General features: G+C 43.2%; 42 protein-coding genes and 2 pseudogenes (2 of these 44 cut by a window edge). 22 read left to right on the plus strand and 22 right to left on the minus strand.

Annotation, left to right across the window (positions count from 1 at the left end; genetic code table 11):
* On the plus strand, positions 1-782 hold the 3' portion of the coding sequence (locus VRUMOI_RS15875) for a mechanosensitive ion channel family protein (protein ID WP_089140397.1). It extends 376 nt beyond the left edge of the window; only the last 782 of its 1,158 coding nucleotides appear in the window; its start codon lies beyond the left edge, outside the window; it ends in the stop codon at positions 780-782.
* Between the two features lie 97 nt (positions 783-879).
* Here the strand turns inward: VRUMOI_RS15875 and VRUMOI_RS15880 are convergent, their stop codons facing one another.
* The 9 genes from VRUMOI_RS15880 to VRUMOI_RS15920 form a co-directional block, all read right to left on the minus strand.
* Positions 880-2,280: an aspartate aminotransferase family protein gene (locus VRUMOI_RS15880; protein WP_089140398.1), complete on the minus strand. Its 1,401-nt coding sequence runs from the start codon at positions 2,278-2,280 to the stop codon at positions 880-882.
* Positions 2,281-2,446: 166 nt separating this feature from the next.
* Positions 2,447-3,973, minus strand: coding sequence for an NAD-dependent succinate-semialdehyde dehydrogenase (locus VRUMOI_RS15885; RefSeq protein ID WP_089140421.1), 1,527 nt, complete (start codon positions 3,971-3,973; stop codon positions 2,447-2,449).
* A 226-nt stretch (positions 3,974-4,199) separates the two neighbouring features.
* Positions 4,200-4,667 (minus strand): Lrp/AsnC family transcriptional regulator, encoded by a 468-nt coding sequence (locus VRUMOI_RS15890; protein ID WP_089140399.1) that lies wholly within the window; start codon positions 4,665-4,667, stop codon positions 4,200-4,202.
* A 26-nt stretch (positions 4,668-4,693) separates the two neighbouring features.
* Entirely contained in the window at positions 4,694-5,881 is a 1,188-nt protein-coding gene (locus VRUMOI_RS15895) for a M24 family metallopeptidase (protein WP_089140400.1), read from the minus strand.
* Between the two features lie 442 nt (positions 5,882-6,323).
* Positions 6,324-8,525, minus strand: coding sequence for a TonB-dependent receptor (locus tag VRUMOI_RS15900; RefSeq protein WP_408646308.1), 2,202 nt, complete (start codon positions 8,523-8,525; stop codon positions 6,324-6,326).
* A gap of 277 nt (positions 8,526-8,802) precedes the next feature.
* On the minus strand, positions 8,803-10,824 hold the full coding sequence (gene fhuB / locus VRUMOI_RS15905) for a Fe(3+)-hydroxamate ABC transporter permease FhuB (protein ID WP_089140402.1): 2,022 nt from the start codon (positions 10,822-10,824) through the stop codon (positions 8,803-8,805).
* A complete protein-coding gene (locus VRUMOI_RS15910; RefSeq protein WP_089140403.1) occupies positions 10,825-11,799 on the minus strand; it encodes an ABC transporter substrate-binding protein in 975 nt (324 codons plus the stop codon).
* Positions 11,800-11,821: 22 nt separating this feature from the next.
* Positions 11,822-12,589 (minus strand): ABC transporter ATP-binding protein, encoded by a 768-nt coding sequence (locus VRUMOI_RS15915; protein WP_089140404.1) that lies wholly within the window; start codon positions 12,587-12,589, stop codon positions 11,822-11,824.
* 163 nt (positions 12,590-12,752) lie between these two features.
* Positions 12,753-14,501 (minus strand): IucA/IucC family protein, encoded by a 1,749-nt coding sequence (locus VRUMOI_RS15920; RefSeq protein ID WP_089140405.1) that lies wholly within the window; start codon positions 14,499-14,501, stop codon positions 12,753-12,755.
* A gap of 171 nt (positions 14,502-14,672) precedes the next feature.
* Between VRUMOI_RS15920 and VRUMOI_RS15925 the strand changes: the two genes are divergently transcribed.
* The 3 genes from VRUMOI_RS15925 to VRUMOI_RS15935 all read left to right on the plus strand — a co-directional run bounded on the left by VRUMOI_RS15925 (position 14,673) and on the right by VRUMOI_RS15935 (position 20,078).
* Positions 14,673-15,848 carry an MFS transporter gene (locus VRUMOI_RS15925; protein ID WP_089140406.1) on the plus strand — a complete coding sequence of 392 codons (1,176 nt, stop codon included), beginning with the start codon at positions 14,673-14,675 and terminating at the stop codon, positions 15,846-15,848.
* A gap of 44 nt (positions 15,849-15,892) precedes the next feature.
* Positions 15,893-18,691: a GNAT family N-acetyltransferase gene (locus VRUMOI_RS15930; RefSeq protein WP_089140407.1), complete on the plus strand. Its 2,799-nt coding sequence runs from the start codon at positions 15,893-15,895 to the stop codon at positions 18,689-18,691.
* A 67-nt stretch (positions 18,692-18,758) separates the two neighbouring features.
* Positions 18,759-20,078, plus strand: coding sequence for a lysine N(6)-hydroxylase/L-ornithine N(5)-oxygenase family protein (locus VRUMOI_RS15935; protein ID WP_089140408.1), 1,320 nt, complete (start codon positions 18,759-18,761; stop codon positions 20,076-20,078).
* A gap of 47 nt (positions 20,079-20,125) precedes the next feature.
* Here VRUMOI_RS15935 and VRUMOI_RS19280 read toward each other — a convergent pair whose 3' ends face one another.
* The 3 genes from VRUMOI_RS19280 to VRUMOI_RS15945 form a co-directional block, all read right to left on the minus strand.
* A complete protein-coding gene (locus VRUMOI_RS19280; protein WP_162598438.1) occupies positions 20,126-20,287 on the minus strand; it encodes a YciI family protein in 162 nt (53 codons plus the stop codon).
* Positions 20,288-21,463 (minus strand): benzoate/H(+) symporter BenE family transporter, encoded by a 1,176-nt coding sequence (locus VRUMOI_RS15940; RefSeq protein WP_089140422.1) that lies wholly within the window; start codon positions 21,461-21,463, stop codon positions 20,288-20,290.
* 78 nt (positions 21,464-21,541) lie between these two features.
* Positions 21,542-22,423: a LysR family transcriptional regulator gene (locus VRUMOI_RS15945; RefSeq protein WP_089140409.1), complete on the minus strand. Its 882-nt coding sequence runs from the start codon at positions 22,421-22,423 to the stop codon at positions 21,542-21,544.
* A gap of 140 nt (positions 22,424-22,563) precedes the next feature.
* Between VRUMOI_RS15945 and VRUMOI_RS15950 the strand changes: the two genes are divergently transcribed.
* Positions 22,564-23,004 (plus strand): PACE efflux transporter, encoded by a 441-nt coding sequence (locus VRUMOI_RS15950; RefSeq protein ID WP_089140410.1) that lies wholly within the window; start codon positions 22,564-22,566, stop codon positions 23,002-23,004.
* Positions 23,005-23,016: 12 nt separating this feature from the next.
* On the opposite strand, the gene VRUMOI_RS15955 is transcribed toward VRUMOI_RS15950, so the two are convergent.
* The 4 genes and pseudogenes from VRUMOI_RS15955 to leuA all read right to left on the minus strand — a co-directional run bounded on the left by VRUMOI_RS15955 (position 23,017) and on the right by leuA (position 27,694).
* On the minus strand, positions 23,017-23,787 hold the full coding sequence (locus tag VRUMOI_RS15955; RefSeq protein WP_089140411.1) for a sulfite exporter TauE/SafE family protein: 771 nt from the start codon (positions 23,785-23,787) through the stop codon (positions 23,017-23,019).
* Positions 23,788-23,878: 91 nt separating this feature from the next.
* Positions 23,879-24,448 carry an AraC family transcriptional regulator gene (locus VRUMOI_RS15960; protein WP_089140412.1) on the minus strand — a complete coding sequence of 190 codons (570 nt, stop codon included), beginning with the start codon at positions 24,446-24,448 and terminating at the stop codon, positions 23,879-23,881.
* 50 nt (positions 24,449-24,498) lie between these two features.
* Positions 24,499-25,700: pseudogene (locus VRUMOI_RS15965) on the minus strand (IS256 family transposase).
* Positions 25,701-25,978: 278 nt separating this feature from the next.
* Positions 25,979-27,694 carry a 2-isopropylmalate synthase gene (gene leuA / locus VRUMOI_RS15975; RefSeq protein ID WP_089138554.1) on the minus strand — a complete coding sequence of 572 codons (1,716 nt, stop codon included), beginning with the start codon at positions 27,692-27,694 and terminating at the stop codon, positions 25,979-25,981.
* 341 nt (positions 27,695-28,035) lie between these two features.
* Between leuA and VRUMOI_RS15980 the strand changes: the two are divergent.
* Positions 28,036-28,104: pseudogene (locus VRUMOI_RS15980) on the plus strand (type II toxin-antitoxin system mRNA interferase toxin, RelE/StbE family); the annotation flags it as partial.
* Between the two features lie 338 nt (positions 28,105-28,442).
* On the opposite strand, the gene ppsR reads toward VRUMOI_RS15980, so the two are convergent.
* Positions 28,443-29,276: a posphoenolpyruvate synthetase regulatory kinase/phosphorylase PpsR gene (gene ppsR / locus VRUMOI_RS15985; protein ID WP_089138553.1), complete on the minus strand. Its 834-nt coding sequence runs from the start codon at positions 29,274-29,276 to the stop codon at positions 28,443-28,445.
* A gap of 326 nt (positions 29,277-29,602) precedes the next feature.
* Between ppsR and ppsA the strand changes: the two genes are divergently transcribed.
* Entirely contained in the window at positions 29,603-31,978 is a 2,376-nt protein-coding gene (ppsA, locus tag VRUMOI_RS15990; protein ID WP_089138552.1) for a phosphoenolpyruvate synthase, read from the plus strand.
* Positions 31,979-32,096: 118 nt separating this feature from the next.
* Positions 32,097-32,468 carry a hypothetical protein gene (locus tag VRUMOI_RS15995; protein ID WP_162598439.1) on the plus strand — a complete coding sequence of 124 codons (372 nt, stop codon included), beginning with the start codon at positions 32,097-32,099 and terminating at the stop codon, positions 32,466-32,468.
* Positions 32,469-32,638: 170 nt separating this feature from the next.
* On the opposite strand, the gene malQ is transcribed toward VRUMOI_RS15995, so the two are convergent.
* Positions 32,639-34,846, minus strand: a complete 2,208-nt coding sequence (malQ, locus tag VRUMOI_RS16000) for a 4-alpha-glucanotransferase (protein ID WP_089138550.1) — start codon at positions 34,844-34,846, stop codon at positions 32,639-32,641.
* A gap of 410 nt (positions 34,847-35,256) precedes the next feature.
* Between malQ and malT the strand changes: the two genes are divergently transcribed.
* From malT to ggt, 3 genes are all read left to right on the plus strand, one after another.
* Positions 35,257-37,977 (plus strand): HTH-type transcriptional regulator MalT, encoded by a 2,721-nt coding sequence (gene malT / locus VRUMOI_RS16005; RefSeq protein ID WP_089138549.1) that lies wholly within the window; start codon positions 35,257-35,259, stop codon positions 37,975-37,977.
* 222 nt (positions 37,978-38,199) lie between these two features.
* Entirely contained in the window at positions 38,200-38,556 is a 357-nt protein-coding gene (locus VRUMOI_RS16010; protein WP_089138548.1) for a hypothetical protein, read from the plus strand.
* Positions 38,557-38,874: 318 nt separating this feature from the next.
* Positions 38,875-40,683: a gamma-glutamyltransferase gene (gene ggt / locus VRUMOI_RS16015; RefSeq protein WP_231897529.1), complete on the plus strand. Its 1,809-nt coding sequence runs from the start codon at positions 38,875-38,877 to the stop codon at positions 40,681-40,683.
* Between the two features lie 291 nt (positions 40,684-40,974).
* Here ggt and VRUMOI_RS16020 read toward each other — a convergent pair whose 3' ends face one another.
* Positions 40,975-41,862, minus strand: coding sequence for a LysR family transcriptional regulator (locus VRUMOI_RS16020; protein ID WP_089138547.1), 888 nt, complete (start codon positions 41,860-41,862; stop codon positions 40,975-40,977).
* Positions 41,863-42,008: 146 nt separating this feature from the next.
* Here VRUMOI_RS16020 and VRUMOI_RS16025 point away from each other — a divergent pair, with 146 nt between their 5' ends.
* Complete coding sequence (locus VRUMOI_RS16025; RefSeq protein ID WP_089138546.1) at positions 42,009-43,097, plus strand: alkene reductase; 1,089 nt, start codon at positions 42,009-42,011, stop codon at positions 43,095-43,097.
* A gap of 56 nt (positions 43,098-43,153) precedes the next feature.
* On the opposite strand, the gene malG is transcribed toward VRUMOI_RS16025, so the two are convergent.
* The 3 genes from malG to malE form a co-directional block, all read right to left on the minus strand.
* Positions 43,154-44,044, minus strand: a complete 891-nt coding sequence (gene malG, locus VRUMOI_RS16030) for a maltose ABC transporter permease MalG (protein WP_089138545.1) — start codon at positions 44,042-44,044, stop codon at positions 43,154-43,156.
* Positions 44,045-44,055: 11 nt separating this feature from the next.
* The gene (gene malF / locus VRUMOI_RS16035; RefSeq protein WP_089138560.1) at positions 44,056-45,618 is read right to left on the minus strand and encodes a maltose ABC transporter permease MalF; all 1,563 of its coding nucleotides are present in this window, start codon (positions 45,616-45,618) and stop codon (positions 44,056-44,058) included.
* 160 nt (positions 45,619-45,778) lie between these two features.
* The gene (gene malE, locus VRUMOI_RS16040) at positions 45,779-46,957 is read right to left on the minus strand and encodes a maltose/maltodextrin ABC transporter substrate-binding protein MalE (RefSeq protein ID WP_089138544.1); all 1,179 of its coding nucleotides are present in this window, start codon (positions 46,955-46,957) and stop codon (positions 45,779-45,781) included.
* A gap of 516 nt (positions 46,958-47,473) precedes the next feature.
* On the opposite strand from malE, the gene malK reads away from it, so the two are divergent.
* From malK to VRUMOI_RS16090, 10 genes are all read left to right on the plus strand, one after another.
* Positions 47,474-48,583, plus strand: a complete 1,110-nt coding sequence (malK, locus tag VRUMOI_RS16045) for a maltose/maltodextrin ABC transporter ATP-binding protein MalK (RefSeq protein WP_089138543.1) — start codon at positions 47,474-47,476, stop codon at positions 48,581-48,583.
* A gap of 395 nt (positions 48,584-48,978) precedes the next feature.
* A complete protein-coding gene (locus VRUMOI_RS16050) occupies positions 48,979-49,965 on the plus strand; it encodes a Bug family tripartite tricarboxylate transporter substrate binding protein (RefSeq protein WP_089138542.1) in 987 nt (328 codons plus the stop codon).
* A gap of 100 nt (positions 49,966-50,065) precedes the next feature.
* Positions 50,066-50,557, plus strand: coding sequence for a tripartite tricarboxylate transporter TctB family protein (locus tag VRUMOI_RS16055; protein WP_089138541.1), 492 nt, complete (start codon positions 50,066-50,068; stop codon positions 50,555-50,557).
* Between the two features lie 12 nt (positions 50,558-50,569).
* Positions 50,570-52,087, plus strand: a complete 1,518-nt coding sequence (locus VRUMOI_RS16060; RefSeq protein WP_089138540.1) for a tripartite tricarboxylate transporter permease — start codon at positions 50,570-50,572, stop codon at positions 52,085-52,087.
* Between the two features lie 181 nt (positions 52,088-52,268).
* The gene (locus VRUMOI_RS16065) at positions 52,269-53,876 is read left to right on the plus strand and encodes an ATP-binding protein (RefSeq protein WP_089138539.1); all 1,608 of its coding nucleotides are present in this window, start codon (positions 52,269-52,271) and stop codon (positions 53,874-53,876) included.
* Between the two features lie 20 nt (positions 53,877-53,896).
* Positions 53,897-54,586: a response regulator gene (locus VRUMOI_RS16070; RefSeq protein ID WP_089138538.1), complete on the plus strand. Its 690-nt coding sequence runs from the start codon at positions 53,897-53,899 to the stop codon at positions 54,584-54,586.
* 69 nt (positions 54,587-54,655) lie between these two features.
* On the plus strand, positions 54,656-55,588 hold the full coding sequence (locus VRUMOI_RS16075) for a DMT family transporter (protein ID WP_197712961.1): 933 nt from the start codon (positions 54,656-54,658) through the stop codon (positions 55,586-55,588).
* Positions 55,589-55,788: 200 nt separating this feature from the next.
* Positions 55,789-56,028 (plus strand): hypothetical protein, encoded by a 240-nt coding sequence (locus VRUMOI_RS16080; protein WP_089138537.1) that lies wholly within the window; start codon positions 55,789-55,791, stop codon positions 56,026-56,028.
* A gap of 396 nt (positions 56,029-56,424) precedes the next feature.
* Positions 56,425-57,432, plus strand: a complete 1,008-nt coding sequence (locus tag VRUMOI_RS16085) for a DUF1852 domain-containing protein (RefSeq protein ID WP_089138558.1) — start codon at positions 56,425-56,427, stop codon at positions 57,430-57,432.
* Positions 57,432-57,671, plus strand: the 5' portion of a protein-coding gene (locus VRUMOI_RS16090; protein WP_089138536.1) for a methionine synthase. Its footprint extends 792 nt past the window's final position; 240 of the gene's 1,032 nt are visible here — the first part of the coding sequence; the start codon lies at positions 57,432-57,434; its stop codon lies beyond the right edge, outside the window. The genes VRUMOI_RS16085 and VRUMOI_RS16090 overlap by 1 nt, the downstream gene beginning before the upstream one ends.

Genomic DNA, 57,671 nt, shown 5'->3' on the forward strand with positions numbered 1-57,671 from the left:
ATAAACGGGATGAAACCACCGTTCACGCTCTGTCTAAAGTCGTTCGCTCTATTATCTTTGTTATCGGCGCAATGACTGTCATGCAAACTTTAGGCTTAAGTCTTTCTGGTTTGCTAACGTTTGGTGGTGTCGGTGGTTTAATTGTTGGTCTAGCAGCCAAAGATCTGCTATCAAATTTCTTTGGTGGAATGATGGTCTACCTAGATCGTCCTTTTAAAGTCGGAGACTGGATTCGCTCACCAGATAGAAATATCGAAGGAACGGTTGAAAAAATTGGCTGGCGCATGACGATAATCAGAACCTTTGATAAACGTCCTTTATACGTGCCTAATGCGATTTTTAGCAATATTGTGGTAGAAAACCCATCACGAATGCACAACCGACAAATCAATGAAATCATTGGCTTACGCTACGATGATGCACATAAAGTCGATGCGATCATTAAAGACGTCCGCGAAATGGTGACCAATCACCCTGATATTGACTCTCGCCAAACCATTATCGTTAACTTCAATACCTTTGGTCAGTCATCATTGAATTTCTTTATTTATGCTTTCACTAAAACCGTTGCTTGGGTACGCTTTCATGAAGTCAAACAAGATGTTTTATTGCAAGCGCTAAAGATTGTGCATAAACATGGTGCCGATGTGGCATTTCCGACACAAACGCTGCATATGCATTCTGTTTCGCCAGAACCGGACACAATACATAACCCAAATACACAACAAACTAATGAAAGCTCAACTCATGAGAAAGCGAAGCTTTCAATCAAAATGAAATAATATTATTTTCGTAAAAAAGCATTTCTTCTCGTTAATCAATAAGCGAAAAGAAATGCTTTTGTTTCGTACGGAATTTAACCGACTAAGTTCAAAAACCCTAGTACCACAATTTTTGTTTCACTAAAGAATCCATCACCTGATTGACCGCCTGTTCGGTGATCTCAACCATTTGATCAACATCACTGGTTGTGGCGACTAATGGCGGAGCAAACCCTAAAATATCCCCATGTGGCATCGCTCTAGCAATCAATCCTCGCTCTAAACAAGCTGCCGCAACTTGTGGCCCAACCTTTAAGCTAGGATCAAATTGAGTACGGTGATATTTATCTGATGAAAACTCCAAACCATGCAACATACCTACACCACGGGTGTCACCCACCATCGGATGGTCGGCAAATTTAGCGTGCATTTGTTGTTGCAGATATTGCCCAACCACTCGACTATTTTCCACCAGCCCTTCGCGTTCAATAATATTCAAATTACATAACGCGGCGGCGGCTCCCATTGGATGTCCCGAATAGGTATAACCATGACCAATCGCCCCCCATTGGTCAGTTCCATCTTCTAAAACCGACCACACTTTTTCGCCAATAATCACACCCGATAATGGCAGATAAGCCGAAGTAAGCCCTTTGGCGACCGTCATAAGATCCGGTTTCATTTGATATAAATCCGAGCCAAAGTTCACCCCCAAGCGACCAAAGCCACACACGACTTCATCGGCAATCAATAAAATATCGTATTTATCGAGCACTTTACGAATTGCAGGCCAATAACCACTTGGCGGCGGAACGATTCCCCCTGTACCTAAGACTGGCTCGGCAATCATAGCGGCGACGGTATCGGGGTCTTCTTTTAGAATCTGAGCTTCAAGTTGATCGGCACATAATTGAGAGAACTCCTCTTCACTCATATTATCCACTTCACGGCGATAATAATAAGGCGACATCGTGTGTTTAATACGCTCAAGCGGCAGATCAAAATGCGCATGAAAAATCGGCAATCCAGTCATAGAACCAGACGCAATACTGGAACCATGATAACCACGCTCACGGGAGATGACTTTTTTCTTCTCAGGCTTTCCTCGAGCATTATTGTAATACCACACCAATTTAAGCTGTGTTTCATTCGCGTCACTGCCCGATAAACCGTAGTACACCTTGCTCATACCCTGTGGCGCCATTTTTAAAATCCGATCAGAAAGCTCTATCAGTGCCTCATTGGTGTGACCTACATAGGTATGATAATACGCCAGTTTCTTCGCCTGTTCATAAATAGCATCGGCCATTTCCTCACGTCCATAACCAATGTTGACGCAATATAAACCGGCAAACCCATCCAGTAATTCAATGCCCTGTGAGTCGGTGATCTTTAGCCCTTTGGCCCCTGTGATGATACGACCAGGTAACTCTCCCGCTGCGTATTGCTTTAAGTGGGTGGAAGAGTGAAAAATGCTTTCGCGGTCGGTTTTTAAAAGTTGTTCGGTTGATTTAGTCATCTCTTTTCTCCTTTCAATTCACTCATCAATTCAGTGGGTATATACCCAAAGTAATTAGAGTTGCAGCGAGGCGACAAGTGAATGAAGCCCCATGATTAGCTTGTCTAAATGATTGGGGTGAGTGATCGCCGTTAACAAAGCTGCAGCTTCAACTACGGCGGGTATGTCAAGAACCACTCGCCGTTGGCAGTTGCCCTAAGCAGCAATATTTAATCTCACTGAATTCATCAAAGCCGTGGCAACTTCCTTCTCGTCCGAGACCCGATTGTTTAACGCCGCCAAATGGAATGGGTCCACCGGTCATCTTGACGGAATTAACACTCACCATGCCAAACTCCAACCCTCGCATACAGCGCCAAATATCATGAATATTGTGACCATATACATAAGCCGCTAAGCCATATTCAGTCTCATTACTCATGTCGATCACTTGCTCTAAGTCGTCATAAGGCAACACCCCTGCGATTGGGCAAAAATTCTCCTCTCGATACACCGCCATGTCCGGAGTCACATCGGCCAGTAAGGTCGGGGCAAAAAAGTTAGGTCCAGATAAATGCCCTTGATATTGGGCAATAACACGCGCGCCTTTCTCAATAGCATCATTGACAAGGCGAGTCGCGTTTTTAGCCGCATTAACGGAAATAAGCGGCCCAAGAGTGACTTTAGGATCCAGCCCATTACCGACAACGATCTGCTTCATTGATTCGGCAAACTTGGTCAAGAATGCTTCATAGTGACGACGTGGCACAAAGATGCGATTGGCCGCTAAACAGTCTTGTCCCGACGTTTGAAATTTCGCATCAATGGCAGCGTCAACAGCCTGCTCAATATCCATATCATCCAACACAATAAACGGTGCATTACCGCCTAACTCCATGCTGCATTTTTTAACGGTTTCAGCCGCTTGCTTGAGTAATCGCTTTCCTACCGCTGTCGAACCGGTAAATGACAACGCCTTCACTTGAGTCGCTGAACATAATTGTTTGGAGATCATCGCCGCATCACCGGTGACCACATTAAAAACCCCAGCAGGAAAACCACAACGATCAACCAATTCAGCTAATGCCAACGCGGAAAATGGCGTGTCACTGGCCGGTTTAATTACCACAGGGCAACCAATCGCAAGAGCGGCGGCTGCTTTACGAGTGATCATGGCATTGGGAAAATTCCAGGGGGTAATTAATGCGGCAACGCCAATCGGCTCTCTTAACGTTGAAAGTTGCGCATTTTGAATATGACTTGGAATGGTTTGTCCATAACTGCGACGCGCTTCTTCGGCAAACCAGCGAACAAACGAGGCCCCATACTCAATCTCACCAAGTGCTTCAGCGAGCGTTTTGCCTTGTTCCACCACCATCAAATGCGCGAGATCTTGTTTTGATTCTAAAATGGCGTAATACCAGTTCATCAAATACTCAGCGCGCTGATCGACACTCAATTTTCGCCATGGGTGAAACGCTTGATCCGCCGACTCAATCGCATCATCAATTTGCTGTTCACTAAGCATGCTGATGTAGCCGATGGTTTGATTATTCGCTGGATTTTCAACCGCATGGAAATGCTCACCACATTGCCATTTACCATTGATATAGGCGTGGTTTCTCACCAAACGAACATCATCAAGCAACGTCATCATTTCATGCGATGCTTTATAGTCACTGTTATTGGTGTGATAACCAGAATGATGATTCATCGAATCGTTTATTGAATGAATATCGCGTTCAGCAAATCCCATGACAACCTCCCGTTCTATGAGCCCCACTTAACATGCGTGGTGACATAATCAATCTCATAGTTAAAGGATAAAAAAAGCCGCAGGAGAATGTTTTTGAAGATGGATGGGGGAAGTGTGTGTTTTTTCTGTTGAGTCACCAGAATATCGTTATTTTTTCTGGTGACCTTACATCGCTAGCATCCTATTAATAATGACTTTCCACTGATGTCGCGTTTTGCTTGATGGTTTTCGTCACGATATAAGTGAAATAACGCTCAATACCGAGATCAGAATCCAGCCATATATCCATCAATCGCTGGTATTGATCAATATCTTGAGCCTGTATCTTAATGATGTAATCCACACCACCACCGGTTGCATAACAATCCGTCACTTCCGGTGTTTGACACATTAACGATTCAAAGCGTTTGAAGGCTTGAGAGCGGTGTTCCTTCAATGACACTTCAACCAATACCGACGTTCGTTTTAATATCTGATTAATATTGACGCGCGCGCCATAGCCTTCAATGATGCCGGCTTTTTCCAACTTCTTCACCCGCTCCCAACATGGGCTGACGGATAGATGAATTTCATCCGCTAATTGCGATTTGGTTATGCGCCCATTTTCCTGCAAGATTTGCAGTATTTTCATATCGTACTGATCTAGCTGCATCACACCTCCAATCGATTAAATCCAGCCTAGTGCTTGATAAACAGGTGCCGTGGATAATCACACAAGGCTTGAGCACCAAATGAGGTAATCACAATACTCTCTGTTGTTTCAAGCCCCCAATTATCAAACCAAAGTCCGGGCATTAAATGGAAAGTCATCCCTTCTTGTAGAACGGTTTGATCTTCACGACGAAAACTCATCGTCCGCTCTCCCCAATCCGGTGGGTAACTCAAGCCTATCGGATACCCACAACGCGCACCGGCTCGGTCAAAGCCAGCTTTATCTAATATGGTTTGCAGAACATTCGCGACATCGGCGCAAGTATTACCCGGTTTCGCAACATCCATCGCCGCTTCTAAAGCAATGGTTAATGCTTCATCAGCGCGTTTAAACTCATCATCGGGTTCCCCTAAAAATATCGTACGAGATAAGGGGCAATGATAACGGCGATGCACCCCCGCCATCTCAATGAAGGTACCTTCCCCTTTATTAAACGGCTGATCATCCCATGTTAAGTGCGGTGCGGAGGCATCTGCACCAGATGGAAGCATCGGCACAATCGAAGCATAGTCGCCAAAGTGTCCTTCATAACCAAGTACCGCTTGACGATTGATCTCCGCCACCAAATGATGCTTAGGCAATCCGGGCTCTATCATCTCAAACGCGACTCGGTGCATGTTTTCGACAATGCGCGCCGCGTGATACATATACAACAGCTCTTGATCCGACTTTATTGCTCGGCACCAGTTCACCAAACCGGTTGCATCGAGTAGCTGAGCATTGGGCAGGCTATCTCTTAACCATTCAAACGCTGTGGCACTAAAGTAATAATTGTCTTTTTCCACCCCAATACGACCACGATCCCATAATTTAGGCGCAAGAACGGCTTTCACCAAATATTCCATCGGGTGTAATTGAGGGTTCATCACATAATAATCTGGGTAATAAAAGACGTTCTCAGCAGCCATGTAAACCGTACGGAATGCGCCGTTAGCATCTAGATAACGACCAAACCAAATCGGTTCACCACTGGTTGATACCACTACACATTGAGGGACATAAAACGACCAACCATCGTATCCAGTTAACCATGCCATATTGGAAGGATCATGAATGATCAATAAATCCAACTCATTCTCTTCCATCGATTGACGGACTTTAAGTAAGCGTTGTTGGTACTCTTCCAACGAAAACTTAAATACCACTCGTTGCATATCCATTCCTCTTTGCCAAAAACAGCACTTGGTTTGAAATGGCACGTTGCGTTATAAACAAAAATAGACAACGAGCCACCACAAACCGTGAATCATCACATCCCCCACACTTGGAATTCACACTCCAAAATGCTAAGGCCAATCCAAATAAGTAGATATTCAAGACTTATAGTGTGATGAGTTAAGCAACAATCGAGCCATTGTTATAAACGATAAACTTAACTGAAAAGTGTCATTGTTAAGACTGTGACTACTGATTTCGATTGACCTATACCCAGCATGGTACGGGGCATAAAAGGTTGAATAATAAAACCGTCATAATTTCAGTATGGTTCAGAGAAAGGAATTTGCATAAAAAATGTATTACGAAAAAAAACAGACACTCGATGTGCCTGTTTTTATATAGGTTTCTATCAATATTGTGATACTAAAATTTTAACAATTAGTATTTAACCTGATAGCTCAGCATATAAGTTCGTCCTTGGCCTTTATAGTCAAACGCAGAAGCTGGAGCTGAACCACCGTAATATATTTGAGCACGTTGCCCCCAAACGGTAGTGTAATCTTCATTAAGTAAGTTCTGAATACCAAAACCTAAGCTACCTACTGGTAATTTCACTGACGTTGTTAAATCAACCGTCGTGTAACCATCAAGTTCGTTATCCGAGTCATCGCTCAAATCAAACATGGTGTTACTTTGTAGGCGTAAGGCATAAATATCATCGTACCAACCAACCCATGCCCCTACTTTTGAAGCGCTCGCTGTCGTGACAGCCGATTTCACCCAATCGCCATTGGCATTTTTTTCTTCACTACGCACAACATGCCCTAAGCCACCGATTTGCAAGTTAGACGTTAGCCAATAATTAAGCTCCGTTTCTAAACCATAAACCCGTTTATCGAAATCGGAGACTAATACGGCAAGGGTACTTTTATCGTAAGACGTCACTTTATCCGATAGTGAAATATACGCCGCAGTTTGAATGCTAAATTCTCCTACTTGGTTACGCATACCAATTTCAAAACTGTTGGTTTTCATGCCTTCTAATTCGCTGTCCGATACATTTACGCTATCAGTTAAGCTCAAGTGGCCATTTGCTTGCGGCTGATAAGTACCATAGCCGTAATATTTAGCGGGATCGGCGAGATCAAAACCTTGGGAGAAGTTCGCCCAGATTTGGTTCATATTGTTAATATGGTAAATCGTTCCTAAGTTAAATAACCCAACCGTGTAATCGGTACTGCCACCTTCCACACTGTCGGCAGACGTCGCGCCACCGAGTGCAATCATCGCTTGAGCATCTGCGGCAACAAAGTCATCAATTTTATTATTAATGTATTGATAGCGGTAACCACCTTGGACGACCCAATCATCGGTAATGTTAAATTCACCCTGAACAAAACCGGCCACCGACGACACTTCTGTACCTGGATAACGACCAATCGTGGCATAGGTATTATTAACTAACCCGCCAGTGGCAAGGCTCGTTGCTGGGTCAAAAATATCTTGGCTGCTGTCTAAAGTATCGATATAACCATCAAGGCCGTAAGTTAGGTTAAATCGCCCAAACTCTTTCAATAACGCCATTCGTAAGCTCACCACCTCTGTGTTCTGCTCTGAAGCCGCCATGTAACTACCGTAAATAAAAGGAATAAACGACATTTTCTCTTTACGATAAGACGCTTGGATCATGAGTTGCTGGCTTAGAAAGTCGGAATTGAGATAATTCACATTCACCATGTAACGCTCTGTTCCACCTTGGCGGTCAGATGAATAGCCTTTGCTGCGAACATTCATCTGGCTTTCATCTCGTAAGCCTGCGAAGTTTGCCCCAAAATCGATGCCATAAGGGCTATCTTGTTGGCTATCATAATATTGAGCGAGAATAGACAAGGTTTGAGTATCGGTTAAATTCAGCTCCCCTGTTGCCATCAAATCTAAGACGGTGTTGTATTGCAAAGAGCCTTGAGTGATATCCGACACAATAATGTCGCCATTAGCATCGTATTTCGCTCCCGTGTCGTGATAAACCGCAGAAATTCGACCTCGGGCTTTTTCATTACCACCACTGATCGATTGGGCAATTTTTCCATCGTAGTCTTCACCGTTATTAAAACCACTGCCGCCACCAACGTAAGTTTCAGCGTGCAAGCCTTGATCACTGGCTTTTTTAGTCACAATATTAATCACGCCACCGGTAGCCCCAGCCCCGTAGACCGATGTCGCACCGGAAAGCACTTCAATTCGTTCAATATTAAATGGGTCGATAGAATCAAATTGGCGACTAATCGAGCGAGATGAATTTAGTGATACACCATCAATCATCACTAACGCAGAGCGACCACGTAAGTTTTGTGAGGTATTGGTTCGGCCTTGGCTACCAATGTCTAACGAAGGAATAGTGGCAGCTAAAATATCCCCTAAACTTTTACCACTACGCGCTTCTTCTTCAATGCGATCTGAATCGACATACCAAACCGTACCCGGAATATCGCTAATACTTTTCGGCGCGGTACTGGCGACCACCACCACGGTATCCATTGATGCGCTTTTCTCTTCAGCTTGAACGGAAAAACTTGCTACACCAGCGATTGCTAATACCAAACTGACAGGTGTTAAGTTGAGTCCTTTTAACGTGTTGATTTCCATTTAACTTCGTCTCTCTATACTGTTTTTATTAATAAACGCTCATTCATTCTTCGTAGCGATTTCCGCCATAGAAAATCCATTACTTTATTAGAACCTCATTATTGATAATCAAAATACCAATGATAAGCATTCGTATAATGAGTAACGGATATCCCGCGAGATCAACTCTATGGTCAACTTAACGCGGTACTGTAACTGCCCCATATACCCAAGTAACGGCAAGCGACAGCCTTTGGTTGAATAGAATGTTCAACCTTATTCTTTTTCTGATTTAATCCTGCTTTCTTAGCAAATAGATAAAGTAGCCACCACCAATCAGTGATGCCAATAACCCAGCAGGTACTTGCCAAGGAAACCAGATATTACGCCCGAGCCAATCGGCAAGCAGCATAATGTTACTGCCTATCACACACGCCAGTAGCATCTGGTGTTTGGCACTATATTGCCCCATCGATTTCGCCATATGTGGCGCTAACAAACCAACAAAACTTAAGGGGCCAACCACAATCACGGCCAATGCAGTTAACAATGAAGCCAATAACATTAAGCACTGACGAACGCGATAAGTATTCAAACCCAATGCACTCGCCGTGGTATTGCCTAAAGCCATTAAATCAAGCCAGCGATGACATAGAAATACAGCTCCTGCCAATACCATCGTGCCAATGACTAATAACCATGAATCTGACCATGCCACTAGATAAGTCGACCCTGAAAGCCAAGCTAATAATGCTTTTACTTGCTCATTGCCCGTCACTAAAGAAATCCGAATTAAAGAATCAAGCAAAGCGCTTAACGCCACTCCCGTCAGTAACATTTTCACAGGCGACAGCTGACTCTTTTTACTCAACCACCACACCATAAACATGATAAATAACGCACCACTGCTGCCTAATAGCAGTTGTTCAATCCGAGTCATTGAACCAAACACCAACACACCAAATACCAGAGCAAACGCGGCGCCTGAACTAATGCCAATCACTTCAGGGCTCGACATCGGGTTGCCGGTAATACGCTGAATAATGCAACCAGCCAACGCCAGGGCTGAACCAGCAAACATCGCCACCCACATTCTTGGCATTCGTAAATCTAATACGCTAGCAGAAACGTTTATTTGCCAACCAAATTGACTTTGTCCGAAAAACAAAGATAACAACGCAAGCAAAACTAAAACGGAAACGGCAATCGCAAATACCGAGAAGAAACCTTGTTCAGAAAACTGCGGAGCAGCGTCAGGTTGAAACCTTTGTGTATTTGATCCGCTTTGCTTATTCAGCAGCCACAATAGACATGGCGCACCAATCAAGGCTGTAACCGCCCCCGTTGGCAATAAATCCCCTGCTACGCCCGCAAAAGGCATCACTAAAAGATCCGTCACTAATAACAAAATCGCTCCGACGACAGTACTGAGCAAGAACTGAGAAATAAGTCGTCTGGCACCCAGTAACCTCGCGACACTCGGGGCGACTAAACCAATAAAACTAATAATCCCCACTTCACTGACAATACTTGCTGTCACGAAGACCGCAATCACCAAAGCGACCATTCTCAGCATGCCCACTTTCACGCCAATCGAAGCCGCCACCTCTTCGCCTAATTGCAAAATGGCAAGTGGCCGTTGGATGAACAGTAACAACAATAACGCAACGACAATTTGTGGTGTTAAATGGGCGACCCCACTCCAATCATTTTGATCTAAAGCCCCAGCGCCCCAGATAAATAGCCCACTTAACTGCTGATCGTTAAATAAAATCAACACCATATTGAGTGAGCCCAGAAATAATGTGACCACCATGCCCGCTAATACCATTTGTAATGGCGCAAATCCTTTGCGAGCCGTGAGCAAAAACACCAAGGCAGTCGCCATTAATCCTCCAGCAAAGGCGAACGTTTTCGGTGACAACCAAAACAATGCTGCAAACTCTGCATGCCAAGCAGACAACGGCAATAACATGGCAATCGCCACCCCTAACTGAGCGCCAGAAGCCACGCCAAGTGTTGTCGGTGAAGCCAGTGGATTTCTCAGCACGGTTTGCATCACAGAGCCCGCCAACGCTAATCCTGCCCCACATAGCAACGCCATCGCTAAACGAGGAAAATAGCCGTAGTGCAAAATCACTTGTTGGTAACTATTTTGATCGGGCGAGAACAAAGCCTGTCCCAATTGCGAAAGCGGCAATGGATACGGCAAGCTCACACGAATAAGTGCTGCAATCACCACTATCACCCCAGCAGCAATCCCCCAATATTTAATGGAGTCACTGTTTGAAGAATGAGCCAAAGCAACGTCCATTTAGTTAACCTTGCCTTTCATTACCGTATTCAAACCCTCAAGCTCTTTTTTCTCTAAAGCAACAGAACCTGATTGAATAAAAGTCTTAGTAATCTCATCACTTAACCTTTGTGCCGCTAATAAGCCGCCAAACGTCCACACTGGCGGTAGAGCATGGACTCGCTGCTCACGCACAAACTGCATCACTTGCCAAATAGGGTTATGGTTAAGCACTTTTCTGTCATCTTCAGTTAACGGCCCGAAATAGAAAACCTCTGAGTTTTGTAGTGGTGCTAATTGCTGAACCGTCGCGGAGCTAAAACCCCAGCTATTGCCCTGTTGCTGCCAGGCATTACTTAAGCCCATGCGCTGAATCGTTTCTCCAGCTAAAGATGAATTTCCGTGAATACGAATATGTTTTTCACCAATAAAGCGAATAAATAACAAAGGAGGGATCGTTTTTTTTGAGATTTCAGCGAATTGTTCAATTTTAACTTTATTGGCATGTAGAGTGGCATCAAATTGAGCAATCACCTGTTCGGCTTGTTCCGTTCGATGCAACACTTCACCTAAACGACGCAGTTGAGATTTTGCATTCTCTATCGGCTGGTGTGAATCGGTGTAAACACTTAACACCATGGTTGGCGCAATCGCGTTGAGCTTTTGATAAGCAGGGCTCATCGTATTACTCATCAAAATTAAATCCGGTTTCATCTGTGCTAATAATTCAAGATTAGGCTCCCGTCTTGAACCAACACTCACCACACTCTCTGGCAATTCAGGTTTAACGACCCAGGATTGGTATCCCTTTGCATCAGCAATCCCAACAGGCGTGACGCCAAGAGCCAACAAATGCTCAGCCATCACCCAATCTAATGCCACCACTTTGGTTGGAACGGTGTCGAGTTCAATACGCCCCATTTCATGTTGAACACTGTCGGCATAGGCACTGATTGATACCCATAATAATAGGAATGAAACTAACCACGCTTTCATACAAACTTCCTTTTTCAATGCGTTAACGGATATAGCTGATTGCATGGCCACTTTCAGGGTGGATAAACAAATCCAGAGGAATACCGTATATCTGCTGCAAAACCTCTTGCTGCATTAATTCATTGGGTGCGCCACTCGCTAAGACTTTTCCAGAATGCAGCGCCACCATGTGATCGCTAAATCTCGCGGCCATATTGATATCGTGCAACACCATAATCACCGTTAGCCCTAGCTCTTGGTTCAACTCTCGTACTAGCGCTAATAATTCATATTGATGCGCAACGTCTAACGCTGATGTCGGTTCATCGAGCAAAATGCATTCACTCTTTTGCGCTAATAGCATCGCCATCCAAGCCCGTTGTCTCTCACCACCAGAAAGCGTCGCCACGAAACGATCTTGCATGTGTGTTAAACCGACTTGCTCAATCGCTTGATCGATAAATTCATCATCTTGAGCACTATATCGACCCAATAACCCTTTCCACGGATAACGACCAAAGCGCACTAATTCTCGTACTTTGACGCCATCAGTTAACGGTGGGTGTTGCGGTAAGTAGGCCACTTTAAGCGCAAATTCCTTGGCGGATAGTTCAGACAAAGGCTGGTCACCCAAAAGGATCTCGCCATCCGTCGCCGGTTGTTGCCTTGCCAGCATCTTTATCAAGGTCGATTTTCCGCTACCATTATGACCAAGCAAACTGGTCACTTTGCCCTTTTCAAAACTTAAAGAGGTCGAGCTTAGAATCGTCTTATCTTGAGTCTCAAACGTAACACCTTGTAATCGAAACATATCCTTAAGCCCACTCAACAAAACAAACATTGCAAATAGTAATGATTATCATAAACACTATCAATACCATATTGAATTTATATTCATTGCTATAACGTTTTTGTGATGTTTTTTCTGTAGCCATTGACCGCTAACCTGATGGATAAAAGCACTCAAGCGCCAACTAGATAAGCAAAGGATTGACGATGGGATCCGCTAATTCAGGCAATGGCCTTTCGCTGCTATCCCCTAATCCAATATTAAAGCGCACTTTATTAAGGCAAATTTTGTCAATATGAGCGGTGAGTAAATCTAACTCTTTAAAACGATCATTTAACTCTGGATGCTGCGATTGATAATCCTGCAATGTACTTTTGAGTAAGCGATAAAACTCCGGCTCATTGAAGTCAACACCTTCAAGCATCGGAGAAACAAAACGAAGTACGGTGACAAAGTGGCCGGTAAGCAAGTCATGAATAAGGTAATGAGCAGGTAAACGAACGAGGTTTTCTTGGATATCGTGATCAAGTGTCGATAGTTCTGGGTAATCTTGATCGATCAACCGAAGATCGCCATGGAAATCTTTAATCAAACATCCAGCGGGAAAGTGGTCTTCTAAAATCAAAGTAACGTTTTGACCATGTGCCACAATGCCTACGCCATATTTCACCATTAAGTGATAAATAGGCACCACCACATGAGTAAACATCGCTTTCAACCAGTCTTGTGGCGTACGTTGTGATAATTGAATTAACGCTTCGATGCATGGCATCCCCGTTAAATCTTCTTGCATTAAGGTTGCCATCGAAAGTGGCCTTTGGTGCCGACCGAGTAAGCTTTCGGCTCGTTCTCGCCAAATACAACCCAGCATTTCTTGATAACGGTACGGCCCATCAATTTTAGATTGGTAAGGATGAGGGCAATACACTCCGCCGATTTCTTGCTGAACACGTAAACCTAACCCACTTAGTACCGCATCATTTTCCGCAATCTCCGCCAACCAAGCGGAAATTCGAGCGCCGTGAGCAATGTATTTTCCAGGTATCCCTCGATAACAAGAAGTATTTAAAATCGTTAATGCCGTTTTGATATCGACATCGACATTCGCTCGCTCCGCCGTTAACGTTCTGATCGACTGCTGCGCTCGCCAATTGGTAGAAGTTTCACCTAAATCGATCAGCTTATTTTCAACAAAATACTGTAAAAATTGGCTTTTCAGGTAACGTTGTAACTGCCAAGGATGAACGAGAATAATGTCGAATTTATCGAGCCCTCCCACCGGTAATTGCTCAGTTAAAACTTGCCATTCGTCTTGCGTCACAAACGAGGAGAATAGGTCTTGAATCGATAAATCCATCTTAAATCCAGAAACTGAAATCGATTTATCTACCGCTAAAAAGTGCAACTTAAAAGACTGACCTGACTCCGGAGAATAACGTTCAAGATCATGCTCTCCCCACCCTAAACGCCCTTTATTCGCGATTAGCTTAGGGTGGGCATTTAAATATCGCTGCCTTGTTATCTCATCACACTGAACAATATCGAACGCCGTCACTCCTTGCTGAACCTCTAAGCTACGCAACTCGCTCCGAAGCGTCTGTTGTATCTCTTCAAAGAAGCCTGCTAGATTCATATCAGAAATAGTGAGTAGCGATTGTAAGTCCATTAATAAATCATTGATTAAAGGAACGGGGCCGTGGCTAGATTCAATCGAATCATTATCAATATTTAACATTCCCCATACCGTTTTTTGTGCTTTAAATCGCCATTGATTTTCACCACAGTCAACTTGGTAACAGCGCTTATTCGAAGTTTGAAGGCTAAAAGATAGAGAGTCAGCCGACACATATTCAATAAGCTGCTCAAAATGAATTTCACTTAATGTTTTACTAATCAAATTACGGTTTGCTCTTTCCCAAAATAGATATGACACGCAGCCTCCAATCAGCTAATAACCACAAATAAGCCATTGATATTTATTCGTATAACAAATCCATGTAGCACGAAATAATCACCAAAAAATCCCCTTTAATGTATTGACATCCGCACCAAAGATCAACAATCATAATGATAATTATTTGCATTATCATTTAAGTTGGTCGTTATGTGGTTATATGGATCGCTATTCACATTAGGAATTAATCAAACTTTATTGATCGCGTTACTGCCTCAAATTGCGATGCTTTTTAACGTCGATGCACAAAGCAATGAACTAGGACTTATCGCGATTGCTATCAATGTCAATTTAATCAGTTACTGGATTGGCTCGGGGTTATGGGGAAAGCACCTCAATCGAATGAGTTTGACGCAAGCCTATTGGATCGCAGGAATGGGCTACATTATGTGTCATCTTTTCTTCATTGCAGCCCTACTCCACTTAACAGAACCACAACTTTGGTTAGCCGCCTTGAGCCGGTTCGGGCTTGGCTTATTCAGCAGCGCATTTATGCCAATCGGGCAGACTTACCTCGCCCATAAGCGCCCTGCTGAATTAAATAAAATATCAAAGCTGAGTGGAGCCGCCACCCTTGGTCGCTTATTGGGGCCAGCTCTTGTGTTTTTACCTATGAGCTTAACAAGCCTGCTATTGCTTACCTTGTTGCCTATCAGCATGAGTTTATTGCTTATTAAATGGCTCGCCAAAAATAGCTTAAATTTGGTGATTTCCTCCAATAAAATTAAAGCCGTTTCATCATTGAAGCTCGCTCAGAAATATAAATTGACCTTTTTCACTGCAAGTTTAACGACGCTGTTAGTGGCCATGTATCAGCTAATGCTGGTGCCTTATTTAAGTAAGTTAGGGTTAAGTTCCGTGCAAGTTTCCGACTATCTTGCCGGTATTTTATTGGCCATTAGCGGATTAATGGCGATCAATCAAATGTGGATCATTCCTAATTTGCTGGCTCGCCCAACCCTTATTTGGCACTGCATCATCTGGCCTCTTGCGTTCTGTGGCTACATTCTCGCCACTTTTCAACATAGTTTGATACTACTAGTGATCTTTAGCGCTGCGCTGACCATTGCGTTATCCAATCTACCGGCCTGGTATTCCAAACAGTTGTTATCTATTGGGCAAGACAAACTCTATACCAGCCAACTCAGTGGCTTATTAGCGCAATCCCATTCTAGTGGCCACCTGATTGGTACTGCACTGGCTTCATTAGCCGTCTATTTAAGCATCAACGCTGAACACTTACTGATCATGTTCATCTCAATATTGTTTCTGAGTGTGGTGTTGCTTAAACGTCAACGTCTACTCCAACCCTCAATCATCGATTAACCGTCCAATCATGGATCGTCATTGCTTCATATAAAGGAAAAGATATGTCTATCGACTTATTCGCTATTCCAGATAGCACAATTCAACCCGCCTCAACCCTTGGATTACAAAGCTTTTTCAATAGCTTTTCTATGGAAGAAAAAGATTGTCGTGTTGTACAGCAAGCTCTTTATATTCCGCTTGGAACGCAGCAACTCGCCTTACCATTAAGTTATGTATCGCAACTTGGTCGTCATCGCTACCAAGGCGATATTTACTTGATAAACAATGTCAACATTCAAAACAAACAGCAGCTGAATACAGAGAGAAATCCTGCCAATAAAATCGATTTTTCCCGCGCAATCGAATTAGTGATTTCCCATTTCTATCCCGACTTAGAACCCGCGGTTCGTGATCGTTTCTTCAACCGCGTCGGAGAATCGACTCGCTATATCCAGCACGCCTTTCAAGCTCTAGAACGCCGCTCACTTACTGGCAATTCTGATGATACTTTCATTCAATCAGAACAATCTTTAGTTGGAGGCCATAGCATGCATCCCGCACCAAAAAGTTGTGAGCCACTAACTGAAGCGCAGCAACAGGCTTACCTTCCTGAATATGGACAAAGCTTTGCGGTTGAGTGGTTTGCCGTGCACCCAGATTACATCGCCACTCAAACAGAGACACCGCAATTACTGCACACCTTTAAGGCGCTATTACAGAGCAATTTAAGCGTGGATGGAAAAACCACAAACCATATACCCACACGAATTCAACAAGGTTGGTTAGCACTGCCAATGCATCCATTGCAAGCGGCAGAGTGGCGAGAAGATATTGAAACTCATGGCCTGTCTGAATATGTCGTAGATTGTCAACTCAGCACGCATGGCTGGACCGCCACCTCATCCACCAGAGCGATTTATCATCCTCAACTAGCTTGGATGCTCAAAGTGTCATTGCCTGTTAAGTTGACTAACTCTTTACGACTACTCAGCGAAAAAGAAGCCAAACGCGGTGTTCAGTTTAGCCAAATATTACAAACGCCAGCCGGTCAAGAAATGCAGCAAAGAATGCCTCACACTGAATTTATTCAAGAGCCAATTTGGGCTTCTGTGAAAGATTCGAACGGACATTGCCTAGACTTGCCTTTAGTCTGCTTACGTGACAATGTCTTTCACTCCTTTACAGCACCACACACCGTACAAGCACAACCTACTACCACCCATGTTCTCGCCACCGCCAACCAAAACCTGAATGGTAAAAGTCAAATTGGCCAATGGGTAAGAAACTATGCGCAAGAAAATCAGCTGACATTAGAGATGGCTTCTCGTCAGTGGCTGAACCAATTTATGAATCAAGTGATCCACCCGCTGTGCATCGCACGCAGTGATTACGGCATCATTTTACTCGCACACCAACAAAACATTTTATTAACGATTGAAGATAATCTACCTGCAGGTATGAAATATCGAGATTGCCAAGGCATCGCCTTAACCGATATTGCTCTGCAACGTTTATCTGCTCTTTTTGATGGTCAAGAGCCCGAATATTATGTTTCTCGAGATAAAGTCGATCCTTATCTTTCTTATTATCTCATCGGCAATACTTTGCTCAATACGATCGCAGCCATTAGTGCCGACACCCAAGTTGACGAATGTGCATTATGGTCAGTCTGCCAACATACGTTTCGTCAATGGCGTCAGGCTCAACCTAAAGATTCCGGCTTTTATGATTACTTACTCTCTTCACCAACACTGAGTTGGAAACGTAATTTCTTCTGCTTCTTATCTGATTTCAACGAAGCTACGTTACCGGATCCTAGTCAGATCTATTGCGAAATTGAAAATCCGTTTTATGACTCTCAGCCCAAAACTCGACTGTATAAACCTTTACCAACAAATGGTCTTCAACCTCGAAATATTTGTATTGAATCATTACAGATTTTGGTTGCACAAGATCATTCACATCAACGGTTCGCTCTTTATGAGTTGGGGTTATTACAAGGAGAATTCGATATTATTCATTCGCAAGATGGCCTTTATCTCGACACAGATTTAACCGAATCAATGCTGTGGTGGAGCGCCGCTGAACATGCGTTTTATACCAGTAATAAAACGGTTCTTAATTGCGGACATTGGCCTAGTTTTATAGAACCTCACCTAACCAACGGTAAGCTATTACTCAGTACCTTTCTGCAAGTGGCGCCAATCTGGCATCAATCAGCCCAACTCACAGAATCAGCCCAACGACAAACGGCGGCCAATGGCATTTCGCATCCAACCCGTCCGTCCAAACCCGTGGGCACCGTCTTTCAGCGCTACTGTTATCACTTAAAGCGCATCGTGTCATTCCGAATGATAGAAATTGATCGTGATCTCACTACCTTCCATCAATGGCATAACCACCCTTTAACTTCGCCAGTTTGGGAGTTAGAAGGTAGTTTAGAAATGCATTCTCAATACCTAAAAAAGCTAGAGCAAGATCCGCATCAATTTGCCGTAATCGGGGAATTTGATGGCGTCGCGTTTGGATATTTTGAAGTGTACTGGGCCGCTGAAGATCGCTTAGGGCCTTATTATGAATGCCAAGATTATGACCGAGGCGTACACATCTTAGTCGGTAATTTTGACTACCGTGGCGGCACTTACTTTGATGCTTGGGGTAAGTCAATTCTACATTATTGCTTCTTAGTTGAACCACAAACCATGAACACCGTGGGTGAACCAAACGCGAAAAACCATCGAGTAGTCAAAATCACCGAACGTATTGGAATGAAAAAACAATTCGAATTTGATTTTCCGCATAAACGTGCTGCATTGCTGCAATGTCAACGTCACGACTTTTTTGACAACGTCATTTTTTAATTTCACCACTGTCAGTGATGATAAACACATCATCACTGACATTGCTTATACCTGTAGGGAACACATCATGAAGACTCAACCAGATTTTGATTGCCTTGGCATTGGACTTGGCCCATTTAATTTAAGCATTGCCGCATTAATTGAAGAGTCAAAAACCCAGTTGCGAACTCGGTTCTTAGAAAGAAAGCCCTCATTCAGTTGGCATCCAGGATTGCTACTCAGCGATGCTAAAATGCAAACCTCATTTTTAAAAGACTTAGTCAGTGCCGTTGACCCCACTAGCCCATACAGCTTCTTAAATTACTTGGTAAAACAACGGAAGTTTTATCCATTTTGTGCATCAGGCCAGTCCGTGATTTCTCGATTAGAATTCTCTGATTATTTAGCCTGGACCGCACACCAGCTGCCCAACACACAATTCGACTGTCACATTGAACAGGTCGATTACTTCGATGACCACTTTGTTATTCATTCACAACAGGATCGCTATACCAGCAAAGACTTGATCATAGGAACAGGCATGCAGCCGCATATTCCAGAGTGTATCCGTGATTTAGTCTCAGACCATTGCTTTCACGCGAGCGAGCTAGCTTTAAGAGCGCCAGACTTAACGGGCAAGCGCATCGCCATCATTGGTGGTGGCCAAACGGGCGCAGACATATTTCAGCACACCTTTGACCAACATTTCGGAAAGCCAGAGCGAATTGAATGGATTTCACGCCGCCCCAACATCGAGCAGTTAGATGAAGGTTGCTTTACTGATCAATATTTCATGCCAGATTACGTCAATCAATTTTACCACCTCGACCCAAAAAATAAGCGTAATGAAGTCTGTCATCAGAAATTAGCAAGTGACGGCGTCACGTCAGATTGCTTAAACGGATTGTATCAGCGCCTTTATCACGACAAATACGTATTACGAACCCCTAAATGGTGGGCAATAAAACCTCATCAAAGTTTAGTCAGCAGCCAATATCGCAATGGGGAATATCAGCTCGGTATTCAACATGGTCTCACCCAGCAGATTGAAACAATAAAAGCAGACATCGTTATATTATGTACTGGGTTTACTCATGATCTACCTGCATGTCTTGAACATTTAAAACCTTTGATGATCACCGATCAGCACAATCGACTCGTACTGAGCAGCGACTACTGCTTACAGTGGAAAGGAATGCAAAATAACCGTATTTACATTGTAAATTCTGGTACTCATAATCACGGCATTGCCGAGCCTCAACTCAGTTTAGCAGCGTGGCGAGCGGCAAAAATCGTCAATAGTTTAAGTCAAAGAACCATTTATGAACTCAGTGAAGAACAAAACATTCTTGATTGGGGATTGGATATAGAACCTCAGCATAATTTAGCAGCAGTGAGTTCTATGTAGTTGAAATAAATAAAGATCTAGTTTAAGGCTAGATCTTTATTTTTACATCATTTTTCTAATAGAAAAGACAATTCTTGCGCGGTTTTAGTTGGAATGAATTCGGTAATATCGTATTCCGCTAATCCATGCTGATAAAAAGGATCGTCTTCAAGGCTACAAACATAAGTCAATGAAATAACGAACATAATATTACTTCCTATTGTTATCATTTACCGCCCCATCATCTTTTTATGCAGCAGTCCAGCAATGAGCCCCCAAAGCGTTGCGCCAATACCGAATAGCGTAATACCCGAGAGGGTCACTAAAAAAGTATAGAGTGAAGATTCACGTAATTTTTCATCAGCAAACGCACTTTGCATACACATCAGTAAAGTACCAAGCAATGCAAGGCCGGCCAGAATATGAGAAATCTCTTTTGGTAGCGCTAAGAAAATCGTCACCACCGCGGTCGCCCATAACCCTGCAATCACATAAAACACCCCTGCCCACATGGCAGAACGATAACGCTGTGTTCTATCTTCATCCACTTCTTCATTCATGCAAATCGCCGCGGAAATGGCCGCAAGATTGAGGCTAAACCCACCAAATGGGGCGAGTAACATATTCACAATGCCCGTTCCTATAAACACCGGTTTAGCCGGCACTTGGTACTGATAGCTTCTCATCATGGCAAAACCCGGTAAGTTCTGCGACAGCATGGTGATGATATAGAGAGGCAAACTGAGATTAAGCATCGACATCCAATTAAAATCAGGTGTTACCCACACCGGTTGAGCAATGTCTAATGAAATGGATTGTTCAGCAAACGCGCCAGAAAAAATCGCCATCGCCACACCAACAATCAGTAGTAGCATCATGGCATAACGAGCTAAATAACGCTTTGCCACAAAAAATGTCACCATCATCAAGGTAAACGTAAGTGGGCTACTCATTACGGACGTAAAGGCTTTCAAACAAAATGGGATCAAAATCGCCCCAAGCATGGCGGTCGCGAGTTGAGGTGGGATCTTTTCAATCAAACGACTAAGCGGAGAGATCAGCCCAGTGAGCACAATCAAAAAACCTGAAATAATAAACGCGCCAATCACTTCGGCAAGTGCATATTGCCCTACCGCCGCCACCAGCATCGCGGCACCGGGCGTTGACCACGACATCAACACCGGCATCTTGTAATACCAAGAGTAAGCAATAGAACTCACTCCAACCATCAGCCCTAGCACCAATAACCAACTGGCGATCTGCAACGGGTTTGCTCCGGCAGCGGTGGCGGCTTGTATGATGATAACAATCGAACTGGTATAACCGATTAATACCGCAGTAAACCCTGCTGAAATATGGCCAATATTCCCCCACGATTTTAAGTGTTCTAACTTTGCATAATCCATCATGTGCGTCGACTTATCCTTGTCATCCGTGACTCGATTCGAGCCATCATATCTAAATCTATCGATATACCCAAAATATTAAAGTTGAATACTTTTTAATTGCGCGATCAACGCTTGCGTCGCCTGACCTTGCGGGTGCTGCGTAGACCAAATCAGATCAATGCCTTGCTTCCATGGTTGAGACTCAAAAGCCAGCTCTAGCCGTTTTAATTGCTTAGTACGCACAAAATCATTCACCACTTGAGCCGGTAACGATGCCCAACCTAGCCCTTGTTGTAACATCGGTATGGTCGAATGAGCACTTTCGGTTCGCCATACTTGATCGGACACTCGCCACCTTGGCGTATCTTGCCCGTAACGCCCCGTAATCAAAAACTGACGATAGCGTTCTAACATCTGCCATGTCACTTTCTCTTGTTGCGCCAGAGGATGCTGCATGCCTGTCACACACCAGAACTCTAAAAACCCTAAGCCGTAGACTTCGATTTCTCCGGGATACATCAATTCAAGTTGCTGTAACACAGCCAGTTGCGCCCGGCCATCACGAATAAACTCCAGCACTTCACTTTCATTAACATGCAAGATTTCAATTTCAACCAATGGGTATTGCTGCTCAAAATGAAACAGGGCTTGCGCAACCGCCTGTGTCATCGCCATTGATTCCACCACTAATGTGATCTTCTCTTCAACGCCCATTTGATACGCATCCGCCGCCGATAAAAACACACCACATTCATTTAAAATGCGCTTGGCACGCACCAGCAAAACTTCACCATGAGCGGTTAGCTTTGGCGAGCGAGTAGTACGATCAAATAGCGCTAGATTTAAATCCGCTTCAAGATTGGCGACCGCGGTACTCACTACCGATTGCGCTTTACCCAAATGCCGCGCCGCCGCTGAAAACGATCCTTGTTCCGCTGCCACCACAAAAGATTGCAACTGATCAATTGAAAAACGCATCTCACTTCCCCATATCAATCTATCTAAAAAAGCGATAGTTATTAATTAGAATATATCCAATTTAGCATTAATAATAGCGTCAGTTTGATTGTTAACATCAACAAGGGTTGATGAGATTAGAGAATAAGTTAGAGGAAACAATGCGTACTACCTTTGATAGATTAAGACACACCATCTGTTTTGAATTGATTGGCCTCGCGATTTTAACGCTTGGGATTGCCAAGCTGATCAATATGGATATGACCAAAATAGGTGTGTTAGCAGTGGCATTCTCAATCATCGCCACCGTATGGAATTACTTCTATAACATCTTATTTGATAAGGCGATGCTCAAACACACAGGCCAGCTCAATAAAACCGTCGCCATGCGAATCTTTCATGCCTGTTTATTTGAAGCGGGATTGCTAGTGATTACCTTGCCGATCATGGCATGGTGGTTAGAGATAGGCTTAATGGAAGCTTTCATTTTAGACTTAGGAATGGCGCTGTTTTATCTGATTTACGCTTTTGTTTATAACCTGGCTTACGACCGAATCTTCCCCGTGCCGCAAGCCAAACCAGCATTGGATAGCCAGTCTTAGCCATTACGTGGATTAACTGGCGGTCAAAAAGCCCCAAATCAAGCGTAAAGCAATAAAGGTTAATGCGAATTTAAGCACAATGTGGAAGTGCTTATTCGACACTTTATCCAATACTTTTTTACCAATATAAGTGCCCATAAAACCGACAAGAATCATCAGGCCAATCACACCAATCCACTGCTGATAAGCAAAGCCTAATAAGCCAAAGATAACCGCTTTAATGACATGTTGAATCGACATAAAACAAGACATGGTAGCGCCTAATTCACGGCGATCCGGTAGGATGTTTTTGATCGTCGCGATTAAAAATGGCCCAGTAGCCCCCACGAACATGGTCAAAAATGCCGTAAATGCCCCAATGCCAACCAGTCCTTTTTTTCCTTTAAAGCTTAAGTTAATCGGCACCCAACTGCTGATCAAAATAAACACCGCCAGTATCAATTCTAAATATTTAGTGGGTAAGTTAAGCGCAATGTTGCCACCAATAATCGCCCCCACTACGCTACCGACAAAAAACCAGCCAAGGAACTGCTTTTGAATGTAGCGACGCATTAATACCGCTCTTCCCGCATTAGAGCCTAATTGAACAATCGCATGCACAGGAATCACCGCCGCCGCGGGCATAATCGTGATCATAAACGCAATCAGCGTTGCGCCACCACCGACCCCAATAATCACATTAAGCATGGACGTTAAGCCACTTAGGCCAATCAAAAAGAAAAACTGTGCGGTACTGAGGTCTTCGGGTTTTAAATGCAGTAAAAAATCAGTGAAAGCGTGCATAAAATCGATTCGGATAAAAAGAACAGGCCGCGATTATATACCCAAGTGGCGGTGAAATGCGATTTGGATGTGGTGGGTGTTAAATTCACGGCTATCCAATCTGTGAAGCATACTCGGCGGGTGACATACCGACTCTACTTTTAAACATCGCACTGAAAGAGCTAGGGCTTTCATAGCCAACAGAAAGCGCGGCATCAATAACATTGAGACCCTGAGCTAATAATTCCATACTTTCCAGTAATCGCTTTCGGCGTAACCACTCACTAAAACTTAATCTGAGTTGTTGGTGAAATTGGCGTGATACTGTCTTATCAGATATTTGTAGCAACAAGGATGCATCCGACACAGACCAAGGATGATCTAGCCGTTTTGAAACTTTAAGACAAAACTTATAAAGATTGGAGCTTTCTTTTGGCATAGGAACGTGAAAATCTAACGAATTAAGAACCCTCAACTCATCCAATATCAATTCAATAATTCGGCTTTCTCTGCTCTCTTTAAATAGAACGTTTTTAATATTTACCGCTTGAATTATCAGCTCTCTTAAAAGAGGAGTAACCTCATAAACTTGACATTGATTAGGCAAATCAGCTCTCGCGAGTGGATCAATAAATAGTGTTTTTACTTCAACGGCTCCGATAGTCCGTAAGCTATGAACCATACCTTCAGGGATCCAGAGGGCGTTCAGAATTCTGTGTCAGTTAATTTTGACTAAATATCTAAGACGTCATCCAAACGACCTTCAAAATGAATCGCCAGTTGAGACAATGTCATATTCCAGTTCTGGATTGGCATTGTCCACTTCTTAGACGCATTCAATATCCCAGCATACAACAGCTTAAGCAAGCTGTTTTCATTTGGAAAACCACCTTTAGTTTTGGTCAGCTTTCGAAACTGACGATGTACCGCCTCAATAGCATTGGTGGTATATATGGCTTTCCGAACATACTCTGGATATTTAAAGTAAACCGACAGGTTTACCCATTTATTACGCCATGAGCGTAATACTATTGGATATTGTTGGCCCCACTTAGCTTCTAATCGGTCTAACTCTATTTCAGCTGCTTCCTTAGTTACCGCTCGATAAACTGGTTTCAGATCTGCCATAAACTCTTTTTGGTGCTTAGATGCGACATATTTTATTGAGTTCCGAATTTGATGGACGATGCACAATTGAACTTCAGTATTTGGATAAATTGTGGCAATGGCTTCAGGGAAGCCAACCAAGCCATCTACGCAACTGATTAAAATATCCTCAACCCCTCGATTATGTAAATCAGTTAAAACTGATAGCCAATAATTTGCGCCTTCAGACTCTGATAGGTATAACCCAAGTAGTTCTTTTTTACCGTCGATATTCAAGCCTAAGATTGTGTATATCGCTTTACTGACATAACGACCATCCTCTCTAATTTTATAGTGGATGGCATCAAATAAATGAACGGGTATATAGCGTCTAATGGACGCTGCTGCCATTCTTTAAGCTCTGGTATTAAGCGGTCTGTGACAGCAGTAATTGTGGCCTCAGAGACGTCGATACCATACATATCTTCAACATGTCCTCGAATATCACGATAGCTCATTCCTAACGAGAACATAGAAAGGATTTTACGATCAATTTCATCAGTCAGCTTGGTTTGATTTTTCTTGATAAGTTGAGGTTCAAAAGAGCCTGAACGGTCGCGAGGAGTATCAAGTTCAAATGCTCCGACAGAAGACTTAACAGTCTTCTTAGAGGTTCCATTTTTACGATTTGGCTGGTCATCATTATCGATGTGTTGTGCAAGCTCAGCTTTTAAAGCAGCTTCCGTAATTTGCTTGATAAGAGGAGTTAAAAAGCCATCTTTGCCTGTTAAATCTTGTCCAGATTGAAGAGCTTTAATGGCTTGCTCTAGATCGAAATCATTATTCATGTGTCATTCCTTTTTTGTCTATTTTAGGAGAAATGACACAGATTTCTAAACACTACCGGGATCCACAAGCCTCTACCTGGGGGAACAATCCAATGACCAACTTCAGTTTCCACATTTATGACTCCACTTACAGTATGAAGTAATTGAGTCGCTGTATGTAAATGTGGAGGTTCATAAGTGTTATGTGGGTATTGATGAGCTACTGCCTTTACTGCCTGTTCAATATATTCATTAACAAAATGCATATAGCTCATTCCTTATTAGCTTAATTCTTCTACTTAACTCAGAATATCTTCTGATGTGTTCATTAATATATCCGTTTGTTGTATCGAGATTAATAAATTTCTAACCGCATTTAGTGTGGCTTGAATAGAAGAACGAGTCGTATCATCTTCAATTGAAACACCAAAAAAAGAATAATTTTTATCGGATTCACACTCAACATAAGAAATAGCTTTGCTATATGTCGAAGCTCCAAGAGTATGTTCAGAATAATTAACGATATTAATCTCCAGCTCGAAACACTCACTTAATCCCTTAATTAAAGCACTTAATAAACCGTTACTTTTCCCTGATACATTAAACTCCTTCCCCTGATACTCTACCTTAACAATAATACTTTGATCACTATTTAGAGAGTCGCTTTTATAATCAATTAGCTTCAAATTTGCATAAGGTGTTATTCCATAGCTACGTCGAAATAGATCCCATATTTCTGCAAGGCTAAGCTCGTTTTCAGTTTGGTCTACGACATTCTGTACTTTTTTACTAAAGTCAACTTGCAACTTATCTGGTAATTTTAACCCATGATTTTGCTCTAGCATCCAAGATGGCCCACTTTTACCAGACTGGCTGTTCACTTTAATAACTTCTGAATATGAGCAACCAACGTCTTTAGGATCTAAAGGTAAATATGGAATATTCCATGTTTCTGAATGCTGTAAGCCGTTAGTAGCTTCAAATCCCTTTTTAATCGCATCTTGATGTGATCCAGAAAATGCCGTAAACACAAGTTCACCAGAATAAGGGTGTCTTGGATGGACAGGAATATTAGTGCAAGCCTCAATTATTTTTGCCGTGTTCCTGATGTCAGAAAAATCCAATTTAGGATCAATTCCTTGGGTATATAAGTTCAAAGCTAGTATCGCTAAATCAACATTTCCTGTCCTTTCTCCATTACCGAAAACGCACCCTTCCACTCGTGTGGCACCTGCTAGCTGAGCTAGTTCAGCAGCAGCAACACCCGTTCCACGGTCATTATGTGGATGAACGCTTACAGTGACATTTCCCATATCACTAAATAATGAGATGAATTTTTCAATTTGGTCAGCGTAAACATTCGGGGTATTGACCTCGACTGTTGCAGGTAAGTTTAATATTAATGGGCGATCACGGCTTGGCTGCCACGCTTTTTTAACTGCTTCACAAATCTCGAGTGAGAATTCAAGTTCCGTAAAACAGAATGTTTCAGGTGAGTATTCCAAAATCCATTGTGTTTGACATTGTGCATCACATAACCGTTTAATATGTTGCGTACTTAATACGGCCATTTCGATAATTTCAGACTTACTTTTTTTAAACACTACATCTCTAAACAGCGGCGCTGTAGCATTATATAAATGGACTATTGCACGTGCAGCGCCTTGTAGCGATACCAGTGTTTTTTTAATCAACTCGGGTCTAGCTTGAGTAATAACTTGTATCCAAACATCATCAGGAATTTTATTCTGTTCAATTAAATACCGAACAAATTTGAAGTCTGTTTGTGAAGCCGATGGAAAAGCCACTTCTATTTCTTTGAATCCACAAGTAATCAAATGCTCGAAAAGTAATGCCTTCTTCTCATGATTCATTGGCGTGTTTAAAGCTTGATTTCCATCCCGCAAGTCCGTTGAACACCAACGCGGTGCTTCCAACAATTGTTTTGATGGCCAACTGCGTTGTGAGTTTTCAATAACTGTAGCTGGATGATATTTTTTTATTGGATTATTCATGCTTTACTCCTCTTGATTTCTTACAGGGTAAAGATATCCAGAAAACGAATCATATCGATTAGAGACAGATATATCTCCAATTTGGACAATAACAATTTAGGATGATTATTCTAAATCGTTTATTGAAGATTTAAACGGGTTTGAAAGCTTGATAGAGCACAAGGTAAATGACGTCACACACTTTTATATGACTAACACCTTCGATAGACAAATTGGCTGACTGAACAAGTAAACTTAGCTTTTGAGAAATTGGACTCAGGAGAAGCCACTTTTATTGACCATGCATCCGCTAAATCTCGTATGGTCGAACGCATAGCGAAAATACGTAACCGAGGCAAAATATGATTTTGTGGGAAGAAGAATCACTTAACGATCGTGAAAAGATCTTTGAGTTTCTTTATGACTTCTCATAAGCTAAATTTAAGTCTTCGAAGAATATTCTTCGGTTTTCCAATATATCTTCACGCCATAGTTTAACTTCTTCCAAAGACTTTCCATGATCGCCAATGTAAACCTCTGCATAAAAACTAGATACGGCTTCTCCAAAGACTCTAAGTGATTGCTGGCTTCCAGATAATCCTAGCAACAACAACCTAGATTCAGCACTATTTAAGTTTTTGTATGAACGGTAGAGGTTAGTTCTGGCCTCATTTAGCTCCTTAAGAAAGCCATCACTCAGTTTAGAATCATTATTTTTCCTACGAGTAAAATCAAGGTAACATCATATTTTTTAATTTTAAAAGCAAACTCACCACATTGACCGCTTTAATCCACTTAACTCAAGCAACCGCGTCGAGATCTCTTCCACCGATAATGTGGTGGTATTGAGATACGGGATCGCTTCGCGGCGAAATAACGATTCCACCCGATTCAATTCTTTTTCACATTGCTGTTGGCTGGCGTAATCACTGTTGGCGTAGCGTTCGTGGCGGATTGCCATTAAGCGTTCGGTATCGATGGTTAAACCAAACGTCTTAAAACGATAAGGCTCGATTTCTTTAGGCAGCTTTAATGAAGCCATGTCATCTTCAATGAATGGGTAATTGACCGCGCGAATGCCAAATTGCATGGCGAGATACAAACTGGTGGGGGTTTTTCCGCAGCGAGAAACGCCTAGTAAAATGATGTCGGCTTGGTCTAAATTATTAAGTGAGACCCCATCATCATGGGCCAATGTGTATTCCACTGCGGCGATGCGATTTTGATAACTGGCGGCGTCTTTTTCAATGCTGTGAGAGCGATGTAACTGCGGATGCGGTTCTAACCCTAAATCTTTTTTGAGCGGGTCTACCAACACGTTTAACACATCATAAAAATGCGCATTTGCCTGCTCAATGATGGCTTTCACTTCAGGTAAAACAATCGAGAAAAACACCAATGGCTTTTGCCCTGTTTGCTGATGTTTTTTATCAATGAGACCTTTCACATGCTCAGCGCGATCTGTGGTTTCAACAAAAGGCAAAGTAGTTTGTGAAATTTGCAGTGGAAACTGGCCAAGTACCGCATGGCCTAAGGTCTCAGATGTGATCGCAGTCCCATCTGACACATAAAATACATCTCGATATTCTTTTCCATTTTCCATAACAAACTGATTCCTTTGGTTATTTTATCAATCGCCGTGTCTTGTTTAAAAATTGTAAATTTTCACAACTATAATTACACAAAGTTTTTTCATAAGGTAATAAGTAAACACGCTTCATTGTGACCTTGTCTGCTTATTTGTATTTAATGGATGTTTAAAAATGAGAAGTAAGCAGCATTCACTTGGTGATGAGCGCGAAATGAATAATGTCTAACCACAACAATAATAAGACAGACAAAGTAACTTTCTGCCAGTCAAAGTAAGTTACCAAAAGGCTTACTGCGACTTTTGTTAATCCAATACAAAAACAGTCTAGGAGACACGCCGTGGATAAGAATGTGGTTTGGTATGATGCCTTATCAATGAATGATGTTGATAAAGTCGGGGGCAAGAATGCATCTCTGGGTGAGATGGTTGCTAATCTTTCCAATGCAGGGGTAAAAGTACCGAATGGATTTGCGACCACCTCTTTTGCCTTTAACCAATTTCTAGAAACCAATCAACTTAACGACCGCATATATCAACTGTTGGATGCTCTCGATGTCGATGACGTCAATGCACTAAAATCCGCCGGTGAAACCATCCGAAATTGGGTGCTTGAAGCCCCACTCCCAGCTCAACTTGAAAACGATATTCGTGATTACTACCAAGAGCTCAGTAACGGCGATGAGATGCTCTCTGTGGCAGTGCGTTCTTCGGCAACCGCAGAAGATTTACCCGATGCTTCTTTTGCTGGCCAGCAAGAAACCTTCTTAAACGTGCGTGGTATTGAAGCAATTATCGAAGCCACTAAGCATGTTTTTGCCTCTCTCTTTAATGACCGAGCCATCTCTTATCGTGTTCATCAGGGCTTTGACCATAAAGGCGTGGCACTATCAGCCGGCATCCAACGTATGGTACGTTCCGATAAAGCCGCTTCTGGGGTGATGTTTACCTTGGATACTGAATCTGGTTTTGACCAAGTAGTGTTCATTACCTCCTCTTGGGGATTAGGTGAAATGGTCGTACAAGGTGCGGTTAACCCTGATGAGTTTTATGTCCATAAGCCAACCTTACAAGCAGGTAACCCTGCGGTGGTACGTCGTACCATTGGCTCAAAACTTATTAAGATGATTTACGCCGAAGGTAAAGCACTCGGTACACAAGTAGAAATCATCGACACTGATGCCAGTGAACGCAGCCAATACTCATTAACTGATGATGAAATTCAAGAACTCGCAAAACAAGCGCTGATCATTGAAAAACACTATGGTCGCCCTATGGATATTGAGTGGGCAAAAGATGGCATCACAGGTGAGCTATTAATCGTGCAAGCTCGTCCTGAAACCGTTCGCTCTCGTGATAACCAACAAGTGATGGAACGTTTTCAACTCAATGGCAACAGTAAAAACCTGATTGAAGGCCGCGCAATTGGTCAACGTATTGGCGCTGGCGTGGTGCGTGTCGTTCAAAGCCTCGACCAAATGGATCAAGTACAAACCGGTGATGTTTTGGTGGCGGATATGACAGACCCGGACTGGGAACCTGTAATGAAAAAAGCCTCTGCCATTGTCACCAATCGAGGCGGACGTACTTGTCATGCGGCGATCATCGCGCGTGAGTTAGGCATTCCTGCCGTGGTCGGCTGCGGCGATGCCACCAGCAAACTCAAAGATGGCCAAGCCGTCACCGTGTCGTGCGCGCAAGGGGAAACCGGTTATGTGTTTGAAGGTGAGCTTGATTATGAAATCAAACGTTCATCAGTCAACGACCTACCCGACTTACCTCTTAAAGTCATGATGAATGTCGGCAATCCTGATCGCGCTTTTGATTTTGCCTGTATTCCTAATGAAGGTGTAGGTCTGGCTCGCCTTGAATTCATCATTAACAAAATGATCGGTATTCACCCGAAAGCCCTACTCAATTACGATGAACAATCGACTGAGCTCAAAGCCGAGATTGATCAACGTATTATTGGTTACGCTAACCCCGTTGAGTTTTACATTGAAAAGCTCACCGAAGGTATCTCAACCCTTGCCGCAGCGTTCTGGCCTAAGCGAGTGATCGTGCGTATGTCAGATTTCAAATCGAATGAATACAGAAACCTTGTCGGGGGAATTCATTTTGAACCAACGGAAGAAAACCCAATGCTTGGTTTCCGCGGAGCGTCTCGTTATATCTCACCGAAATTCCAAGATTGTTTTGCCTTGGAATGTGAAGCGATAAAACGAGTGCGTAATAAAATGGGCCTCAAAAACGTTGAAATCATGATCCCGTTTGTGCGCACGACCAATGAAGCGGCATCGGTGATTGACTTACTGGCTAAGTTCGATTTACGCCGCGGTGAAGATGGCTTAAAAGTCATCATGATGTGTGAGCTTCCTTCGAATGCGATTTTAGCGGAAGACTTCCTCAAATACTTTGATGGTTTCTCCATTGGTTCAAACGATATGACTCAGTTAACCTTAGGGCTAGACCGAGATTCTGGCGAAATTGCCCACATGTTTGATGAGCGAAACCCAGCGGTGAAAGCCATGTTATCGATGGCAATTAAAGCGGCAAATAAAGCAGGAAAATACGTAGGCATTTGTGGCCAAGGCCCGTCGGATCACGATGACCTAGCCCAATGGTTAATGGAACAAGGCATCGATTCGGTATCACTTAACCCTGATACGGTATTGGAAACTTGGGTGCATTTAGGAACGAAAGTACCTAACCATTAAATTAGTTGAGTATTTCTTACCTAAGATCAAACAAGCGAGGTCATGATGGCCTCGTTTTTTTCTATTGAAATCAATTATAATTCTCCGCAATTCCATCTATTGGCAAGACCTCATCATCATGAACATAAAATTTCTCGGACTTGTATTACTCCTTGGCGCAGGCGCTTATTACTATCATCACAAAGAAGAGCTGATGCCAACGGATATTAAATCCAGTGCGAGTGCATCCGCAGACAATATCGCGTTTGCTCAAGGCTGGATTGATGACTCTTTCGATACGTTAAATCTTGGAGTGACAATCGGAGGTGAAAACGCACCGACATTTGAACTCATTAAAGATGACGAAGTTAATGGACAACACACAACTACAGGCCGTTTTACCTACTTTCCTATCGATAACGGAAAAGGCAAATGCAAACTCATCACCTTTACCTGGCGCGATAGAGTAGGCTCAAAAGAAGAAAAGTTATTAAGCCACGCCGGCTGTTGATCTTTTTTCTAAAATTTACACAAAAAAAAACCGAGCAAACTTCCTGGCCGGGAAGTGTTGCTCGGGTAGGTAGGATTAATACAACTCTTTACCCTTTTACAGGTTATTAAAGATGGAGTATTAGTGCACCAAGCGGTGCGACCTATACAATGAATCGGTTACCCAACTCGTCATCGATTACCACGACGTGCTCGGGTTAATTTCGCTTCAAGCTGCAAGATATCGTCTCTTGCAAACATGTCTTCCAATGTAGACACCAATTTTCGTCTCCAGTTCGGATATTCGTCCATTGTTCCTGGAATATTGACCGGTGTGTTCATTTCTAACCAGTCTTCTAACTGCAAACTGAGCAAAGCACTGCTTCCGGTTGCCATATGAACTTGCATAGCTTCACTGAGCGCTTGGTTAATCATCACCTCACCGGCTTCATTGTGCTCTAACTCTGGAAGCTGATTATGCTGTTGCAATGTTTCAATAATATGTTGTCTGCGTGACTTTCTGTCTTCAAACAACACATTCAATTGTTCTTCATCTGGGTACAAACCTATTTCACGACCTAAGGTTAAATCAGCACTGTTCCAGAAGCCTCGTAATGTCGGCATATCATGGGTGCATAGCGCCGTCATAGATTGTGGTTTGTATTGATCCGGTGCGATGTACTTGCCATCTTGATCCGTTTCAAAGAAAAAGACTTTATAAGAATGCACGCCAGCATCATTTAACTTTTCAACAATTTCTTCAGGTACGGTCCCTAAATCTTCCCCGATAACCGCACATTGGTGACGGTGACTTTCTAATGCCAGAATCGACATTAAATCGTCTACAGGGTAGTAAATGTAAGCCCCATCTTTGGCCGTTTTGCCTTTTGGAATCCACCACAAACGCAATAAGCCTAATACATGGTCAATTCGCAGTGCGCCACAATGACGCATATTGGCGCGCAACAAATCAATAAACGGTTGATAGGCTAACGCTTTAAGTTGGTATGGATTCAGTGGCGGCAATCCCCAGTTTTGACCAAGAGGTCCGAAGATATCAGGTGGCGCACCAATACTGACATCTTGGCATAACGCGCCGTGATCTGACCACGTCTCCGCACCGGAGTCACACACACCAACCGCTAGATCGCGATACAAGCCTAATGCCATGCCCTTATCTTCCGCCAATTGCTGCACTTGGGTCAGTTGCTCATCAGCAAGCCACTGAAGGTACATAAACAACTGCACTTTTTGTGGATGATTCTTAATGTAGCTTTGCACTTCTGGAGAATCGAAATGCTGTAACGCTTCATCAAAAACCGGCCATCCCCAAACAGAATCATCTTGTGCTTTCAAATCGGCATGTAACGCATCAAACGCAGCTTGATGAAGCAGACTTTCGCCACCAAACTCAACAAAATCGGCAAAGTGTTGCGCACGTTTTGTTTTCTTATTAACTTCTTTGTCAATAAATGTCGTGAAAAGTTCCGGGAGTACCGACATTTTTAATATAGATACTTCGGTATAGTCGACCCATTCTTTAGCGCGATTATCATTTAAACGCTGCTGGAATGCGGCATCCGCGACCATTGCTTGTGCAGTTTCACTCTTAGAGAATTCTGGCACCGCTTCCACGTCAATATACATAATATTGAGCCAACGACGTGACGATGGACTATACGGACTTGCACCTTCAGGGTTGGCAGGAAACAACGAATGAATGGGGTTCAGACCGACAAAGTCACCACCGCCTTCAGCAATTTTCGCTACCAAATATTTTAAATCGGAAAAGTCGCCAATGCCCCAGTTGGTTTTTGATGTGACGGAATACAATTGAATACTCGGTCCCCATAAACGCTCACCTTCAACCAATTCTGGTTGTTTGAAGCAAGCCGTTGGCGTCACAATCAGCGACATCACAAATGGCTTATTGCGACGCTTACGGAATAGCGATAATTGGTGGTAACCAAGCGGCAAACTCTTTGAAAGAGAAAAAACTAAATAACCTTTTTCAGCGCGATGATCTTCAACGATTTGTGACTCCAAATACCCTTCAAAACGCTCGCCTTGTTCGGTTTCAATCAACCAAGAAAACTCACTCAACCTTGCTGATGCAGTGATATGCAACTCAACGAATACTTCTTTACCTGCATGCACCACTTTGACACTCGGCAAGACATCGACTTTATGACGTTGTTGAGCTTGTTCTAATAAGGTAGATGGATCAGACGTGTCATAACCTAGTGCTTGCAATAACTCTTCAATGGTTTGCTCGCTAACATAGGCTTCATTGCCCCACGCGCTGATATAACGATCCACAATGCCTTCTTGAGTCGCCACCTGTTTTAATGTGGAATGTAATTGATTGTCTACTGGTTGAGCTGAATTTAAATCTTGCATCGAATGCTCCATAACGTCTTCTTAGAAACATCTGTCTTCGAAACATTTGTCTTTTAAAACATAAAGTACTTCGAGGAGTCGTGTTCATTTTCATTACATTCAATATTGCCGATTAAGCCAAGGGCTCACATCCTCCTCAAAAAAGGTGTAGAGGGAGGAGACTTAGGGCGTAGCTGAAAGAAAGTTCGAACAAAATGAGATCTATCGCAGGATTTGCAAGATAAACCTGAGTCAGATCACATCACTTCGACGTTTGCATGGTATGTTGAGACAAAATAAAGCTCATAACCAATATAAAAAAATCCGAAAAACATGAGCTAGATAACAAAAAAGATTGGCCTTCTTTCTTAAGGCTCTTTTGACCTTGCTTACTATATCAACTGTTAACCATTCAGAGACTCATTGCTGCCATGTGGATACCTTCCAAACTCAATCGACCAGCCCGACTACACAATGCTATTTTGCGCTCACGCCTGTTAGAAGCCTTAACTCACGCGCCTTTTTATAAATTAGTGTTATTCCGTTCTCCCGCCGGTTACGGTAAAACCACGATGGCTGCGCAATGGTTGAATAATCACCCGAATCTAGGTTGGTTTAACATTGATGAAAGCGACAATGACACGTTTCGCTTTGCCAACTATTTTTTACAATCATTCAATAAAGCCACCAATGACGCTTGCCCCAATACTCAAGCGTTGGCAGAACGTCGTCAATTTGCCAACTTAACCAGTTTATTCAATGAGTTGTTTGCTGAATTTGGCTTTAACGACACTCAAACCTATCTGGTTCTCGATGATTATCATTTGATCACTAATGATGAAATCCATGAAGGCTTGCGCTTTTTCTTAAAACACATGCCAGATAACATTACCCTCGTGGTAACAAGCCGAACTCACCCACCACTCAACACCGCAAATTTACGTGTGCGGGATTTATTAATCGAAGTGGACAATGCTTTGTTGGCATTTGATAAAGAGGAAACGGAACGCTTCTTCCATAAACGCATTACCGATAACCGCTATCAAACCGATATTTTAGAAACGATCCGCACTCAAGTTGAAGGTTGGGCATCGGCATTGCAGTTGATTGCTCTGCATGCTCAACAATTTCCCGGAACACTAGAAAACTCTGCCGTTTCTATTGCCAACTTCAATCAAGATCATATTTGGGATTATTTATCGGAAGAAGTTTTCGATCAATTAACGCCAGATTTGCAAACGTTCTTACTTCAATGCTCTGTACTCGATATGTTTAATGCAGAATTGATCACGGAATTAACGGGGAGAAATGATGCTCTTGCCATGTTGGATTCGCTTAACCGCTTTGGGTTGTTTTTACACCCCATGGAAGGCGCAGATAATTGGTTCCGTTTCCACAACTTGTTCGCGGAATTTTTACGCCACCAGCGCTATACCCAAATTCCGGGGCAACGCAGCCAACTCCATTACAACGCAGCAAAAGCCTGGCTCAAACAGAAAAACCCACAAGCCGCGCTTACTCATGCTCAAAAAAGTGGCGATGAAACACTGGTTAGCCAAATTTTATCGGATCATGGTTGGGGTATGTTCAATCACGGTGAGCTGCAAGTCGTGGAGTCAGCCATCAATAACTTAAGTGACGAAGTGCTCTTTATTTCACCTCGTTTATGCTTACTTCGCGCTTGGCTAGCGCAAAGCCAACACCGTTATAACCAGGTGTTTGATCTCATCGTAGAAGCCGAAGAAAAAATGGCCGCGCACAATATTGAGCTTACCGATACTCAAATTGGTGAATTCAAAGCGCTTTCGGCGCAAGTCGCAATCAACCAAGATAACCCTGCACTCGCGTTAGAAACCGCCGAGTTTGCCTTGCAACAACTGCCCCACTCTAGCTTCCGTAGCCGTATTGTCGCGACCTCTGTGATCGGTGAGGTGTATCATGTGATCGGTGAGCTTGATAAAGCATTTGATACCATGCAAAAAACGGAAATGATGGCGCGTGAAGATGGTGTTTTCCATCAGGCGTTGTGGGCGATTTTACAACAAAGTGAAATTCAACTGGCACGTGGCTATGGTCAAGCGGCTTTTGAACTGCTTAATAAAGCTGAAAGTCTCATTAAAGAGCAACACCTACAGCAACTGCCTTTGCACGAATTCATGCTGCGGATCAAAGCGCAAATTTTATGGTGTTGGAACCGCCTAGACGAAGCAGAACAATGCGCTCATCTAGGGTTAGAAATCTTAGCGCCATTTGAAGTCTCACGCTCTCTACATTGCTATTCCATGTTGGCACGCATCGCCATTTCTCGTGGTGAACTAGACAAAGCGGCGCGCTATTTAGAGACTTGTAACCAACTTAAAGCCAATAATCGCTATCACATTGATTGGCGCGCTAATGCAGATTTATCCAACTTACTCTATTGGCAAGCTTCCAATAATCAGGCCGCGATCCAACAGTGGCTAAGCGAGTGTGAAGAACCTCGTTCCGCCGTCAATCATTTCCAACAATTACAATGGCGAAATATTGCTCGCGCCGCGCTATTAATAGATGATCTTGAGCGTGCAGAAAACATTCTGCTTCATTTACAGACTCAGGCATCAAAATTAAAACTGATCGCTGATAAGAATCGTAACTTAGTACTCGAAGCGGTACTTTCCGTAAAACAAAACCAACCACACAAAGCGCAGCAGCATATTCATGAAGCCTTATCACTCACCAATAGCACTGGTATGGTTGGTAATTTCTTATCCAATGCAGATGCCGTAGCACCATTATTAAAAGCCCTGCTCAGTGATAAGAAACTGGCCGAACTAGAACTCCACCGCGCGCAAAATTTACTGCAATTAATGACCAATAAAGAGCGAGTACGCGCCGTACATTTTGATGAAGCGTTTGTACAAAAGCTCCTGACACTACCAGACTTACCAGAGTTGATTCGCACGAGCCCGCTCACCCAACGCGAATGGCAAGTACTCGGGTTAATCTATGCAGGCTTAAGCAACGATCAAATCGCAGCAGAGTTTGATGTCGCGCCAACGACCATCAAAACCCATATTCGTAATCTGTACCAAAAGATGGGTCTAGACAATCGACAACATGCGATTAAAACCGCCGAGCAGTTAATCCAAATGATGGGGTTTAATTCGCATTAACCTAATGAAAGCACTAGAGATAATAAGAACATTGGAAAGAAGACGGGCAAACACGCTAAACCCAACCCGTCTCACAGCATGATGAGCGAGATTCAAGTAACCTTAAACAAACTGTCAAAATAATCCCAGCACCAAACAAGAAAGGTGATAAGGAACCGCGCTCATTTCAATAAGGGAAGATAAAACGTTCCCCTTATTTGCCACTCGATTAAGGATGATCTAATGGCGACCTATTTGAAAAAGCACAACAACAAACCAACGTTCAGCTTAACTAAAACTGAGCGTTGGCTCTTTTTAGTGATCACTATGCTGCTCGCGGTTGGCGTGGTGTGGAAAATCAATGACAGTGCTATTCAACGCAAAGCGATAAAACCTATCACGCAACATCAATTCTTATTTAATCAGGCCTGTCAGCAAGCGCTCAATCAAGGTGAGGATCGGAATGTATCTTATTGTTTGTCAGCTCAACATTACAACCATGTCATGATGCTGGCATTAAAAGATAACCATATCGATTTAAGCGAAATGGTCGAACTTGAAAGCTACTTTCAACGACAATACCAACCATTTACTCATTAATGGCGATTTAGATACATTTATAGGTTTAGAGACAGAGTCAGCCCCGTTCCGCGCTGAGATCATAATTGTTCTAATTTTTACTTATATCCCACTTTTTTTACTTTCTACCCTACCGAAATGTCGAATTATCAACCACACTTGATGTGTCAGTTTAGCAAAAACACTAAGACACTGGCGAGACACAAGCTCAACTAAGACTTTTACACACCTTTATAACCTTAGTTGCTCTGCTTGTTAAAATACTCTTGGCTTTAGTTGCAGACCTCCCCACCCTTGCAGCTAAAGCCAATTTTTGTTCATGAGTCACGAGGGATTCCGATGACGAATACACATTCAAAAACCACCCAAACAAACCACGATTCCATCTCAATTTCTACCTCCTTTATTTCAACCACTTTTACTAAACATTCTTTTATCAAAAAAACCTTATTAAGCGTCGTCTGTTTATTTAGCGTAGGCAGTTATGCGCAAACCCCCGCCATTTACTCCAGTGAAAGTATTCACCACCCAGTGTGGGCTGAGCATGGCATGGTGGCAACTCAAGAGGCGATCGCTTCTCAAGTTGGGCTCGATATCTTAAAACAAGGCGGCAATGCGGTGGATGCCGGTGTGGCAGTCGGCTTTGCGCTAGCGGTAACACTACCGCGTGCCGGTAACATTGGCGGCGGTGGCTTCATGATGATTTATGATGCCAAAAAGAAACGTACTTTCGCTCTCGATTATCGAGAAATGGCTCCTTCCAAAGCGTATAAAGACATGTATCTGGATAAAGAAGGCAATGCCGTTGAAGAGTTGTCACGCTTTCATGGTTTAGCCGTTGGCGTCCCGGGCACCGTTGCGGGGTTAATTACCGCATTAGACAATTACGGCACTATGGATTTAAAAACCGTAATGGCGCCGGCGATCAAACTGGCGGAGCAAGGGATTATCGTCACCCCTGATTTATATACCTCATTACAAAATGCGAAAGAACGTCTGCAAAAATGGGACAGCAGTAAACCCGTCTTCTTCAAAGATGGCGGAAAAACGGATTACCAAATTGGTGATAAATTCATTCAAAAAGATCTCGCGCACTCTTTAAAACTCATCGCACAAAAAGGACGCGATGGCTTTTATAAAGGGGCAACGGCCAAAGCAATTGCCGATTCCGTTACCGCTGCAGGTGGCTTAATGAGCGTTGAAGATTTGGCCAGTTACAAAGCGGTGGTTCGTGAACCCGTAATGGGCAACTATCGCGGTTATCGCATTGCCTCTATGCCCCCACCATCTTCCGGCGGCATTCATATCATTGAAATACTAAACATTTTAGAAAATTACCGCATTGGTGAAATGGGCCACAATACTGCCGAGACAATCCATGTGATGGCCGAGGCCATGAAACTGGCTTATGCTGACCGTGCCGAATACCTTGGCGATCCGGATTTTGTCAAAGTCCCGACCAAAGGCTTAACCAATAAAGATTACGCAAAGACTTTGCAGCAACAAATTTCACAAGATAAAGCTCGCCCAGCCAAAGACATCAAACACGGCCAGCCCATGCCTTACGAAAGTGATCAAACGACTCACTTTTCCATTATGGATAAAGACGGCAATGCTATTTCGAATACCTACACTTTAAACTTCTCTTACGGCACCGGCATGGTTGCTAATGGCACTGGCATTTTGCTCAATAACGAAATGGATGATTTTTCTGCCAAACCTGGCGTACCGAATGGCTATGGTTTAATCGGCGGTGATGCGAATGCGGTTGAAGGTGGCAAGCGCCCTCTTTCTTCAATGAGCCCTACTTTAGTCTTTAAAGATGGCAAACCGATTATTGCAACAGGTAGCCCCGGTGGCAGCCGTATTATTACCACCACTTTGCAAATCATCATGAATGTAATCGACCATAAAATGAATATTGCCGAAGCCACTCACGCGGTACGTGTTCATCACCAATGGTTACCCGATGAATTGCGCATCGAAAAAGGACTGAACCAAGACACCATCAAATTACTCGAAGGCAAAGGACAAAACGTCGTAGAAAAAGAAGCCATGGGCAGTACTCAATCGGTCATGCGTACCGAGGAAGGTTTATTCGGTTCTTCCGATCCAAGAACGCCAAGTGCATTGACAGTTGGTTACTAAAAACACGGCTTACTAGACGAAAAACAACCAAAAATACAAACGGTAAATAATGGCTTCCGGCCAGAAAATTTACCGTTTTTTTATGGCTCGTGATCATAGCTTAACATTCAAGTTATCTATCTTTCGCATCAAATCAGTGACAAGCAATCGTTCCGTTATGTCAAAAGTGAAATATCCACACCACTCACAGCATGTTCAGTAACACGGTTCGTTCAAACTATGATTTACTCGACAACACCATTAACGAAAAACGCCGCAGACTCTCATCTGCGGCGTTTTTATGCTTTTACATTACGGTGCCAACGTCAACTTATCTTGAATAAAATCTAAAAACAGCGAAATTCGTGACGCTAAGGCACTTTGTTTATAGTACACCGCTTGTATCGACTCTCTTCGATTGGGGTGCTGAATCGCATTGGGTAATATTTCGACGAGAGAACCCTCGGCTAATTCTTGATGAATCATGTAATAAGAGAGTGTGGTGACGCCCATCCCATTGACACACAACTGTTTAATAATTTCACCGCTGCTCGCATGAAGCCCGAAACTTAAAGGCGGGTGAGTCGTTTTAAAATGCCAATTATTAAGGTGAGAAGCTTGTGAAAAGCCGATAAGTGTATGGTCCGATAATTGATTAATGTCTTGCGGAGTACCATTAGCGTGCAAATAATCAGGGCTTGCCACAACAACTAATGGACTTTGACCTAAAGCCCGTGCGTGTAGCGTCGAGTCTTTCAAATCCCCGATACGAATCGCCACATCGACTTTGTTATCTAATAAATCGACCACTCGATCATTGGTCGTCAGTTCCAACTCCACTTTAGGGTAGTGCTTTCTAAATTCGGGCAAGAGCGGCACTAATTGATGACTAATAAAGGCAAATGCAGCATCAATTCTTAACTTACCAACGGGCTCCGTTTGATGGGCCTGTAAATGTTGTTGACCAAGCTCGAGCGTATTCAAAGCTTGCTGAGCATAGCCCTTAAATACCACGCCCTCTTCAGTCATCACCAGCTTGCGAGTGGTACGATTAAATAACGTCGTCTCTAATTGCTTTTCTAGCCTAGCAATCGCTCTTGATAATGTCGCAATCTGAATCCCCTCTTTGACTGAGGCTTTCGAAAAGCTTTCACTTTCTGCTACCGCTAAAAAAGCCAATAAATCTTCTGTTTTAATCATTGCCGAATACTCGCCTAAGTGCCTTCATAAAAGAATACAACCTTTGCATATTAATCAAAAGTAATTTGTATCTTTTGATATTAATGAAAATATTAAGCTCTGGTACCATGCTGGTCATTCGCATCACGACAAAGGATAAGACTCCGATGAACAACGATCTCTTTAACCCAATTCAACTTGGCGATTTAACCTTAAATAACCGTATTGTTATGCCACCGATGACACGCTCTCGCGCTAAAAATGGCTGCGCAAATGCAATAATGGCGGAGTATTACGCTCAGCGTGCAGAAGCGGGGCTTATCATTTCCGAAGGCACGCAAATATCTCAACTTGGACAAGGCTATGCGTGGACACCAGGCATCTATAGCTCAGAGCAAATCCAAGGTTGGAAGCTGGTCACGGATGCGGTACACGCTAAAGGCGGAAAAATCTTCGCACAACTTTGGCATGTCGGTCGCGTGACTCACCCAAGTAATACGGGTGGGGTTCAGCCTATTTCTTCAAGCGCACAAGCGGCGAAAGGCGTAAAAGTATTCATCGATGAAGAAAACCAACCGAACTTTGTCGATACGGTATTACCAAGAGCCATGACTCACGATGATATTGCACAAGTTAAAAATGAGTTTCATCAAGCCGCGTTAAACGCATTAGAAGCGGGGTTTGATGGTGTCGAATTGCACGCAGCGAATGGTTACTTAGTAAACCAATTTATCGATTCTGAAGCGAACCTTAGAACCGATGAATACGGTGGCAGCACTGAAAACCGCCTACGTTTCCTCGGTGAAGTGGTTGATCAATTAGTCGCCGTCGTAGGTAAAGAGCGCGTCGGTGTACGCCTTGCGCCATTCACTTGCTTAAACGGCACGGTAGATTCCGATCCTGAAGCCACTTATATCGAAGCGGCTAAACTACTGAATAGAAAAGGTATTGGCTATATACATATCGCCGAAGTTGACTGGGATGACGCACCAGATACCCCGGTATCATTTAAACAAAACTTACGTCAGGCTTTTGATCAAACCATCATTTTGGCAGGCAAATATAACCCTGAAAAAGCCCAACAAGCCTTAGAGCAAGGCTTTGCCGATATGGTGGCATTTGGTCGTCCATTTGTGGCAAACCCAGACTTGGTCACTCGTATTAAACACCACTATCCACTCGCAGAGCATAACCCAGAGACTTTGTTTGGTGGTGATGAGCAAGGGTTGACGGATTACGCGACCTATTCTGCATAAACCAAAACGCCGCAGACTCTCATCTGCGGCGTTTTTTTATGTGATGGGTTTAGTTACTACCCTTTCACACCACCAGCGGTTAATCCACCAACCAAGAATTTCTGAGCCAGTAAGAACACGATGGTAATTGGTAGTGCGGATAACACAGCCGCCGCCGCAAAATCGCCCCACAAGTAGTTTTGTGGATACAAGTATTGCTGCATTCCGACCGCAAGGGTGTAGGAATCCACATCACGTAATAGTAATGAGGCTACGGGTACTTCGGTTACCGCAGCAATAAATGACAAGATGAATACCACCGCAAGAATTGGCACGGATAATGGCAACAAGACTAAACGGAAAGCTTGCCAAGGCGTTGCACCATCCAGCGCGGCGGCTTCTTCTAGCGAGTTATCAATCGACTCAAAGTAGCCTTTAATCGTCCACACATGCAGCGCAATCCCGCCCATATAAGCAAACACCACACCACCGTGGGTATTCAAGCCTAAGAATGGAACATAAGTACCTAGGCGATCAAATAGTGCATATAACGCGACAAGTGCTAGTACCGCTGGGAACATTTGGAAAATCAACATTGAACGCAAGATAACGGTTTTGCCTTTAAACTTCATGCGGGCAAAAGCATACGCACAAGTCGTTGAAAGCACTACAATACCAATCGCTGTTAAGCCTGCTACTTTGACTGAGTTCCACAGCCATAGTAAGACTGGGAATGGCGGCTTGGTGACAGTGCCATCGGCGTGAACCACATCAAAGCCTAATGCGAGTTTCCAGTGTTCTAATGATGGGTTACGTGGGATCAAATCCCCTGCGGCGTAGTTTCCTTCACGGAAAGAAATCGCAATCACCATTAATAGAGGGAACATCATTAACGCTAAGAAGATCCACATACCAAGATGCGTTGCCCAAACACGGTATTTCAAAGATTTTGGTTGAACCATAGCCATGTTGATTCTCCTTATTGATTTTCTAATTTAGTGAACTTCATATTCAGTAGCGATAAGCCGCCCACTAATAAGAAGATAAGCGTCGCAATCGCACCTGCTAAACCAAAATCTTGACCACCCGCGCCTTCAAACGCAATGCGGTAGGTGTAGCTTACTAATAAATCGGTGTGACCGGCAGGCACGCTGGTACCAATCATATCTGGCGCACCGTTGGTTAATAGCTGTATTAATACAAAGTTATTGAAGTTAAAGGCAAAGCTGGCAATTAATAGCGGCACCATTGGTTTCACTAATAACGGCAACGTGATCTTCATGAAGTTATCAATCGGGCCTGCGCCATCCATTGCCGAGGCTTCGTATAAATCATCAGGGATCGCTTTTAGCATGCCCATTGCCAAAATCATCATGTATGGGTAACCCAGCCAAGTATTGACAATAATGATCATAGTTTTCGCAAGCGTTGGGTCGGTAAACCAAGCCGGGCTTAAACCGAACAAGCCTTGTAATAACTGGTTAATTTCCCCGAAACTTTGGTTAAACAACCCTTTAAATATCAAGATAGAGATAAACGCGGGTACCGCATAAGGCAGAATCAATAGCACACGGTAAATACCACGGCCTTTTAACGCTTCCCAAGAAACGATTTGCGCTAAAATCACGCCCATGGCGAGGGTAAGAGCCACAGTCGCGGCGGCAAAAACCACTGTCCAAACAAAGATTTTAAAGAATGGGCCTTGAATGCCTGGGTCGCTGAAGATACGGGTGAAATTGTCAAAACCGATATTAACGATGAAGCCCGGTGTGATGTAATCACCAATAAACTGACCATCAGAATCTACCGGTTGGTAATAACCAATTTCATAGTTTGGTTTTAGCACTTGTTCGGTTTGGTTATTAACTAGGGTTTCGCCATCTGCATCTAAGCTATACAGCGGTTTTACTTGAGCAAATTTACGCAGACCAGACATCACTAACTCGACACCTTCTGGCGTTTCAACTTGCAACTGGTTTAAAACATTACGATTTTTAATCACATCTTTAAGCGCCGCTTTTTTACCCGGAAGTTCGGTAACTGGCATTAAATTGATGTGCCCTTCTAGTTTTTGCACCGAATCATTCGATAACGAAATCGGCTGAGACACTAACCACTTATCGCCCTGCTTTAATGCCAGCGAATACACATCATCGTGTTGGCGTAATTCAAATGGGTAGCTTTCTCCGCTTTGGAAGGTTTGTTCTAGCAACACACCTTGAGCACGTTGGAAACTCAGTTGATTAGCGCCGCTGTAATTGGTGAAAGCGAGGCCAATGGTATAAATCAGCGGAAAGATAATGAAGAGAATCATCCCCGCGACACCCGGATAAATATAACGATGGGCATAAGTACGCTTACGGGCAAAAATATACACGCCCATAGAAGCCAGAACTAAAGTCAGTAAGGCGAAAGCAAACTCTCCACGCGCATACATCAAGACAATTGCATAGCCATTCAAAAGAGTAATAGCCGAAAGAACCAGAGTTTTCAGCCAAGGAAAAGGGCGAGATTCAGAGAGTGGTGCTGAATGAGATGACATAATATTCGACGACATAATCAATTCCGTTTCTGTATCGACTTTAACTTAAATCAGTCAAATCGAGAGCTTTTTCAAACTGCAAATATAAAGCAGACGGATAACTTACAAAATAAAGGGAGGAGTGACCCTCCCATTTCTTCTCTAAAGAGAATGACAGACCTTATTTGGTCATACGCTCAGCAACGGTATTCAATGCATCTTCTACCGATTGACGGCCATTGACTACGTTGCCAATTGCCGCTTTTTCTGCATACCAGAATGCCGACATTTGCGAGATATTTGGCATGATTTCTCCGGTTTCCGCATTCGCCATGGTGGCAGCGATACGAGGATCTTTGGCTAATTCTGCTTGGTAAGATTTAAGCGCTACCGCTCCTAGAGGCGTATCGTCATTGATGTCTTTCAAGCCATCTTTGGTTAGCATGTAGTTTTCAATGAACTCCACCGCTAAATCTTTGTTTGGTGATGCCGAGTTAATGCCTGCGGTCAATACACCAACAAATGGCTTCGATGGGTTACCGTTAAACATTGGCAGTTTGGCAACACCGTAGTTAATGCCTGCTTTATCAATGTTCGCCCAAGACCAAGGACCATTGATGGTCATCGCGACTTCGCCTTTATTAAAGCCAGATTCTGCAATGGTGTAATCCACATCAGGTGAAATCACTTTTTGGTCAACTAAGCCTTTTACAAAGCTCATGGCGTTTTGCGCGCCTTTGTTATTTACACCAACATCTTTCGGGTTATAAGCGCCATTTTCAAACTTAAACGCGTAGCCGCCATCAGAGGCTAATACTGGCCATGTGAAGAACGGTTCAGACAAGTTCCACATGATCGCTTTCTTGCCCTCTTTTTGTAGCGTCTTATCTAGCGCAGCAATATCTTCCCAGTTCTTAGGCGGTGTTTTAATCAGGTCTTTGTTATAAATAAGAGAAAGTGACTCGACCGCGACAGGATAACCAATGTACTTACCATCATAAGACACAGCATCCCATGTGAAATCAGAAAATTTCGATTTGAATTCTGCCGATGGTTTTACTTCTGCCAGTAAGCCAGCTTGAGCGTATCCACCAAAGCGGTCATGTGCCCAAAGAACAATATCAGGGCCATCACCAGTTGACGCTAACTGAGGGAATTTTTCTTCAAGTTTGTCAGGGTGAGCAACGGTCACTTTAATGCCGGTATCTTGTTCGAACTTTTTACCGACTTCAGCCAGGCCGTTATATCCTTTATCACCATTGATCCAAATGGTAAGTTGACCTTCTTCAATTGCAGCATGTGCACTCACGCCGCTTAAGGCTAGGCTACATAAAATGGCAGTTTTGAGGACTTTTTTCATTTCCATGATCCTTTCTATTGTTCTTATTTAAGTGCTACGCGCATCGAGATACAACAAAATGTAGGGTTCGTAACACATGACATACCTTTAATAGGCAAGCAGCCAAGTTTTGGTATGTGAAAATAATGCGATAATTCCGACATTCCTACATCCTCCTAACTTCTACGCCCCCTCACCACAAAATGACTTTTGTGACTTAGATTCACATTATTTTTTATCTCAAGCGAAAAATGGCCAATAAACGTGAGCGGGCGCACATCATACTCCTGTCTGAGCGGTGTATTTGAATGCCAATAAAAAAGTGTGATCTATGCACTCATCCCCCTTCATCCCCCAACAATTAAATGATTAAGGATGAGGTTTATTGGCATATTTTGGGTAAGATAACTCTCATAGTCGCCTTTTATATTTCTTAAAAGAATATAAATAACGCATGAATAATCAATATGTTTGAGTGAGTTCCAACACCGAGTGGTTGGCATTGAAACAATAAAAAATAACCAGAAGGAAGACCAGATGACGAGTGTGACTCTACGAAAAGTATGTAAAGCGTATGGAGACAACCTCATTTCTAAAGACGTAGATTTAGAGATCCAAGACGGCGAGTTTGTTGTTTTTGTTGGGCCATCCGGTTGTGGTAAATCCACCCTGCTACGTTGTATTGCCGGCCTAGAGGATATTACTTCTGGTGAACTGTTCATCGGCAAGACCAAAATGAATGAGGTTCCACCGTCTGAGCGTGGCGTAGGCATGGTATTCCAATCTTATGCTTTATACCCTCACTTAAATTTATTCGACAACATGTCATTCGGTTTAAAGCTGGCAAAAGAAGACAAAGCCAAAATCAAATCACGTGTCGATCATGCCGCAGATATTCTGCAACTGGGTCACCTACTTGAACGTAAGCCGAAAGCGCTATCCGGTGGTCAGCGTCAACGTGTCGCGATTGGCCGTACTCTCGTCGCCCAACCTGAAGTGTTCTTATTGGATGAACCGCTTTCTAATCTAGATGCCGCGCTACGTGTACAAATGCGTATTGAACTCGCGAAGCTGCATAAGAAACTCGGTTGCACCATGATTTATGTAACCCACGATCAGGTCGAAGCGATGACCATGGCCGATAAAATCGTCGTACTAGACGGTGGTAGTGTTTCGCAAGTCGGTAAACCATTAGAGCTATACCACTACCCTCAAAACCGTTTTGTGGCCGGCTTCATTGGCTCTCCAAAAATGAACTTCATTAACGTGCAAGTGAAAGAAGTCGAAGCAGAGCGCGTAAAAGTTGAGTTGGCTAGCCAGGCCTCTTTCTGGATTCAGGTCGATGGTACCAGTGTACAAGTCGGTTCACGAATGTCATTAGGTGTTCGCCCAGAGCATTTGCTACCAAGCGGTGAAGGTGATGTAGTGATTCAAGGCAAAGTTCAGGTCGTCGAGAAACTCGGCAATGAAACCCAAGTTTACTTAAGCCTTGACCATGTCGACGCCGATTTCATTTACCGTGAAAACGATACGTTAGATGTAGATTCTGGCGATACTTTCCAAATTGGCATCCCCGCTCATCGCTGCCACCTATTCCACAGCGATGGCCGTGCATGCAAACGCCTATTTAAAGAACGCGGCGTGTAAAACCAACGTCATTTCCCTTTAATGTTATAGAGCTGCCTTACGCCCCAATTAGCGATTTCTATTGGGGCTTTTTTATATATAAATCATATGGATAAATAATAAAATTCATAAAAACCATAAGCACCATACTTTTGTGGTGTTTAATTGCTCCTGCTCCCATTTCATATTTGCCATCACTTCTATCATTACCCCATGAAACATTTCATTAACAAATGAATGTGTTGTTAGTCAGAATGTTTCTAATTTTATTACAACCAGCGAACAAACCATAAGCGAACAAGCAATGATTGCTCGCACACCATAACGATAAATGCCCGTTACAACATAACGTCACTCACTCGCCATAGATGTGTCGTGATAACAGGGATAATTAGGACATAAAAAGGATGTAAGCAATGATCAAACTTAAACAAGTCTTTATTGGGGCAATGTTGGCGGCAACGTCGGTTGCAACCCTCTCTTCTGCCAACGCTGATACTTATCCACCTCATACCATCAATATGGTGGCACCATCTGGTGCTGGCGGTGGCTGGGATCTCACCATTCGTACGGTCGCCAAAACTCTGAAAGATACAGGGATCGTCAGCAGCAATATGCCAGTGATCAATCGCCCTGGTGGCGGCGGTGCGGTCAACCTTGCTTACATGCAAACTCAGAAAGGAAAAGGCGATTTAATTTCCGTTTATTCCCCACCGATTTTGCTCACTCACTTAACTGGCCTAACTCAATACAGCTATAAAGATACAACGCCGATCGCACGTTTAATCACCGATTACGCAGCATTCGTGGTGCCTGAAAACTCAAAATACCACTCCATTAAAGAAGTGATGGATGCCCTTAAAAAAGATCCTAAATCGGTCAAAATCGGTGGCACTTCAGCCGCGGGTTCAATGGATCACATTCAATTCTTACTGGTAGCAAAAGCCGCTGGCGTACAAAACTTACGTCAAATCGATTATGTATCATTCCAAGATGGCAGCTTAGTCGCTCAAGCATTAGGTGGACACATTGACCTAATTTCAACGGGGCTGGGTGATGTTGCCGGTTTAGTCGAAAGTGGAAAATTACACGCATTGGCTCAAACCGCAAATAAACGTGTTGGCGAAGGCTTAATTGCAAAAATCCCAACCGTGAAAGAAGAAGGCATTGATGTGACGTTCGAAAACTGGCGTGGACTGTTTGGCCCTAAAGACATGCCAGAACAAGCCGTGACCTATTGGCGTAATGCGATTCAAAAAATGGTGCAAACCACAGAATGGAAAGCCGCGGTTAAACGCAATGGTTGGGATGATGCGTATCAAAACGACCATGATTTTACCGCCTTCCTTGGTACGACTAATGAGCAATATAAAGGCTTAATTAAAGAAGTCTTTGGCCGATAAGCCTCACTTCACACAACCTCATTATGAATCGATTAAGGCTGTGAGCTCGCAGCCTTTTTTATAAATTCCATTTTTCAGTTTTATTGGTAAAGGTGAAAGTATGTCTAAACAACAGCCAGCCAATTGGGATGGCCTAACCGGCCTATTCAGCATTAGCTTTGGGTTAGCCTACGGTGGCTATGCGTATAGCTTACCTCAGCCGATGTTTGGTAACCCGCTTGAAGCGATTTTTATGCCTCTTGCGATTTCTGCTATCGCTATTTTTATTGGCGTTTTACTCGTCATAAAAGGGGGTATTAGTCCTTCAATTCAAGCAATCAAAGCCCTACTTAATGAAAGCCAACAACATAAGGCTAACCGTCGTAAGATCGCTCTAACATGCGTGATTTGCTTCATTTATGCCCTAACGTTTGAGCACCTCGGTTACGTCATAAGTACCTTTATTTTCATGTTTGCCATGCTCGCTATCACCAACGGCCTCACTCATTGGAAAAAAAACGCCATCATCGCAGTCGCTTTTTCGCTTGGGGTATTCATCACGTTTAATGAATTGTTATCCGTGAACCTCCCCCCTTTCCCATTATTTAATTAAAGGAGCTAAATCATGTCGGATATTTTAGCGAGTTTAATGGACGGCTTCGGTGTTGCATTGCAGCCTTATTACCTATTTTTAATTACCTTAGGCGGCATTCTTGGCACCGTCATTGGTATGCTACCCGGCCTTGGCCCGGCAACTGGGGTCGCTGTGTTACTCCCTATGACCTTTTCAATGGGACCTACCGCCTCTTTGATCACTATGACGGGTGTCTATATTGGGGCGATGTTTGGTGGCTCTCGTAGTTCAATTTTGATCAATACCCCAGGAGATGGCGCCGCATTAGCCGCCACCTTTGATGGTTACCCTATGGCGATGAAAGGTCGCGCAGAAGCCGCACTGGCCATATCCGCTATCGCATCATTAATTGGTGGCACCATTGCTGCCGTATTGATGACATTATTAGCGGAACCGGTTGCAAGCTTTGCCATTAAATTTGGCCCCGCCGAATACTTTTTATTAATGGTAGCGGCGCTCTCTATGACGGTTTCCATGTCAAAAGGCAACATGCTCAAAGGCTTTTTATCCATGTGCATCGGGCTGGCTATTTCGACCGTCGGCATTGATGGGCAATCAGGGTTAGAGCGCTTTACCTTCGGTAGCCTTGAGCTACAAACTGGCATCGATTTCTTAGTGGTCATCATTGGTATTTATGCGATGGGGGAAGTCTTCAAAAGCTTTAAAACCCTCAGTGATGGCAGCAAGAATGTACAAACCGAATTTAAGAAAATCTGGATTAACAAAGAAGAATGGCAACGTTCAAAATGGCCAATTCTACGCAGTGCCCCAGTTGGTTTTATTATCGGTGCGCTACCCGGTGCAGGCGGCACCATGGCTTCATTAATGTGTTACAACAACGAAAAACAGCTATCTAAAAATAAAGATGAATTTGGTAAAGGCGCAATTGAAGGCCTAGCGGCACCGGAATCGGCCAATAATGCTGCCTCCATCGGCGCAATGATCCCTATGCTTTCTTTAGGCGTTCCCGGTTCAGGCACCACCGCGGTGATGATGGGCGCACTCTTGATGTTAGGCATTCAACCTGGGCCGTTATTGTTCACTCAGCACCCTGATACCGCTTGGGGGCTTATCGCCAGTATGTTTGTGGCTAACATCATTTTAGCAATTGTGAATATTCCGCTTGCGGGTGTGTTGGTTCGTTTGTTGGCCATTCCAGCTAAAATCTTATACCCGATTGTACTGGGTTTAGCCTTTGTGGGTTGTTATGCCATTAGTACCGCCGTGATGGACTTTTACATCCTGATCATTTTAGGCATTGCTGGAGTGATTATGGGCCGCGCCAATATTCCAACAGCACCAATGATCTTAGCGGCGATTGTCGGTAGCCAAATGGAGCAATCATTCCGCCAAGCATTTAGGATTTCAAATCAAGATTTAAGCATTTTTTCACAATCTGGCATTTCACAAATCCTATTAGCGGTGATTATCTTAAGCGTGGTTTTGCCGATGATTGGGGCATTACGCAATCGTAAATCAAAGCAACCACTTCAATCACACCAAGGATAAATACTCTAACCAATTTGCACTTCCCTACTTCGCCCAGTCAGCATTTGTCTGGGCGCTTTTTATTGCTGCCAATTCACATTTAGCGCATGACCAAAAGTGATAAATACGAAAACAATCACGGCATCAATATCCACTTTCCATTAACATTCTTTTTTACCGTCATGAACCTCAGAGCATTTTAATGAGTCAGATATCCTTTCGCACCAAAGTTTTTCTATTGCTGTTTGGCTTATTGCTCATTCAAGTAGCAGTCATGATTTGGCACTTTGACAGCACGCTTTATAAATCAATCAAACATCAAGTCGGCACACGAGCTCTAATTCAAGCCCAAGAAATCGCCTCCGACCCTGAGCTTATTGAACAAGTCAAAAATCGAGATATACAAGCCATCAAACCGCACATTGAACGATTGGCGAAGATCTCGGATGCCAGCTTTATTGTCATCGGTGATAAAAATGGCATTCGCCTTGCCCACCCCGTTCCATCACGAGTCGGCCACCCGATGCAAGGGGGAGACAACGCCGGCGCACTCGAACGTGGAGAGTCTTACGTGACACTCAGAGAAGGCAGTTTAGGTTATGGTATTCGAGGAAAGACCCCCATCTTAGATAGCCAACAGCGCATTATTGGTGTGGTTTCAGTAGGCTACTTACTTAATCGCTTTGATCAGTGGCTTGATGTTTATATGCAGCCTTTATTGCTCGAAGTCTTGATTATCTTTATTTTAACGCTGCTCGCCTCTTGGGCGTTTTCTCGTCATATACAAAAACAAATGAATGGCATGGAACCTGATGAAATCGCTATCGCCTTAAAATTACAAAAATCGATATTAAGTTCGGTTTACGAAGGCGTGATTGCCATTGATAAGCGTGGCTATTTCCTTGCGATGAACAAGTCGGCAAGCCAAGTATTAGGTACTCAATATGATATGCACTACTTAAAGAACCGACAAATCATTGAATACGCTTCTCACACTGAGTTCTTTTTTCGCCAGCCACTTCATGACAACATCAAAGATGAAATGATCCGCCTCAATGGCCACCATTTGATCGCCAACCGAATTGCGATATTTCATCAAGAGCAGCTGATTGGCTGGGTAGTGAGTTTTCGAGAAAAAGACGAAATTTATTCGCTCACGACAGACCTTACCCAAATCAAGCAATACAGTGATAACTTGCGCGTATTACGCCATGAATTTTCGAATCGTTTAGCGACCATTTCCGGCTTAATTCAAATGGGTAAAGTGGATGACGTATTGCAGCTTATTGCCGCAGAGAACACCAACAAGCAACAGCTCATTGATTTTATTCAGCATAATATTCACCTTCCTCAAGTTGGTGGGTTGCTACTGGGTAAATCATTACGAGCAAAAGAGTTAGGGATAGATTTGCAATTTGACCCCACCTGCCAGCTCAATAAATTAAACGCCGCACTCAATGAAACCGAACTGTGCGCCATATTGGGCAACCTCATCGACAATGCGTTTGATAGCACATTAAAAAATGCCAGCAGCTCACGAATAGTGGACGTATTGTTGTCGGATGCAGGTTCCGATCTTGTTATTGAAGTCACCGATAATGGCGTCGGAATTGAGCCACATTTATGGCAACGTATTTGGAAAAAAGGCTTTACCAGTAAGCCGGATAAACAAAACCATGGCATTGGCTTATATCTCGTCCATCAATACGTTAGTCAAGCGAACGGTTTTATCACTCTGGATGATGCTAGCCCTCAAGGGTGTATTTTCTCGGTATTTATTCCCAACCAAGTACCACCCCCTTCTTATTAGGATGATTAAGGCGAAAAAACATGGAAAAAATTGATGTATTAATTGTGGAAGATGATCAGAGAATCTCAGAAATACACAGTGAAATGCTGCGCCAAACCGCACGTTTTAATCCTGTCGGTATTGCTGAATCCATCCAGATGGCGCGTGTAATGGTAAAAGTGTACAAGCCTCAACTCATCATCTTGGATAATTATTTACCCGATGGCACTGGCATTGATTTATTTAGAGAGCTGATGGCCGATAAATCAACCAGTAAGACTGACATTGTGTTGATCACCGCTGCCGACGACATTGAAATCGTCAAAGACGCCATGAAATTAGGTTGCTTTGATTATTTATTAAAACCGGTTTCTTACCTGCGTTTGCAAGAAACATTGGATCGTTATCTGTCACTCAATAACGCCCTGAAAGCCTACGAGAACTTAGAACAACGTCAAATTGATGAGCTGTTCAATATGCAACTAAGAGAGAAACAACAAAATCAGTTACCCAAAGGGATCGAAGGGTTAACGCTGGATAAAATTAAGCGCGTTTTCTCCCTCAATGTAGGTGTGAAATTTACTGTCGATCAAATCGTACAAGAAGTCGGGATCAGCAAAACAACGGCCAGACGTTATCTAGAATATTGCAGTGCCAATGGCCTACTTAGCGCCGAAAATGAATATGGCAAAGTTGGTCGTCCAGAGCGAATTTATATCAAACGAAATTAACATCAAATGACCTGCTCTGGCAGCGGAATATTTGTTATAGTAACGCCTTAATTTTATAGGGATAGTACTATGATGAAGCCGTCTGCCGACGATGTTTTTACACGCCTTCCTGTCGTTTTCTCTCTCGCCATTTTATGTACGCTTTTATGGGGCAGTGCTTATCCGGCGATCAAAACCGGCTATGCTTTACTGTCGATAGAGCCCCATGATGTCGCCTCACAAATGGTGTTTGCTGGGCAGCGTTTCTTCCTTGCGGGAGTATTTCTGTTCATCATTGCTCGTATTCTTAACAAGCCCAGCATGAATATGACGTTGCCAAAGTTCAGCCAACTCGCCGCCTTAGGCTTGAGCCAAACCACGTTGCAATACATCTTCTTTTATATTGGTCTGGCTTACACTACGGGCGTAAAAGCGTCGATATTGAATGCCACCGGGACCTTCTTCAGTGTTATTTTTGCCCATTTCATTTACCAAAACGACCGGCTGACTCACCGTAAAGCGCTGGGTTGTACTATCGGTTTTCTTGGCGTGTTTATCGTCAACTTTCACAGCTCATTGCTGGATTTTCAATTTAGTTTAGCCGGGGAAGGCTCCATTGTTCTGGCCGCGTTCTTCTTGGCCTCCGCTTCAATTTACGGTAAGCGTTTATCACAAAAAATGGATGCGATGCTGATGACCGCATGGCAGCTTGCGATTGGTGGCGCAGCATTACTGGTGATTGGCTATCTCTCTGGCGGCCGCAGCGGTGAGTTTCACTTTTCAAGCGTATTATTGCTGATGTATTTGGCGTTATTATCTTCCGCTGCTTTTGCGCTGTGGAGTATTCTGCTCAAGCACAATCCCGTTGGCATGATCACCATCTTCAACTTTTTAATCCCGATCTTCGGCAGCCTACTCTCTGCCTTGTTCTTGCATGAAAACGTCTTTGAGTGGAAAAACCTACTCGCGTTAATGCTGGTATGTAGTGGTATTTATCTGGTGACTCGCCGTAAGCGGCAATAATGGGTCAGTGAGGTAAATGGAAAGTAATGTTACTCATTAAACCAACGACCAATAATGACAGGTATGACACAAAGACTTGTGGGCAACCTGCGCCAGCAGTAGACTTGCGCTAGCTAGAACGCCTGTTCTTGAGGAAAATAAAGCATAAACCTTTAATTATGCTAACGAAAAATCGATATTGAATTGGATGGAGATTAATAATGAACGGCAGTTGGATTAACATCTTTCCGTACTTTGCTGGAGCTTTTAAGCTTATTGTATTAGGTATTGGAGGCTACTTAGCGATTAAATGGCATTTTGATGAAGAAGCAAGGGTGAGGGAAGAAAAAGGCGTTGTATTTGATAGATCAAACTACATGAAAAAGATGGCAATGATATTAGTCTGTCTTGTCACTCTCGTGATTTTAGTCATTTATGCGACTAACTGGTATCTCGACTGACGGGCTTTATTAATACGATCAATGCTTAGTAAATTTAAAGCGTGTGGTCACAACGTTTACGCTCTGAATTCGTTTGGGGCATAAACCATTAATCCCAATTAAGCCATATCAAAACTCCCCTTAAACACTGCCATTAGGTTGTTTTAGCTGCCTACCCTACAACTTGAAATGCGCAATATGCCGATTGTTACCTGCAGAGTGATCGGTTAGAAGAATCAAGAAGAACGGAATTTTCATTAACGTATTTCATTCCAAATATTTCGATCATGAATTTTTTTCACGATCAACATTAAGTAATAACATTGTTAAAGTTGTAGCCAACCCGTTATAAATTCATCATGCCTTACACCAAAGATGGTTTTGATTCCATCAAAGACAAAATGGAAGATGATGCTCATGACTTTGAATTTTACTTTTACGATCAACAATACCTGCCTTGATGAAAATTATCATCCTTCAGACAATACACGTATTACGACGAATTTTGCCAATTTAGCGCGCGGAAAACATCGTCAACAAAACCTACGTAACACATTGACCATGATTAACCGCCGTTTCAATGACCTAGCGAACTGGGATAATCAAAGCGGTGACCGTTACTCTGTAGAATTAGAGATTATCTCTGTCAATCTCAATATGGAAAATAACGACGCCGTCATCCCATCCATTGAAGTGTTAAAAACCTATATCGTTGATCATCAAACTAACCAGCGCAGCGAGGGAATAGTCGGCAACAATTTCTCTTCTTATGTACGTGATTACGATTTTAGCGTCCGTTTAGCCGAGCACAATAAGGGAAAAACACGCTTCTCAGTACCTGAAGATTTTGGCCTCCTGCATGGCAACATATTTAAATCTTTTGTTAACTCAGAAGCTTATAAACAAAACTTCGCTAAGCCACCGGTTATTTGCCTGAGTGTTTCAGACAGTAAAGTGTACCAGCGCACCCATAATCACCACCCTATTCTTGGTTTTGAATACCAACCTAATGAGTCATCCCTCACAGAGCAGTACTTTCAAAAAATGGGCTTACAAGTGCGTTATTTCATGCCTAAAGGCTGCGTAGCGCCACTCGCCTTCTTTTTCTTTGGCGATCTACTGAATGATTACACCAATTTAGAGCTGATCAGTACCATCAGCACGATGGAGACTTTCCAAAAAATTTATCGTCCTGAGATCTACTTTGCCAATACTGTCGCAAGCGAACGATACCAAGCTAATTTGAAATGTAATGACCATTCTGTCACCGGCATTATTTATGATCGTGAAGAGCGAACTCGTCTCGCGATTGAACAAGGAAAGTTTGTTGAAGAAGTCTTCATTAAACCTTATCAACATTTTCTTGAGCAGTGGTCAGCCCAATACACCAACACCTTAACTAGCCAACACAGCGAGCAATTCTAATGACAAAATTATTTCCTACTTCGACGGCAGGTAGCCTCCCTAAACCGGCTTGGCTCGCGCAACCTCAAGTTCTTTGGTCACCATGGAAATTAGAGGGACAAGAACTCATTGACGGTAAACAAGATGCACTCCGTATCGCGCTGCATGAACAACTTCTGGCCAGTACGGACATCGTCAGTGATGGCGAACAAACTCGACAACACTTTGTTACTACCTTTATTGAACACTTAAATGGCGTT

This window comes from Vibrio rumoiensis (genome assembly GCF_002218045.2).
Taxonomy (GTDB): domain Bacteria; phylum Pseudomonadota; class Gammaproteobacteria; order Enterobacterales; family Vibrionaceae; genus Vibrio; species Vibrio rumoiensis.

What these genes read in the sequence shown, in the direction of transcription:
- VRUMOI_RS15880 (WP_089140398.1), bottom strand. Translation starts at nt 2,280, where the DNA reads ATGACTAAATCAACCGAACAACTTTTAAAAACCGACCGCGAAAGCATT.
- VRUMOI_RS15885 (WP_089140421.1), bottom strand. Translation starts at nt 3,973, where the DNA reads ATGAATCATCATTCTGGTTATCACACCAATAACAGTGACTATAAAGCA.
- VRUMOI_RS15890 (WP_089140399.1), bottom strand. Translation starts at nt 4,667, where the DNA reads ATGCAGCTAGATCAGTACGATATGAAAATACTGCAAATCTTGCAGGAA.
- VRUMOI_RS15895 (WP_089140400.1), bottom strand. Translation starts at nt 5,881, where the DNA reads ATGCAACGAGTGGTATTTAAGTTTTCGTTGGAAGAGTACCAACAACGC.
- fhuB (WP_089140402.1), bottom strand. Translation starts at nt 10,824, where the DNA reads ATGGACGTTGCTTTGGCTCATTCTTCAAACAGTGACTCCATTAAATAT.
- VRUMOI_RS15910 (WP_089140403.1), bottom strand. Translation starts at nt 11,799, where the DNA reads ATGAAAGCGTGGTTAGTTTCATTCCTATTATTATGGGTATCAATCAGT.
- VRUMOI_RS15915 (WP_089140404.1), bottom strand. Translation starts at nt 12,589, where the DNA reads ATGTTTCGATTACAAGGTGTTACGTTTGAGACTCAAGATAAGACGATT.
- VRUMOI_RS15925 (WP_089140406.1), top strand. Translation starts at nt 14,673, where the DNA reads ATGTGGTTATATGGATCGCTATTCACATTAGGAATTAATCAAACTTTA.
- VRUMOI_RS15930 (WP_089140407.1), top strand. Translation starts at nt 15,893, where the DNA reads ATGTCTATCGACTTATTCGCTATTCCAGATAGCACAATTCAACCCGCC.
- VRUMOI_RS15935 (WP_089140408.1), top strand. Translation starts at nt 18,759, where the DNA reads ATGAAGACTCAACCAGATTTTGATTGCCTTGGCATTGGACTTGGCCCA.
- VRUMOI_RS19280 (WP_162598438.1), bottom strand. Translation starts at nt 20,287, where the DNA reads ATGATAACAATAGGAAGTAATATTATGTTCGTTATTTCATTGACTTAT.
- VRUMOI_RS15940 (WP_089140422.1), bottom strand. Translation starts at nt 21,463, where the DNA reads ATGGATTATGCAAAGTTAGAACACTTAAAATCGTGGGGGAATATTGGC.
- VRUMOI_RS15945 (WP_089140409.1), bottom strand. Translation starts at nt 22,423, where the DNA reads ATGCGTTTTTCAATTGATCAGTTGCAATCTTTTGTGGTGGCAGCGGAA.
- VRUMOI_RS15950 (WP_089140410.1), top strand. Translation starts at nt 22,564, where the DNA reads ATGCGTACTACCTTTGATAGATTAAGACACACCATCTGTTTTGAATTG.
- VRUMOI_RS15955 (WP_089140411.1), bottom strand. Translation starts at nt 23,787, where the DNA reads ATGCACGCTTTCACTGATTTTTTACTGCATTTAAAACCCGAAGACCTC.
- VRUMOI_RS15960 (WP_089140412.1), bottom strand. Translation starts at nt 24,448, where the DNA reads ATGGTTCATAGCTTACGGACTATCGGAGCCGTTGAAGTAAAAACACTA.
- leuA (WP_089138554.1), bottom strand. Translation starts at nt 27,694, where the DNA reads ATGAATAATCCAATAAAAAAATATCATCCAGCTACAGTTATTGAAAAC.
- ppsR (WP_089138553.1), bottom strand. Translation starts at nt 29,276, where the DNA reads ATGGAAAATGGAAAAGAATATCGAGATGTATTTTATGTGTCAGATGGG.
- VRUMOI_RS15995 (WP_162598439.1), top strand. Translation starts at nt 32,097, where the DNA reads ATGAACATAAAATTTCTCGGACTTGTATTACTCCTTGGCGCAGGCGCT.
- malQ (WP_089138550.1), bottom strand. Translation starts at nt 34,846, where the DNA reads ATGCAAGATTTAAATTCAGCTCAACCAGTAGACAATCAATTACATTCC.
- malT (WP_089138549.1), top strand. Translation starts at nt 35,257, where the DNA reads ATGTGGATACCTTCCAAACTCAATCGACCAGCCCGACTACACAATGCT.
- VRUMOI_RS16010 (WP_089138548.1), top strand. Translation starts at nt 38,200, where the DNA reads ATGGCGACCTATTTGAAAAAGCACAACAACAAACCAACGTTCAGCTTA.
- ggt (WP_231897529.1), top strand. Translation starts at nt 38,875, where the DNA reads ATGACGAATACACATTCAAAAACCACCCAAACAAACCACGATTCCATC.
- VRUMOI_RS16020 (WP_089138547.1), bottom strand. Translation starts at nt 41,862, where the DNA reads ATGATTAAAACAGAAGATTTATTGGCTTTTTTAGCGGTAGCAGAAAGT.
- VRUMOI_RS16025 (WP_089138546.1), top strand. Translation starts at nt 42,009, where the DNA reads ATGAACAACGATCTCTTTAACCCAATTCAACTTGGCGATTTAACCTTA.
- malG (WP_089138545.1), bottom strand. Translation starts at nt 44,044, where the DNA reads ATGGCTATGGTTCAACCAAAATCTTTGAAATACCGTGTTTGGGCAACG.
- malF (WP_089138560.1), bottom strand. Translation starts at nt 45,618, where the DNA reads ATGTCATCTCATTCAGCACCACTCTCTGAATCTCGCCCTTTTCCTTGG.
- malE (WP_089138544.1), bottom strand. Translation starts at nt 46,957, where the DNA reads ATGAAAAAAGTCCTCAAAACTGCCATTTTATGTAGCCTAGCCTTAAGC.
- malK (WP_089138543.1), top strand. Translation starts at nt 47,474, where the DNA reads ATGACGAGTGTGACTCTACGAAAAGTATGTAAAGCGTATGGAGACAAC.
- VRUMOI_RS16050 (WP_089138542.1), top strand. Translation starts at nt 48,979, where the DNA reads ATGATCAAACTTAAACAAGTCTTTATTGGGGCAATGTTGGCGGCAACG.
- VRUMOI_RS16055 (WP_089138541.1), top strand. Translation starts at nt 50,066, where the DNA reads ATGTCTAAACAACAGCCAGCCAATTGGGATGGCCTAACCGGCCTATTC.
- VRUMOI_RS16060 (WP_089138540.1), top strand. Translation starts at nt 50,570, where the DNA reads ATGTCGGATATTTTAGCGAGTTTAATGGACGGCTTCGGTGTTGCATTG.
- VRUMOI_RS16065 (WP_089138539.1), top strand. Translation starts at nt 52,269, where the DNA reads ATGAGTCAGATATCCTTTCGCACCAAAGTTTTTCTATTGCTGTTTGGC.
- VRUMOI_RS16070 (WP_089138538.1), top strand. Translation starts at nt 53,897, where the DNA reads ATGGAAAAAATTGATGTATTAATTGTGGAAGATGATCAGAGAATCTCA.
- VRUMOI_RS16075 (WP_197712961.1), top strand. Translation starts at nt 54,656, where the DNA reads ATGATGAAGCCGTCTGCCGACGATGTTTTTACACGCCTTCCTGTCGTT.
- VRUMOI_RS16080 (WP_089138537.1), top strand. Translation starts at nt 55,789, where the DNA reads ATGAACGGCAGTTGGATTAACATCTTTCCGTACTTTGCTGGAGCTTTT.
- VRUMOI_RS16085 (WP_089138558.1), top strand. Translation starts at nt 56,425, where the DNA reads ATGACTTTGAATTTTACTTTTACGATCAACAATACCTGCCTTGATGAA.